Genomic DNA, 57,671 nt, shown 5'->3' with positions numbered 1-57,671 from the left:
GGGATGACCACATCAAGATCTATTTGCTTACCTATTTTAGAAAATGATGATTCCGAAGAAAAGGTTGAATCTACTATGAACAAATTATTTTCCTTTGCAATGGCAGAAAGCTTTTTTACTATTCTTTCATTTTTGCAGACAAGTGTACCCAGATGAATGCTCAGACCTTTGCTATTTACTACATTTGCCAGAGCATCTTTTAAAATTTTTTCAATTTCGTCATCTGGTGTTGAATTCATTATACTTCGCGGACAGAGCCAAGTATTACCTTCATCTTCAGGTTCCATCGATAGATGAAGAATAACTTCTTTTCCTTTTTCATAAGAGGCAAGTGATATCTTGTTTGAAAAAGGTAAAAAAGGAATAATGGCAATATCAAACGGTACGTTTATACTCAAAAGCTTTTGTACTTCTTCCTCATCCATTCCAGCATCTTCAAAAATTATAGCAACATATGACTGGGTTTGGTTGGCAACTTCTTTTATTTTTGGTTTCGGATTGTAAAAGAGATAAACCAAAAGCAAAGCGGCAGAACACAAAAGAGCAAGAAAGGGTATAAAGAATTTGCTTAGCTTTGTTTTTTCTATTATCACTAAAATATATCTTCTAAATTTCATCTTTTTCTCAAAATTGAAGCTTTTACTTCTCAATAAATAACTTATTCGTGTATTGCTTTTTATATGCAAATTTTAAAATGAAATTCATTTGAGGTTTTTCAAAAAACGTTCAAAATTTTCAGTAGATGCTACCCTGTATTTCCTGTTATATCTAACCTTATTATATTCTTCAACCAGCTTGTTCACCACATTAGCATTCGAAAGTTCGCCTTTTGAGATAGTCTTTCCCATCTCAAGCGGGGTATAAGAGCTTTTGAGCACATAATTTTTTCTGTGATAAAAGTATTCCATTGTAAGTTTAAATATGATTCGAAGTCGCAAATTTAAGTCGTTAATTTTTTCAAAATGTATTTTTTTAGGTTTAACATTTTTGAGTTTTTGATTATTTAACTTTTTTGCAAAGATAAATGTCTTTACATCTGTATAGTTTTGCGTTTGTTCTTCAATCTGAACCTTACCAGCAATGCTATTCAAAAATAATAAAAAGTTTGCTATCATTTGCTTCAATATATTAACAAAAATCCCAAACATCTTGTATATCAAAAATCCCAATATTGACAATGCAAGAATATAACCGATAAAGTCAAGAATCTGAGAAATGAGGGTCTTTTTTGCTGGTTTCATATTTTTGAAGAATTCTTCTAAACCGTTTTTTGAATCTGTCTGTAGTTTTGTTGTGGCAAACAAGGAGTTCAAAAAGTCAAGGATTTTCTTTATTATCTTCATCAAAAACTTTATTGTTTCCACAATAAATGAAACTATATATGGTGCAAGCCATTTAAATTTGAAAAGAAGAAGAAGTGTTGCGATAAATCCAACACTCAAAAAAAGGTTAATATAACTTATACTGCTTGATATACTATTTTTCCTTCTATACCTTCTACTCAGCAGATTTTCCAAGTTAACCCTATTTATAAGATAGACACTTGTCACCAAAAAGATTATTGAATAGGTTGTATATTGGTTTGTAATATTTTTTGGAATATTCATAAAACTTGATACTGCTCCCACTATTATTATAGCCCAAAGACCTGCTAAGACTGCTCCAAGCGAAAGAGAAACCTGTTCTTTTTCGAACATAAAATATGAGTAAATATAAAGTCCCATACAAAAAACTTGACCAAGGAACATTTCAAAAAAACCATATGGCTTTAATACAATTAATGCAAAACCTTGTGGAACTACTATTATAAACAAAATATTCAAAATCCTTTCCCATATTCCTTGGCTTTTTGCACGAATAAGATATGGTATTAGTAAAAATAAAACGTCCATAACAACAAATGCCAAGAATACATTTGACAAGTCTATTTGGACTACCATAGAAGAAAACATAATAAATATCGGAAAGACGAGGCTTGTTATTGCAAAAAGATATATATACTTTGTGATAAACTGATTAATTTTTTCCATACTTTTCACTCCAAAAGAAGTTTAGCTATAAATATATTAACAGAAAATGATAAAGGGTTTCAAAAAAATTTTTATTTAAAAAGTCAGAGCAATTTTAAACTATCTTTTATGCATCTAAAAATTTTAAAATTTTTCAAAAATAAAGAAGGATTTTAGTAATTAATGTCGAAATATATTATTTAATTACAAACTGAGTAGAATATTAAAAAAGGTGGGATATTGCACGTGAGAGCAAAATTCATTTTTGAAGTGCTTGGAAAACAAAGTGAGGTTCATAGTCTTCCTGTTTACTACAGAACTATTTTTATGAGTTTTTTAAAAAGAGCCCTTTCTCTATATGATAAAAACTATTTTAATAGAATTTACTGGTGGGGTGAAAAAAAGAATAAATGGCAGAAACCCTTTGTTTTTTCTGTTAATCTTCCCAATATGAACTTTCAAGATGATACAGTTTCTTTCAGAGGGGATATTATGCTAAATATTTCCACATCTGACTATGAGTTTTTTGTAAACATGTATAATAGCCTACTTAACAATCGTCTCTATCCATACCCTTTAACAGACAGCTGCAAGATTGCGCTTAAGCAAACGTATTTGGTAAGGGAACCAGAAAAGTTTGACTCAAAAATGACCTTCAAAACATTTGCCCCAATTTTAATTGAGAAAAAAGAAGGCAACAAAAAGGTGCCAGTTTTGCCTTATGATGAAGGATTTGAAGAGATTTTCAACAATGTTGTTGATTTTGAGATAAGAAATATTCGTCTTTTGAGAGGACAAAACAAAGGACTGCAAAAACGGTTAACTTTTAAACCAATAAGTATTCAAAAGGCAGTTGTAAAACACAGAGTTTCTGAGTTTGTTGAGAAAACTAACAAAGATATAATGTTTTTGACAGGATTTTCTGGTTTGTTTGAACTATCAGGAGACCCGGAAGATTTAAAAGAACTGTATCAAAACGGAATAGGATTTCGCAGAGGTCAAGGGTTTGGGTTTGTTGAGGTGGTGAGGTGAGAAAAATGGATAAGCTCACATTGTATCCAGGAAATTGGCTTTATAATGCTTCTGTGATTGGATTTTTGAATGTTATTTCATGGAAATTAGGTGAGGATGTAATTGAAAATTGGTTAAATGAAGATGGTAGCATAAGTATAGATAAAACAATTTTTGAACCAGTCAAAGTAGGTAAAGAAAATATACCTAAATCTTTGGTTTGCTATGTAGAGTATTTAACTGAAAATGAAGATATTGAAGAGTGGTTAGAAAACAAAGATAAAAAAGGGAATAGCAATAGAGAGAAGTTAGAAGAATATTACAATGAGATGGGTGAATTTGGATATAAACTTGTGAGAGCTTTTAATAAATTATTTTCGAAAAACATGCCCTACCAGAACTTAGTGCAACAAGGAGATAGAAAAGAATTTATAATTTTTTTACTAAATTTATTTTCTATGGCTAATAATAAAGTTACTTATAGATGTGATTTATGCGGAAATGAAAGAGCCATAGAACCAGATGAAACCAGCAAATTAGAAAAAAGGCTTTTTAAATTTGACTTGATGCATTCTTCTTTATTAGGTCCGTCAGCAGGAGAATTTCCAAACTCATTCTGGAATAATAATGCATCGTTAAGAATCTGTCCGATATGTTCATATTTTATTATTCATCATCATTTAGCGGTTACTCAACTTGAAGACGGTTCAGAAATTTTTATAAATGCTCCATCATTTCTAATTATGTGGTATTTGAATAAGTATGTCAAAGCTATTAACGAAAAAGTAAAAACATCCGAGGCAAGAAAGTTATTGGGAATGTCTGTAATGGAGATGGCATTAAAAGTAAATATTCAGCTTGGAAAATGGACAATGATGAATATTGAAGTGGTCAGTAAATTAAAGGTTAGGCATAAAAAGAAAGTAGATTATAACTTAGAGTTTTATAGCTTACCTCATGAGGTAATTTCATTACTTTTAAATCGCAAAATTTCAAGCATACTAACTGAAATCGGGGAAACAAGTATTTTAAATTTAGTATTAAGTCAAAATTATGAAAGAATTATGGAAATTGGAGAAAAGGTTTTTAAAATAGCCTTGCAAAAACTGTCAGAAGAAAGTAACAAAACAAAAAAAGACAAATCAGATGAAGATGATGAGTTTATTGCTCATTATTTTCAATTGGTCAAAGAAAAGAGTGATTTAATAAAAATATCTCAAAAACTTTTTGAACTTTATTTATTGATAATGGAAAAACAAAAAGGGAGGCTCTGATATGAATGAGAAATTTAATTTTGATGAAATTAAGAAAACTTTAGAAGAGGCAATACTGCAAAATCAAATTGAATTTAAGGCTTTTTCGCAAGCAGTTAGCTCATATAAGAAACTTGGATTTGAGCTGGAAAAAATATTGGAATGGGCTGCTAATAATGCAAAAGGGGAAGATAAAATTAAGCTTTGGAGTTTGTATAAGGAATTTTCTTTACAGAATATTAGTGAGCTTTGTGAATGGCTAAGATGGTATGGAGAAAGTTTAAGAAAAAGCAAAGTTTATGAGAGGTTTTTTGATAAAGACAAGAAAGTTCCCAAAGCAGTAACTTTTAGAATTCTTGAATTAACAAGGTTAGGGAAGAGAGAAGAAGTTTTTCATATTATTCTGAGAGAATTTGTAAATGCACAAGAAGAAGTTGGTAAAAATTTTGTTAAAGCTTTTAATCCAAAGTATTCTGTCGAAAGCTTTAAAGTAATGGTATATTCATTTTTAAGCGGTTTGTTAGGTGAAGGAATAGAAAAAAATAAGGAGGGTTAAAAGATGTGTTTTAATGAAAGAAATCATATAAGACATATAACTGTAACAGCTATTATTGAAGCTTGGGCTTTAAATAGAGATGAAAAAATTGGTGGTAATATATTATCTATTAAGAAATTAAAGAGAGATTTAGAAACAGTAAGTTATATAGGCAAGCCTGGTATAAGACATTATCTCTTTGAGACATTAAAGAAAGGATTTGGATGGAAAGAGGCTTTGGTAACTGTAACTAAGCAGGATGAAGCAAAGGTTGTCCAATTTGATATAACAAAAGATGATATTTTGTCAAGTCCAGAGCTTGACGCATTTGGATATATGTATACTATAAAAGGACAAGCCTCAATTACACGAAAAGCCCCATTGGGGATAACAAAAGCTATAGGATTAAACTTATATGATGGAGATATGTCTTTTTACGCAAACCATGATCTTGTTAATAGAGGAATTAAACAAGGTATTGATGATATGTCACCTAATCCATATAGCAAAGAAGAACATATATCTTTTTATAAATTAAGTTTTACTATAGATACGGATGTATTGGGTAAGGATGAATGGATTGTTGAAAATGAGCCAAAAGTTGAAGATGGAATTATAAAGATTATACTTTCTGAAGATAAGATAAAGCAAGTACCATATATAGAACAACTTGATGAAAAAGTATATAAGGTTGAAAAAGGTATTATTAGATATGACAAAATAGAATCAGATAGCAACAAGGCAAAATATAAAATAGTCTTTGAAATTAATAAAGAAGAAAAACTAAATCGTATCAAACAAATCCTTGAAGCTATTAAAGATGGGCTTTATGCTCAGTCAAGCGGAGAAGCAAATACTTTAGTCCCACTTTTTTTGATTGCAGGTTATGTAAAAGTACCTTCACCAGTATTTCACCCATATATTGAGATAGAACCAGTTTCAGGTGTAAAAAAGTGCAGAGTTATAGGTGTTAATGATTGTTTAAAAAATAGCTGGATAGTAGACAAAGTATTTTTGCTGGATTGTGAAAGAATGCTGGTAGAAAGAAAGGAAGAATTGATTTTCAATACAAACAAGTTGGGTAAGTTTGAGGTAACCGAAAATTGGGATGAGTTTTTAAAAGTTTTGGATAATGAATATACCACAAGCAGTCCATCCATAGACGAATAATCAGGAAGGGAAGAGAAATGAAAGAAATTAAAAATTCTATTTATGCTTTGAAAATAAAAATATATCAGCCGCAAGCGCATTTTAGGGTACCATTTAGTTATCGAAGAAGACATACATACCCTATTCCACCTTATTCAACAGTGTTAGGTTTGATATCAAATGTTCTTGGGATTAAAAATATCCCAGGGCAAGAGGAACCTTGTGTAAGTAACAACTGCAGATGTTTGTATCACAAATTGAAACAAATTAAAATAGGAGTTTGTGGAAACTTTGAAACCAAAGTTGAAGAATACTTTTGGTTGAGAAACCTGAAGGCAGAAAGTCATATAGGAAGGTTTGGTTCAGTAACAAATCGAAATGTTGGTGGACACATTGAACACATAGGTGGACAAATGCCTTGTGTGACTGATGTTTTAAATAATGTGAGAATTTTTATTTACTTATATCATTATGACAAGGATTTTTTGGAAATTGTAAAAAGTAGTTTTGAAAATCCCATCAATAAAACTTCTGTTATGCATTTAGGCAGAGCAGAGGATTGGATATTGATTGAAGAGATAAGGTATATTGATTTAATAATTCATAAAATCAATGGCAACTATAAAAATTTTTTTTGGGTACCTGAAAAAGTTTTTATAATTAATGGCAATTTTGATTTTAAAAAAGTTAATGGTTTAGCTTACAATGTGACCTCTTTTTATAAAATTCAGAACGGTGTTAGAAACTTTAGGTATGTAAAAGCAAAACTAAATAATGGAGATTTTGGTGATGTTGTCGCTTATTTTGATACAGAAGACAATATCCCTGTATTTTTTACCGACCTTGAGGAGGATAAAGATGAGTGAAATTTGGGCAAAGTCAGTGGATGAGAAAAATAATAACAAAATAGTTACTTTAGCACATCATGTCTCTGATGTGCTGAAGGTTTTTGAGTTTTTTAAAAAGAAATTTTCAGATAATCAATTTATATTGAATGCGGTTGAAATTGCAATATTTTTTCATGATTTAGGGAAAGTGTTACCATCTTTTCAAATAAAAACTTTAGGTAATATTGGATATTATCCAAGGGATGTAGTTTATGAAATTCCACATTCTTTATTTTCTGTTTTTTGGATTAATATAGACAAACTAAAGGAAAAGCTAAATAGTGAAAAATATTTAAATTATATAATATCAGCAATTGCATATCATCATTGGAGAGATAATTTTGATGAAATAATCTCTTTAGAAAATAAGCAGTTAAAACAAGTTTGTGAAAAAGTAATCTACGAATGGAAAGAAAAATTAAAAGAAAATCTTGTTAAAGAGTTTGAGAAACTTTCTGGTTTTGATGAATATAAGGAATTAATCGATATCAATATGACGTGGCTGAAAGCTATTTTAAACCACAGACTTTTTGTAAATTTGGCAGTGCCTCCATACAAATTTGACTACCATCCACTCAGGGGTGAAGTCAAAAAAGAATGGATTTTTATATCGGGGGTTTTGCAACGCTGTGACCATTTTGCTTCGTGGTGCGAAGAAGAGGGAGCGGAAGAAGAGTTAGAAAATGTTGAAATTAATGCACCAGAAAGAGAATATATAATTAAAGCTATTTCAAGTAGAATTGGAGATAATGCTTGGCAATTTAAAGAATTAGAGAAGTGTTCAGCAAAAAACACTATATTAATAGCACCAACAGGTTATGGCAAAACAGAGTTTGCTTTTTTATGGTCATCAGGAGAAAAGCTTTTTTATACTTTACCACTAAGAGCCTCAGTGAATAACACTTTTGAAAGAGCTAAAAATGCATTTGGGTGTAACAAGACAGGTCTTTTACATTCAGACGCTGAGGTATATTTGTTAGACAAAAATTTAGATGAAACTGGCTCAATAAAGTTGTATGAACTTTCAAAACAACTGTCGTATCCTGTAATAGTCTCAACTGGAGACCAGTTTTTCCCATATGCATTGAGACCACCTGGATTTGAAAGGGTATTTGTTTCTCTTTCTTATTCACGAATTGCAATTGATGAGATACAGGCATATTCACCAAAAGCATGTGCTATAATTGTAAAATTTTTAGAATGGATACACAAAATGGGTGGGAAATTTCTTTTAATGACTGCTACTATGCCAAAGTTTGTAATAGATTATTTTAAAGATGTAATTCCTGACTTTTATGAGAATGTGAATTCTATAAATATTTATGAGAAAGAAAAAGATGCATTCAGTAAACTCTACAAACATAAGATAAAATTAAATTTAATTAAAACCAAGAATGAGCAATTTGAGATTCCTGATGAAATGGTTAGAGAAATTTTACAAAAAGCAAAAAATAACAAAAGAATACTTGTAATATTGAATACTGTGGGTTTTGCACAGAGTGTGTATGATAAATTGAAAAATAATGCAAATGAACAGTTGAAAAAAAGAATTTTTCTTATTCATTCCAGATATACGTTAAAAGATAGAGAAAATAAAGAATTTGATTATATAAACAGCGAGTTTAAGAATCCTAAAACCGAGAATGTTGGCAAAATACTTGTTGCAACCCAAGTAGTTGAGGCTTCTCTTGACATTGATGCTGATGTTTTGTATACAGAGATATGTCCTCTTGACTGCTTAGTTCAAAGAATGGGGAGAATTTTGAGAAGATATATTTATCAAAATAATGAAGTTGTCAATAAAAGCAACAATGAGAAATTCAATTTAGATAAACCTTTTAGAGCTTTTGAAAAAGAATTCCAAAATGAGCCGAATATAAACGTACTTGTATTTAATAACGAGAATTTACAATCAGGTGGGCAGAGAGTTTATACAAAGGAACTTATTAACCTTTCACTTGCTTGGTTGTGGAAAGTAAGGGATAATCAATCTAATTTGGGAGGATTGTTAGATAAAACTTTTCAACAAGAATTTGCCGATAATGGTGTTGAAGAGTTTTTCAGAATGGAGTTTGCAGACTTAATTCTTGTTCAACAAAATAATAAAAAGAAAGGTAAAAAGGGTAAAGGTGAGAATAAAGAAAGTGTCTATAATTCTCTTCTTTTCAGTCATGATTGGTTAGCAAAATTAGACCAGGTAGAAATTGAACTGTCAGAATATGATAAGTACATTTTGGTAACTTTATTTTACTCTACAATGAAAAAGGATGGCAGATATTTAAAGGATTTTTACAATACTCTTATTGTATTAAATAGTGGATTGATGTCGGATAAAAAATCTGAAGCAGAAGAGATTTTTAGAGAAATTTGTAGTGTACAAATTATTCCCAAGAATAAGTTTGAAGAATTTAAAAAGGATATTCAAGAATTTATAAAAACAATAGAACAGAGCGGAGAAAATAAAAAAATGCTTTTTACGCAATTTAAGAAGGATGTTTTGTCAAAACATATTGTTATGCATTTTTATTTAAAAGATTTGGAACCTGTTTATAATAAACTTACAACCGAAATTGAAATAGATAATAAGTGGAAAAGAAGACTCAAACATTGGCTTTCGGGTGTATATTTGAGCTATAATTTTGTTTACGATAATGAAAAAGGTTTAATAAGGGCTGAAAAAAAGGAGAGTAAAAAAGATAGTTTTATTATTTAAAAAAGAGAGTGAAATTTGACATGGGAAATTCTCAAGAGTTTCAAGACCTAAAGTTCCAGGCTATAAAAATTAACTATTTTTATGTCTGTAAAAGAAAACTATGGCTTTTTAGTAAAAATATTACATTTGAAAACAAATCTGAAAAAGTTTTATTAGGACGGCTTTTACATGAATACTCATATCCAAAAGAAAATAGTAAGGAAATTTTGATTGATAATCTAATAACAATTGACATAATGTCAGACGGCAGTATCAGAGAAGTAAAATATAGCAGTAAAATGAAAGAAGCTGATACAATGCAGGTTATGTACTACCTTTACTATCTCAAACAAAAGGGAATTCAAAAACAAGGAATAATCAATTATCCGAAAGAGAAAAGAAAAGAGGTGCTGAAACTTACCCCAGAGTATGAAGAAAAAGTAAAGCAAGCATTAAAAGAGATAGAAGAGATTACAACAAAGTCTATTCCGCCACCTGCGCAAAAACAAAAAATTTGCAGGTTGTGCGCATACTTTGAGTTTTGCTGGGGGTAAAATTGCTATGCAAAAGAGTTTATATATTACTTCAAATGGGAGACTAAGAAGGCATGAGAACACACTTTATTTTGAAATGGGTGATGAAAAGAAAGCAATTGATATAGAAAATGTTGAGCAGATTCACATCTTTGGGGAGGTAGACTTAAACACTAAAGCTCTAAATTATATCTCTCAATATGGTATTGTTCTTCATTTTTATAACTACTATGGTTTTTATACTGGGAGTTTCTTGCCCCGTAAGAAAAATGTATCTGGAGATGTTGTTGTTCGGCAAGCGCTTCATTATCTTGATAGAGAAAAGAGAATCTTCTTGGCATACTGTTTTGTCGAATCAGCGGTTTATCACATGATGAGAAATTTAAGAGAAAGAAAAGAAGCTGAAGACTTTTTAGTTGCAATTGAAAATGAATGGGAAAGAGGCAGATTTAACATATCAAACATTACAGAGTTAATGGGGCTTGAGGGTAGAATTCGCAATATATATTATCAATCATTTAATCAGTTTCTTCCAGAAGATTTTTCAATGGAAAAAAGAGAAAAAAGACCACCTACAAATCCTATCAATGCTCTTATTTCGTTTGGAAATAGCTTGATTTACAGTCACACTTTGTCTCAAATTTATCAAACTCAACTTGACCCTAGTATAAGTTTTTTACATGAACCAAGTGAAAAGAGATTTTCCCTCAGCCTTGATATTTCTGAGATTTTTAAACCACTGATTGTTGATACTGTGATATTCAAGCTTCTTAATAACCATCAGTTAAAGCTTGAGCATTTTGATGAAGATTTAAATTATTGTTATTTAAATCAAGAAGGAAAGAAAATATTTTTAAAAGAATTTCAAAACAAACTTGAAACTACAGTTCGGCACAGACAATTAAACAGAAATGTTTCCTACAAGGGATTTATAAGACTTGAATGCTACAAGCTGATAAAACATTTTATAGGTGATCAGGTTTATTCACCGCTCAAAGCATGGTGGTAAGTTGATTTGCATGTACATTGAGACATTTAAATTTTTAAAATTCAGCAATTTCTATCTGGCTACAAATTTTCTGTTTGAAGGAGTGATAGAACATCTTTGTTATAGTAACATACGATATCAACGAAAAGAGAGTCAACAAGGTAAGAAAGATTTTAAAAAAATACTTTACATGGGTTCAAAATTCAGTTTTTGAGGGCGAAATTACACTTGGGAAGCTCGAAAAGTGCAAACGAGAACTTTTATCTGTTATAGAAAAAGATGAAGATTCAGTGTATTTTTATGAGATGGAGTACAAACTTGTATGTAACAAAAAGATTTTAGGACAGGAAAAGAACTATGACTCTGTAATAATTTAAAAGTTTTAAAATTTAATTAAGAGCAAATGCCTCTAATTGATGCAGATATAACCATTTTGCAGCGTTTCAAACATTAGTTCGAATAAGTTCTATTGTTTTTGCTGCAAAGTCCAAAAAACTTTTTAACAACTTCTTACAAATCCCAACCACCCCTTCGCTGCATTTTATGTTTGCTGAATGCTTATTAGATTTGTTATAATTATAAACACATACCCATGAGAGAGCATTTACTGTTAGTGGGTTTTATCTGAACTATTAGGGATGTAAACTAAAGTTAAAGGTTGTACTGCCGTCATTGTTGACTGGTTTTATCTGAACTATTAGGGATGTAAACGCAGTTGTGCAGCTTCTTTTATTTTCTCTGTAGTTTTGTTTTATCTGAACTATTAGGGATGTAAACGGAGTAATAAGCTGCACTTGAACAATTTCATTGTTCAGTTTTATCTGAACTATTAGGGATGTAAACTCAAAAGTTAGTAAAAACGGTGTAACAAACTGATTTAGTTTTATCTGAACTATTAGGGATGTAAACACTGGTGCTTCAATGCCTTACGTAACACTTGGTGAAGAGTTTTATCTGAACTATTAGGGATGTAAACCAAAAGGGCAATTGGCAGGTTTTGACAAGTTATATACGTTTTATCTGAACTATTAGGGATGTAAACTATCGAGAAGTAATACACTTAAGGAAGTTTTACTACAAGTTTTATCTGAACTATTAGGGATGTAAACACCTTTACAAATCATGATATTGCGAGATGCAAAAACTGTTTTATCTGAACTATTAGGGATGTAAACGTGTTTGAATTATATAATGGTATGCAGAGAGTAAGTGGTTTTATCTGAACTATTAGGGATGTAAACTGATACAACTAAGTTTATAAGCTATTGATGGTTTGTTAGTTTTATCTGAACTATTAGGGATGTAAACTCGTATGATGCAGAAGACTCAATTGAATTATCACTTACGTTTTATCTGAACTATTAGGGATGTAAACTTATTTGGTACGATACACAAATTGATTTTGATTACTGTTTTATCTGAACTATTAGGGATGTAAACCATTTTTAGCTAAATAAAACTATATTTATCCCTTTCGGGTTTTATCTGAACTATTAGGGATGTAAACGTAAATTATACTTGATATTATTGGTGTCCCCAAAACCGTTTTATCTGAACTATTAGGGATGTAAACCACAGGGGAGCGCTGGATGAAGTAGAAAAGGCTACCGCGTTTTATCTGAACTATTAGGGATGTAAACCCTGAACCACCATTTGTTTTGACAATTGCTGTATCGGGTTTTATCTGAACTATTAGGGATGTAAACAAATGGCACGGAAATAATACTAATATAAATAATACTAAGTTTTATCTGAACTATTAGGGATGTAAACATCATTCAGCAGATAGAACAAATGTTGCTTGATATTTGTTTTATCTGAACTATTAGGGATGTAAACTCTTCTGGCACTGACCAGTCACCGGACCAGAAAGTGGTTTTATCTGAACTATTAGGGATGTAAACTCGTTTGATTGTCTTGAGTTGGTATCTCGAACTGCCGTTTTATCTGAACTATTAGGGATGTAAACTAATCTTAGCAAGATAGCCATACAGGAATTTGCTGTTGTTTTATCTGAACTATTAGGGATGTAAACATTAAAGTTGAGAGTGTGAATAATATCAATATAGATGGTTTTATCTGAACTATTAGGGATGTAAACGTTTTTATATGTGCTGTATCAATTGACGTATTTGCTAGTTTTATCTGAACTATTAGGGATGTAAACTTGTCGAATCGACAAGATCTTTCAAATAAACCTCAAAGTTTTATCTGAACTATTAGGGATGTAAACGTGTTCATGATTGCCTCCAGTAATTGCCAAGATTTTGGTTTTATCTGAACTATTAGGGATGTAAACCTTTTATTAATAAATTTATAGCTTTTTCAAGTAAAGGTTTTATCTGAACTATTAGGGATGTAAACGTAAAGCTTTATATACTGCAGCATCGTATCTGTTACGGTTTTATCTGAACTATTAGGGATGTAAACTTTGAAATTCTGATTGATTTAGGAAATTACAACCTTAGTTTTATCTGAACTATTAGGGATGTAAACGAAATCCTTTTATTCCTACTGCTGCTAAAAATCCTAAAGTTTTATCTGAACTATTAGGGATGTAAACTTTCAAGCCAATAACTCATCGTATCACTCCTTTATCAGTTTTATCTGAACTATTAGGGATGTAAACGTTAATGTAAATCAACCGCAAAATGTTCAAATAATAAGTTTTATCTGAACTATTAGGGATGTAAACTGTAAAAGACTTCAAAGCACGCTACCCCAACATCGACGTTTTATCTGAACTATTAGGGATGTAAACATCGAAGAATCAAAACAATCAACTACAGAAGTACAACGTTTTATCTGAACTATTAGGGATGTAAACCTTTACATGCTGTTTGACACAATCAAATACATCAAGGTTTTATCTGAACTATTAGGGATGTAAACTTTAATTTGTGCTGATACAATCAAAAACCGGTTTACTGTTTTATCTGAACTATTAGGGATGTAAACGCTGGTAGTTTTCTATGGTACTGACAGGTTCAGTTGTTTTATCTGAACTATTAGGGATGTAAACCCTTTATTGAATAAAACCTAACTCTTTAGCTTTCCTCATGTTTTATCTGAACTATTAGGGATGTAAACAAGACCAAGGAATATTCCTTTACCGATTTTGACGGAAGTTTTATCTGAACTATTAGGGATGTAAACTTCATATTTTGAACATAAAATGTAGGATTATCACCAGGTTTTATCTGAACTATTAGGGATGTAAACACTTACAATTTTTGGGCTTTGCCAATGCCAAATGATGGTTTTATCTGAACTATTAGGGATGTAAACTTTTTTCCATTATAAATTGTGTTTGAAACTGTATTTATGTTTTATCTGAACTATTAGGGATGTAAACGGAAAATCGAAGTGCTTATAGGAAATTTGAGAAGAAAGGTTTTATCTGAACTATTAGGGATGTAAACAATAACTACTATCTTATAAGCTTGTTATTTACAATGAGGTTTTATCTGAACTATTAGGGATGTAAACACAATTTTAGGAACAACATCAAAAAGTCCTCTTTATATGTTTTATCTGAACTATTAGGGATGTAAACTTTACTTGTGGATTTGTTGCACTATTACAATGCAATGGTTTTATCTGAACTATTAGGGATGTAAACTTTTGAATTGTTACATTTCTAATATCTACTTGACCAGTGTTTTATCTGAACTATTAGGGATGTAAACATGTGCGTAATATTTCAGAGCTGCAAAGAATCTGTCAAGGTTTTATCTGAACTATTAGGGATGTAAACGAATATGGAAAACACATTGTTTTTGTAGGGTCAACAGGGTTTTATCTGAACTATTAGGGATGTAAACTGGTTGGTAGGAATTATCATTGGAGCTATTGGTGTTTGTTTTATCTGAACTATTAGGGATGTAAACAATCTTGTACCGCAATTTCAACACTTACTTCACCTAAGTTTTATCTGAACTATTAGGGATGTAAACGCCAATAACGCTACTGGAGTAGCAGTAACAACCACAAGTTTTATCTGAACTATTAGGGATGTAAACCTTGCAAGCGAAAGCAACAGCCTGGACGGATTGAATTGTTTTATCTGAACTATTAGGGATGTAAACTTCAGAAAAGTTCTTAGAAAATTAGTTGAACAAGGAGGTTTTATCTGAACTATTAGGGATGTAAACTTGCAGACAGCAATATCAAGGCAAATTACAAGTTAGCGTTTTATCTGAACTATTAGGGATGTAAACGAGTTATAAATATTCGTATGTATATGGCAGTAGTAGAGTTTTATCTGAACTATTAGGGATGTAAACACGGCAACTGAAGCAAAAGCAAGGTATGACGAATATTGTTTTATCTGAACTATTAGGGATGTAAACAAGAATTTCTTGAACAGAGGAGTGATGTTTTTGAAACAGTTTTATCTGAACTATTAGGGATGTAAACGCTGATATAGCCTGATACTCTGCTTCAGTTAATTCAGTTTTATCTGAACTATTAGGGATGTAAACATGAAAGAGCTGAAAGCAGATTTAATGAGCAAGAAAGGTTTTATCTGAACTATTAGGGATGTAAACATAGAATTTATAGAAAAGTTTTGCAAGCATTCAAAAGGTTTTATCTGAACTATTAGGGATGTAAACTTGTCTGTTGATGAAGCGAAAGAGTTGGGGAAAAAAGTTTTATCTGAACTATTAGGGATGTAAACCAGATTGTGAATGCTGACCAATTAAAAGTTTTAAAGGGTTTTATCTGAACTATTAGGGATGTAAACAGGAAAGTTATAGTATATGTGCTTCCTGACACAGCAAGTTTTATCTGAACTATTAGGGATGTAAACTAAGGCAAATCAGCAAGTATCATATCTATAGATTTGTGTTTTATCTGAACTATTAGGGATGTAAACTTTTGATTTATTTTTAGGGCGAGGGGTATATTTATATGTTTTATCTGAACTATTAGGGATGTAAACATGTGGTTGATAAAGCACTAAAACAATTACAAACACGTTTTATCTGAACTATTAGGGATGTAAACTATATTCAAATGGAAAAGTTTGAATTTGTAGATTTTTGTTTTATCTGAACTATTAGGGATGTAAACTCCATTTGTTGGTGTTGCACAGCTTATCTTTATCGTAGTTTTATCTGAACTATTAGGGATGTAAACTAAGCATAGGTTCTGGTGGTACAACATTAAATTGCAAGTTTTATCTGAACTATTAGGGATGTAAACTTTATTGAAGACGAACAGGACTTTATGATTTTGCTTGAGTTTTATCTGAACTATTAGGGATGTAAACCCAAGTGTGGACACGACGTGCACAGCAACCCCAGCGTTTTATCTGAACTATTAGGGATGTAAACAATTTTGTGATTTGATAGTTAAGCGTTATTATGATGGTTTTATCTGAACTATTAGGGATGTAAACGTATATGAGGAAGGAGAGGGAGCATGAAAAACATTAAGTTTTATCTGAACTATTAGGGATGTAAACTAAGAAATTGAATTGCTAACTACTGTATTGTTAATTTGTTTTATCTGAACTATTAGGGATGTAAACTACTTCAACGCCCTGTCCTCCGCCTGCGTTGATATGAAGTTTTATCTGAACTATTAGGGATGTAAACTGATACAACTAAGTTTATAAGCTATTGATGGTTTGTTGGTTTTATCTGAACTATTAGGGATGTAAACCCATTAGTTAGAGATGATGATGAGTTAGCAATTAATAGTTTTATCTGAACTATTAGGGATGTAAACCTTAACTCCTTAAAAGCTGTAGATACAAACTTAAAAGGTTTTATCTGAACTATTAGGGATGTAAACAATGCTATATTTGGCGAAAGATATTTGTTTGTGCCTTGTTTTATCTGAACTATTAGGGATGTAAACCTTTCAGTAAATAAAACAAAAAAAGAATATTCTATTGGGTTTTATCTGAACTATTAGGGATGTAAACAAGTAGGGCTGGTCTTTTTTTTATTTGCGTTTAGAATGTTTTATCTGAACTATTAGGGATGTAAACTGTTGAAAAACTGGGCGGTGAGGTCAAGATAGAATGGTTTTATCTGAACTATTAGGGATGTAAACTCTTCTGTTATAGCTTGTCCGTCTTTTATTTCTTTTGGTTTTATCTGAACTATTAGGGATGTAAACCATTTACACGTAAAATTTAAGCATAAATTACTGTTAGTTTTATCTGAACTATTAGGGATGTAAACGCAAGCGCTTTTTGCATATTTGAAAAAGCGTTACCTAGTTTTATCTGAACTATTAGGGATGTAAACCGGGCTATATATGCCGCTGCGGCTGCTATACAAGGGGGTTTTATCTGAACTATTAGGGATGTAAACTTACAGAGAAGCATATTATGAAGCCTCAGCAAATGAGTTTTATCTGAACTATTAGGGATGTAAACAACTCTTTATTGGGTTTATTGATAATAAGCCCGTCTGTTTTATCTGAACTATTAGGGATGTAAACAGATTTGGAAGATGATATTGAAGGCACACCTGTTGAGTTTTATCTGAACTATTAGGGATGTAAACATAACCGTGTAAAAACAATCTTTAAAATTCCAATCTGTTTTATCTGAACTATTAGGGATGTAAACTGTATCTGTTTCATAATTTCCTGAAAGCTTTTCCCGTGTTTTATCTGAACTATTAGGGATGTAAACCGATTTGGAGCATTTGTATAACTAATAAGATATTTTTGTTTTATCTGAACTATTAGGGATGTAAACTCATATATTGCTACTTCCTTTACTTCTACCAGTAAATGTTTTATCTGAACTATTAGGGATGTAAACAGAACATTTTCAGTGAACCTTAATATTTTGTGCACTTGTTTTATCTGAACTATTAGGGATGTAAACCTTATTAAAATAGACGCTGACGGGAAAAAGCTTATTAGTTTTATCTGAACTATTAGGGATGTAAACAGGGCTTATTTGGCTGGTATCTTAAGTAAGTCTTCAAGTTTTATCTGAACTATTAGGGATGTAAACCCCGCAAACTAATTTATTTGGCAAACTGCCAAACACGTTTTATCTGAACTATTAGGGATGTAAACGAAAGAGAACTTGACAATCTCATAAGTGAAATAGAAAGTTTTATCTGAACTATTAGGGATGTAAACTGTTTTTGAGTAAGTAATTAGCAATTGCTGCCGCCAGTTTTATCTGAACTATTAGGGATGTAAACACAGTCAATGCAGTCTCAGATGATAAAATCACTGTTAGTTTTATCTGAACTATTAGGGATGTAAACATGCTAATATTGAAAGTACAAATAGGGTAGTTAAAAAGTTTTATCTGAACTATTAGGGATGTAAACTTGCAAGAGGATGATAAAGGATGTTAAGAGGTATTTAAGTTTTATCTGAACTATTAGGGATGTAAACTGGAGAGGAACTGGAGAAAGAAGATTTAGAGGTTATAGGTTTTATCTGAACTATTAGGGATGTAAACAGGGATGGCACTGTTGAATTGAAGAAAGTAAAAGATAGTTTTATCTGAACTATTAGGGATGTAAACTTGGTATCAAAAAGTTGTTTCAATGGTATTGTATTAGGTTTTATCTGAACTATTAGGGATGTAAACCTTTGAATTAACGGGTTATAACAAATTTGTCCCTTTGTTTTATCTGAACTATTAGGGATGTAAACAGGCGGGATGTTGAAGTGGAGTGGAGAGGCAATCCTGGTTTTATCTGAACTATTAGGGATGTAAACGAAACAAAATCAGCTTACAAATTCCCACATCATGAGGTTTTATCTGAACTATTAGGGATGTAAACTGTTCTTATTTCGACACAATTTGATTGACAAGATTTTAGTTTTATCTGAACTATTAGGGATGTAAACAAGTATAAAAACCTAAAAATATCACAAAGTCATGTACAGTTTTATCTGAACTATTAGGGATGTAAACTGTTGCTCAGCCAAGCGTATAGCTGAAGTGCGTTTCGTTTTATCTGAACTATTAGGGATGTAAACACTTTTACAGAAGTGTCTGGATTAGTTGATAGAGTTAAGTTTTATCTGAACTATTAGGGATGTAAACAATAACAAAGTTGGGGAAAAATTTTTAGACCTTATTTGTTTTATCTGAACTATTAGGGATGTAAACATGTATCATACCCAGCCCAAACAGCTGACGCAGTAGCCGTTTTATCTGAACTATTAGGGATGTAAACCATTTTCATTTGATTGAGCGAGGACATTTTCAGAAAAGTTTTATCTGAACTATTAGGGATGTAAACTCAGGGGATTGTGATGAATGGCTGTCTTTTTCTTTTCGTTTTATCTGAACTATTAGGGATGTAAACATTTTTGATTCAATTTCAGAACAAATTTTTTCATAGGTTTTATCTGAACTATTAGGGATGTAAACTTTTATTTCCCTTTCAGTTTCTTTTATGTCTTCCCTGGTTTTATCTGAACTATTAGGGATGTAAACACAAGCTGTTCAACAGCATTTACAATGTCTTGTATTGTTTTATCTGAACTATTAGGGATGTAAACGAAAAAACAAGTATATCACTCGAGTATGCAGTAAGGGTTTTATCTGAACTATTAGGGATGTAAACTTTTCAGTGGGTTGAAATAGAAAACAATGTCGGTTATGTTTTATCTGAACTATTAGGGATGTAAACTATGCCGTTTTTCTCTGCTGCTGTTCCTGTTGTTCCTGTTTTATCTGAACTATTAGGGATGTAAACTGGTAAAAACAGTAAAAACATTTATGCCTTTAAATTTGTTTTATCTGAACTATTAGGGATGTAAACAAAACAGGCATGGCAGAACGGGAACGGTTAATTTATTGTTTTATCTGAACTATTAGGGATGTAAACGGTATGAAGCTGGTGATATAGATGTTGCAAGTTTTTGGTTTTATCTGAACTATTAGGGATGTAAACCAGACCAATTTTATCTGACTTGCGTGAATGTGGCGAAGTTTTATCTGAACTATTAGGGATGTAAACCATTTAAAACTTGCAATACTTCGGCATGAAAACCAGGTTTTATCTGAACTATTAGGGATGTAAACTTGACGACAAGGTAATTATCGTTATCAGGTTGGACTAGTTTTATCTGAACTATTAGGGATGTAAACGAGTGTGCGTAAGTAGTTGCCAAGAGCGTCCCAAAAGTTTTATCTGAACTATTAGGGATGTAAACAAAAACTCTATCTCGTCTCTGGTGATTGTATAGGTAGTTTTATCTGAACTATTAGGGATGTAAACTCATGAAGATGTATCAAACAAGCTCTATGCCACTGCGTTTTATCTGAACTATTAGGGATGTAAACGTCAGCAAGTGTTAGGGGTAATCCTAACTCACTCAAGGTTTTATCTGAACTATTAGGGATGTAAACGATTCGGATAATGTGCTAAAAGCTGTGCTTGATGCTTGTTTTATCTGAACTATTAGGGATGTAAACATATACATATTCAATGTAAGCTCTTCTTGCAACTTTCGTTTTATCTGAACTATTAGGGATGTAAACCTTATGTAGGGGCAACTTTTGATTTAACAACGCTTAGTTTTATCTGAACTATTAGGGATGTAAACATACGTTTGAGGTTGTGTATGAGGATGGACGGATAAAAGTTTTATCTGAACTATTAGGGATGTAAACACGCAGAAATTCTAAACGCAAATAGAAAAAAAATAAAGGTTTTATCTGAACTATTAGGGATGTAAACACATGGTTTATCAAACTCTTCACAAAAGAAGGCGATGGTTTTATCTGAACTATTAGGGATGTAAACGTGGTAGGATTAACCCAAAAACAAGATTAGAAGACAAGTTTTATCTGAACTATTAGGGATGTAAACATAGAAATTACAGACAAAGAAGGATTTTTAGAAACGTGTTTTATCTGAACTATTAGGGATGTAAACCTTTTGGCTGCTTGCAGAGGCGATTCTGCCTCCACAGGTTTTATCTGAACTATTAGGGATGTAAACATTGTTGGTGGATTGGTTGCTGCAACAAAATGGAGTGTTTTATCTGAACTATTAGGGATGTAAACTTCTTCCCTGCTAAAGGAACATCATTGCAGGAATATAGTTTTATCTGAACTATTAGGGATGTAAACGAAAATGAAAAAAGGTTGAGAATAGGTGAAAGCGAGGTTTTATCTGAACTATTAGGGATGTAAACATTCGTACCAATAACGATTTTTGTATAAATCGTAGAAGTTTTATCTGAACTATTAGGGATGTAAACTAGGAGAATACATTGCAAGTTTTAATTCCAAGAAGGGTTTTATCTGAACTATTAGGGATGTAAACTATTTAAACGATGTAGTTAGAGCAGCAGTTGATACAAGTTTTATCTGAACTATTAGGGATGTAAACGACTGAATTCACTTCATCTTTCTTGTTTCGTAACAAGTTTTATCTGAACTATTAGGGATGTAAACTAGGAGAATACATTGCAAGTTTTAATTCCAAGAAGGGTTTTATCTGAACTATTAGGGATGTAAACTATTTAAACGATGTAGTTAGAACAGCAGTTGATACAAGTTTTATCTGAACTATTAGGGATGTAAACGACTGAATTCACTTCATCTTTCTTGTTTCGTAACAAGTTTTATCTGAACTATTAGGGATGTAAACTTGAAGTTCCTGAGCTCAAGGGCCAAGAGCTTCATTAGTTTTATCTGAACTATTAGGGATGTAAACTATTCTTTAATTTCTCAAATTCAGTTGGCTCAAATTTGTTTTATCTGAACTATTAGGGATGTAAACCCAAGCGCAGTCCCCAAATTTTTAATACCATTTAAAGGTTTTATCTGAACTATTAGGGATGTAAACGAAATCAATTGGTATGTGCGCGGTGATAAAAAGGAAAGTTTTATCTGAACTATTAGGGATGTAAACAGAAACTTGCTCAAGAACTTGGTATCCAGTTTGACGGTTTTATCTGAACTATTAGGGATGTAAACAAGATGATGTAGCACCATATGTCGCACTTGGCTTTAGAGTTTTATCTGAACTATTAGGGATGTAAACTTGATAAGAAAACTATTAATGAACTTTATACTTTTCTGTTTTATCTGAACTATTAGGGATGTAAACTGATTTTAGGATTTGGTGGTGGGGCTTTTGATTTTAAAGTTTTATCTGAACTATTAGGGATGTAAACTGGTATATTGCCTTTGGTACAGTTTTTCTTGCACCAAGTTTTATCTGAACTATTAGGGATGTAAACGTATAGTAAGGTTCTGGTTGATAAAAATTTCCATAGGTTTTATCTGAACTATTAGGGATGTAAACACAATCTGCTTGAGTTAACTCTTCGTCTATTTCTGGTTTTATCTGAACTATTAGGGATGTAAACTCGAACCCTGTCGCTGGGCAGATTTGGTTCGACTCCGTTTTATCTGAACTATTAGGGATGTAAACACTTGATCGCGCATACGTTTTGTAAATTGTACAAACGTTTTATCTGAACTATTAGGGATGTAAACATGTAGAGTTTTATAAGGCCAACCCTGACTAATTTGTGTTTTATCTGAACTATTAGGGATGTAAACCTAAAGCTTAAATCTTTAAAAGTGTCAAAGTTTCCTGGTTTTATCTGAACTATTAGGGATGTAAACCAACATTTAATTAAGATTTCTTTATAATATATTTGAGTTTTATCTGAACTATTAGGGATGTAAACTGTATGTAAGTTGTATCAAATATTTAGACGGTTTAAAGTTTTATCTGAACTATTAGGGATGTAAACAAAGATATAAAAAAATTTAAAGACAAAGCATACTTCAGTTTTATCTGAACTATTAGGGATGTAAACTCTTCTTGCTTACTTCAATTTCTTTAACTTTTGGGCTAGGTTTTATCTGAACTATTAGGGATGTAAACAATACAGCAGTCTATAATACAAACTTGATTAATAATAGTTTTATCTGAACTATTAGGGATGTAAACTGTAAAGATTTTTATTAGTAGAGGATAAGCCAGAACGGTTTTATCTGAACTATTAGGGATGTAAACTCTATCAATTCTTCATTTCCTGTTTCTAATAATTTCTGTTTTATCTGAACTATTAGGGATGTAAACAAAAAAAGCTTGCAACGTTAATAGAAAGTTTAGAAGGTTTTATCTGAACTATTAGGGATGTAAACACTGGAATAACACAGAATGTTGAAGAAATCTTGAGAAGTTTTATCTGAACTATTAGGGATGTAAACTTTTCTTTGCGACACTTTGCGGAGGTTTCACAGACGTTTTATCTGAACTATTAGGGATGTAAACAAAATAATCCGCTTGATCCTAATTCTGTTACAGCTCTTGTTTTATCTGAACTATTAGGGATGTAAACGTGCTCGCATTTGGTTTTTTTGAGTATAACGACATGAGTTTTATCTGAACTATTAGGGATGTAAACACTTTCTTTTGTGAGTATATCTCTATTTTATCAAAAAGTTTTATCTGAACTATTAGGGATGTAAACGTCAAATTCGGCTTAAGAATTGAGCGCTGGTATGGGTTTTATCTGAACTATTAGGGATGTAAACGCTTTAACTTCGATATACTTACCGCCGAGCGTATTGAGTTTTATCTGAACTATTAGGGATGTAAACCCATTTATTGTGTTTCGCTGCACAACTGTAAAAGCGGTTTTATCTGAACTATTAGGGATGTAAACAAAGCGTTAGGGAAAAAATGAGAGCTTTAGCAGCGTTTGTTTTATCTGAACTATTAGGGATGTAAACTCTTTTAACCAATACTTTAAATCTTCAAATTCGACTGTTTTATCTGAACTATTAGGGATGTAAACTATGATGAGGTTATACACTTGAGACGCTTTTTTTATAAGTTTTATCTGAACTATTAGGGATGTAAACAAGCCGATAACGTATATCTATCTGCTAACAAAATTTGTTTTATCTGAACTATTAGGGATGTAAACTTCTTATTGTCGTTTCGTCGTATCCCGTCAGCTCTGGTTTTATCTGAACTATTAGAGATGTAAACTTGAGAACTGGCTTGTTAATATGCTTGCAGAAGACTTGTTTTATCTGAACTATTAGGGATGTAAACTTGACAATATCGGCTACATTTGCACCGTTACCCGAAGTTGTTTTATCTGAACTATTAGGGATGTAAACGTTGAATGGTTTGTGCAAGGGAAACAGCGATTGTTAAGTTTTATCTGAACTATTAGGGATGTAAACGTACTGGGTTAAAGAAATGCAGGAATTTGGCTTTGAGGTTTTATCTGAACTATTAGGGATGTAAACGCGAACAATGGCTCTATCTGGGTTGAACAGTTCTTCGGTTTTATCTGAACTATTAGGGATGTAAACTTATTACTTTGTTGATGAGCATAATTGCTACGTTTATGTTTTATCTGAACTATTAGGGATGTAAACTCAAAGATATTTTTTGTCATATCGTCGTTGAGTTTTATCTGAACTATTAGGGATGTAAACTTGAATGTAACTTATACTTTCGCTTCTCCCTCCTCCGTTTTATCTGAACTATTAGGGATGTAAACATGCATACTTTGAGCCACAATCGCACAGAGAGGCACTGTTTTATCTGAACTATTAGGGATGTAAACTTGAGAATTGATAGTGTGAAAGAAGAAGATATCAAAAGTTTTATCTGAACTATTAGGGATGTAAACAAAATAGTTAGCCCTGACTTGAGCATGTGAGCTCAGTGTTTTATCTGAACTATTAGGGATGTAAACGTACGGATAGTAGATGACCTTTTCCTCATCAGCAAGGGTTTTATCTGAACTATTAGGGATGTAAACAATATTTAAAGTCGAAGAAGCTATCAAAAGCGGGGCACGTTTTATCTGAACTATTAGGGATGTAAACCGCATAACTGTTTTTTCAATAATTGATACATCTTCTGTTTTATCTGAACTATTAGGGATGTAAACAATCCATGGGGGTTTATACCGATTGTGCATTTCAAAAGTTTTATCTGAACTATTAGGGATGTAAACTTTTGATAGAGGGCAGGTATATAAAATCAGTCAACGTTTTATCTGAACTATTAGGGATGTAAACGAAAGCACATCTTTGGGGAGTACAGGGTATAATGGAGTTTTATCTGAACTATTAGGGATGTAAACACTCAAATCCTCTAATGTTTTGAAGCAGCCCATATGGGTTTTATCTGAACTATTAGGGATGTAAACGAAGTTTTGCATTAAAAACCTCACAGCTTCGCTTTTCGTTTTATCTGAACTATTAGGGATGTAAACGTTTAATGTGTAACCATAGATTTATAAAAAATGCCTTGTTTTATCTGAACTATTAGGGATGTAAACGAATTCAACAAAAACTTGACCCTCAAAAATATCCCAGTTTTATATGAACTATTAGGGATGTAAACTGTATTTCAGCCACTGGATGTTTCAAAAGTGTTAAAGTTTTATCTGAACTATTAGGGATGTAAACTGTAGAATTTAATTTCTGCCCCTGCTGGCAATGTTGTAGGTTTTATCTGAACTATTAGGGATGTAAACTCCTTGCAAACATGGATTTAATCGTGTTCATAACAAGGTTTTATCTGAACTATTAGGGATGTAAACTCGGTAGTATGTAGCAGTTTCAATTTCAAGCTCTTCAAGTTTTATCTGAACTATTAGGGATGTAAACGTTAGCACATCACCATAGCCGATAGGCAGCTTCCCAGGTTTTATCTGAACTATTAGGGATGTAAACTTTACAAGTTTAAAACTGTTAGTCGAAAAATCCCAAGTTTTATCTGAACTATTAGGGATGTAAACACTTATAATTATTCTTTTTGGGTTGACGGGATACAAAGTTTTATCTGAACTATTAGGGATGTAAACAAACAAAAGAGCGAGTAGGCACTCGTTTTGAGTTCTGTTTTATCTGAACTATTAGGGATGTAAACCATGGAATAATCTGAAGAACACAGCAAATACAGTTTGTTTTATCTGAACTATTAGGGATGTAAACTATGTGAGAGAATTTGACCCTAACGCTGAAGAAACAGAGTTTTATCTGAACTATTAGGGATGTAAACATAATAGCAATTGCAATGGCTACATTTTTGGTTATCAAGTTTTATCTGAACTATTAGGGATGTAAACCAATAAAAGCCTGTATAAGCTCTTCAAGTTCGCTCATGTTTTATCTGAACTATTAGGGATGTAAACTCAGGGTCGCTTGGGTATCTTAAATATTCACCACCAAGTTTTATCTGAACTATTAGGGATGTAAACTATGATAAATGGGCTGAGCGAGGGTTAATAACGCTGGTTTTATCTGAACTATTAGGGATGTAAACGCGACAAAAGTGTATTCAACGCTGATAAATCGCTATGGTTTTATCTGAACTATTAGGGATGTAAACACTGCACCCCACAATGGGTTTAAAAGCACAGTTCCAAGTTTTATCTGAACTATTAGGGATGTAAACCATGATACTGATGCCTCAAATGATGAGAAGATTGAAAGGTTTTATCTGAACTATTAGGGATGTAAACTAAAAACCCCTATCTACGCTAATCTGCACCAACTTAGTTTTATCTGAACTATTAGGGATGTAAACGTTTCTCGTAAATCAGCTAAGACAGGTCTTTTGTCTTGTTTTATCTGAACTATTAGGGATGTAAACGTGTTTGTATGGTCGTTTCTTGTTTTTCTCCATCTTTGTTTTATCTGAACTATTAGGGATGTAAACTTGATACCTGCATGGATTAATGTGGTTAAAAGCGACGTTTTATCTGAACTATTAGGGATGTAAACATTGGGTAAGCAAAAAGCATCATCTTTGTCCTGCACGTTTTATCTGAACTATTAGGGATGTAAACTTTGCTTGATAAGGCTTGTCTTAAGCTCTGCCAATTGTTTTATCTGAACTATTAGGGATGTAAACACAATTTTTACGTTCGGGTATATTCGTTTCAAATATGGTTTTATCTGAACTATTAGGGATGTAAACGAGATACTGCCCATTGCTATCCTTCAAAAGTCTCAATGTTTTATCTGAACTATTAGGGATGTAAACGCTACAACTAGCCCTGCTATTACCGCTACAATTATTTTGTTTTATCTGAACTATTAGGGATGTAAACGAGTTTCTAAAGAAAATAAAATCTGAGCTGGTGGAAAGTTTTATCTGAACTATTAGGGATGTAAACGCGCTTGCGAATGTGGCCTCGCATTATATCAGCACCTGTTTTATCTGAACTATTAGGGATGTAAACAAAGATTTCTAATATCACTTCCAAGTTTTTTGAATTGGTTTTATCTGAACTATTAGGGATGTAAACGATTAAAATCTTTACTTATTTTTCTTATGATTGCTGGTTTTATCTGAACTATTAGGGATGTAAACATCTATAAGCAACGACTCTTGAACAACCGCCTTTGAAAGGTTTTATCTGAACTATTAGGGATGTAAACTTTTAATGAGCAAATCATAGCTAACCTTATGATTTAGTTTTATCTGAACTATTAGGGATGTAAACTCTTTTAAAAGGTTTACAAAGTATCTCCAATTCTTGTGTTTTATCTGAACTATTAGGGATGTAAACCATAGTCTTTGTACTTCTCTCTTTCACGCTTTAAGGTTTTATCTGAACTATTAGGGATGTAAACGTTAAAAAATCAGAATATGAAGAAAAAATAAAGTCTTGTTTTATCTGAACTATTAGGGATGTAAACGTTAATATGCCAGTATCTTTATCAACTTCATAAATTGTTTTATCTGAACTACTAGGGATGTAAACTTGCAAGCGACAGATGTTGTTACTGTTTCGGGTAAGTTTTATCTGAACTATTAGGGATGTAAACTCAATTGTGGGGTAAAGAAAAACAATCGCTCCGGAATGTTTTATCTGAACTATTAGGGATGTAAACACTCATATAATCATGACTTCTGTAATGCGCTCTAAGTTTTATCTGAACTATTAGGGATGTAAACATGTATTTAACAACTCGCCTTGTTCGCTCACTCATAGTTTTATCTGAACTATTAGGGATGTAAACTGTTAATGATAAAATAAAATCATCAAATGACACTAAAAATTCCCCACTTGCCACTTAAAAATAAGCCTTCTGTAGTGTAGAATAGAAAGTATGGAAAAACTCCAGAAGGAGAAGATAACAAGAAAATGTTGGGGGTTGAAATGCACACAACAATCTACACACTTTTCAAACGGGGATACAACAAAAGTCAAATAGCAAGATTGTTAGACATGGATAGAAATGTTAATGATAAAATAAAAATGTACTGAAAGTGGAATATAAGGATGTACAAAATTGTACATTGATATGATATCCTTTCTTAGCCGTTTGCAAAATGAATAGATGTACAAGCCATAAAATAGGAATACAGGAATAAAAGTCAAGAGGCTGCATAGGTAAATTGTGCTATTTACACACAATAACAACATTATCAGCAACATATGTGACTATAAATTTATTACCAAATAATTCAAAAGTCAAAAAAGGCAAAATTATATCAAACCCTTTAAAAAGGGTTTTTAGTGTGGGCAATTTGTTAGGGATTAAAAATGCATTTTTTAGAGTTAAGAGAAATCTCAGGCAATAAGTTTTTTAAGTTTTTGAAGTTTTTTGTAAGAGATATTTTGGTGATGTTTTAGTATGGCATAAGAGAGAATAAAGAGTAAAAGCATACAAATAGCAGAGAGTAAGAAGTCAGAAAAAAGTGAAATATGGTCATATGAGAAGATGGTATCATGACCGAGAAAAGACTTTAGATTAAAAATAGTTTGCTCGATAGTAACTCTGGATTTGTAAAGTTGATAAAACTGCTCAGAATTTCTATCGATACCTGGATAATACCGCAGGTTGGCATCCGGGTATGTATAGAACATCCTACCTGACTTAGAAGTAGTACAAGGATGTGGGCAAGTGCAAAAGCGTTTATTGTCTTTAATCTGAGAGCAAGGGCAGCGCCATTTAATTCTTGGGGAGCGATTTTTACCATTACAAAGACCTTCGTAGATAAAAGGTTTATTTAGTTTGTTACAGAAAGGTATACCGTTTTGTGAGATAGTGATGTTAGGGTCAGAGGTAGGAGTATATGAAGTTTGGTTAGAATTTCTGTGGTTAATAGGGATTATGACTTTAGAGAAATTGAAATCTTTGATGAGGGAAGAATAGACCATGTAAGAGTCAAGAGCACTGTCGGCGATGAAGGTTGAAAACTGATTGAATTGGAAATTATGGTTTAGGTTAATCAAAGCGGGAATAAGAGCTTTTGAATCAGAGAGACTTGTCAAGAATTTTGTGTTTCCAATTTATAACGCAAGTTGTAAAGTTGGGTTATGTTATTGATGCATTTTCTAATACTGGGAACTCCATTTTTCCATTTTGTACGGCGTAAGTTCTCTCGCTGTAAGTAAATATTAATTTCTAAGACTTCAACAGACTGAAAGTATCCACCTGAATTTACTCTAATCTTTTCAATCATGCTATTTACACTTTCAACGGCGTTTGTGGTGTAGATATGCTTCCTTAATTCCTCAGGGTATTTCATATGGGCAAGATAAAACTCTGCTTTTTCTGATATTGCTTTAATAAATCGAGGATATTTTGAAAGGTATCCATCGCAAAGTTCTTTAAATTTCAGTACAGCTTCGTCAAAATCGGAGGAAGAAATTCTAAGTCTGTCTAAACTCTTGTTAAAAGCTGAAGCATCCTCTTTTGTCATATGTTTTCTGACATTACGTTGGAGGTGGACAAAACACAGTTGATGGTCAGCAAGAGGATAAGCAAGTTTGACAGCATCTATAATACCAGGGAAGTCATCACTTATGACAATTAGAATCTCTTTTAGCCCTCTTGTAATTAAGTCTTCAAATACTTTCATCCAATCAGCCTTATTTTCTTTGCCGAAGAAAGTGTAGACACCGAAAATGTCTTTTTTACCTTCTAAGTCGATACCGAGGACAACATAACAAGTAGCTTGTTTAACCTTAGAATTATCCTTAACTTCACAATGATAACCATCGATGATGAGAGCAAAAGCACTTGTTGGTAGTTCTCTTTGTTTGAATAACTGAAGCTCATTTTTAAGGTCTTCTTTGATTTTTAGTATTTCATTTTCGGAATATGGAAGATTCAAAGCTTTCAAAGTCTGGACAAGGGAACTTTCGGAATAACCATTGACGACTAAAGACATAAGCAGGTCAGTGTATGAACTATCAACTCTTTTGTAGCGGTCAGGGAGGATAGAAGGTCGGAAATTACCAGTACGTGTGCGAGGGACAGAGATTTCAAGACTGCCAACAGGTGTTGCAAGTTTTCTATCGTAAAAACCATTGCCTTTGTCATTGTCATTTTTAGCAAGGTACACTGATCTTTCCGATAACATAAAGCAATCGAGCAAGTTTTCTAAGAGTTGCTTTAGAGCTGGGCGGTTAGGATCATCTTTGGAGCAATACATATTTAATACTTGCTCTACAGCCATGTTTTTAGCAGTCTCAATAATTTCGTTTTTATTCATTTTAAGTAGCCCCCTTGATAATTATTTCAATACTAATTATACAGTGGACACAATTTTATTTTAACTCCCGAATCAGAGATAGCTTTAGAAAAAGCAGGGTCTTGAGGGTCATCAGAAGAAGGACAGAAGGCAGGAGTGATTACAAGAGGTAAACCAAATCCATTAGTGATGATAGCGAATTTGTATCCATAGCAGAAATGACCATTAGCGAACATACGAGTAATATAAGGTGAAGCAGAAGCAGATTTGGGGAGGTTTGAGTATGTGAGATAATACACAGCAGAGGATGTAAGGTTAGGGTTTTGAGATTTAGTTTTTCTGAGCATAGATTGGATGAACTTAGGGTTATTTTCTTTGAGCATAGGGACTAAGGCAGTTGTGTCGAATATTACGCAAGAAGCAAGGTCAGGGTTTATTTCAAGTGCAATATTTTGAGCATATTTTGCGAGGTTATAAAAGACGTTTTCGATTTCGGAGCAAAAGATTTTTCTAAATCTTGAGAATGTAGAGATAGAGGGTATAGTATCGAAGTTGCAGAAAGATTTAAGCTGGTATGAGTTGAGCAAGACAGCACGGAGTTGAGTTAAGGTAGAGAATTTGAAGATTTTTTGGATGAAGAAAGCACATAACATAGATTGCAAAGAGAAGCATCTATGTTTACCGAAGTATTTATAGTAGGCTTTAAAGAAGGATTGAGGGATGAAGTTATTGATATTGATGTATTTGTTGAAGAAGCCAAGAAGGTTATGAGGGTTATTGAGAGCGAGGTTTTTAACGTGCTCATAAAGTTCTAAAAAAGAGAGTTGTTTATTATGATTTTTAAACATTTTATCCTCCTCCTCATAGAAAATATGTTTTATACAGTTATATTTTACACTATCTATGAGGAGGAAGGAATACTTTTTTGAAGATTGTATAAAGCTTGATAATGCTCATCTTGAGCGTTTCTGCAAAAGGCTATTATCTGAACTATTAGGGATGTAAACTCGACGATTTTATAGCCAAGCGGTGGGATTCCGCCATTGTTTTATCTGAACTATTAGGGATGTAAACGAGTCAATCATTTTAGAGTCGGTTCTGGAAGGTATGGGTTTTATCTGAACTATTAGGGATGTAAACTGCTTTTGCTTCAGTTGCCGTTGGACCTAACAGATAGTTTTATCTGAACTATTAGGGATGTAAACATCCGAGAAGGCAGATGACAATGAGCAGGTGGAAGAGTTTTATCTGAACTATTAGGGATGTAAACATGAAAGAGCTGAAAGCAGATTTAATGAGCAAGAAAGTTTTATCTGAACTATTAGGGATGTAAACCCAGCACAAAAGAAAGCATTGGAGGAACTTATAGCTTGTTTTATCTGAACTATTAGGGATGTAAACGCTAAGTCCACTTTCGCACATTGGAGAGAGTCACGGGTTTTATCTGAACTATTAGGGATGTAAACCAAATTCCTCTGGAGCTATATCAATTGTTTCTTTGTGTTTTATCTAAACTATTAGGGATGTAAACCGCTGAGAAGTAAATACCTTTCTTGTCCTATCTTTTGGTTTTATCTGAACTATTAGGGATGTAAACTGTTTTGTAATATCTTCACCATTAACGTTATCAGCGTGTTTTATCTGAACTATTAGGGATGTAAACTAAAGAAAGAGGGAAAGTAAATGGCTTTGATAGATTTTGTTTTATCTGAACTATTAGGGATGTAAACATCTGCTGCTGAATTTCTCTTGTTTTTGTCTTAATTTGTTTTATCTGAACTATTAGGGATGTAAACGCAGTTGTTCTAACTCATCTTCCCCAGTAGTATTTAGAGTTTTATCTGAACTATTAGGGATGTAAACATAGTGTTCTTTTCGGATAGTGCAGAAACCAATGAGGTTTTATCTGAACTATTAGGGATGTAAACTCGATAAAACCAAACCCTTGTCCTCTTCTAAATCTAGTTTTATCTGAACTATTAGGGATGTAAACAGAAGATAAAAAACATTTGTCTTGATAATTATCTTCGTTTTATCTGAACTATTAGGGATGTAAACCTTTGATAGTGGAATACCCTTCTTCTGCGACAAGGGTTTTATCTGAACTATTAGGGATGTAAACAGAGAAATTTTAAAAGAAACTATGCGGGAGATGATGAGTTTTATCTGAACTATTAGGGATGTAAACTTTGATGTTAACACCTTTCTCTCTTCATATGCTTGTGTTTTATCTGAACTATTAGGGATGTAAACTGGTAAAGCAGAATTTGATAATACATGGCTGAACACAGTTTTATCTGAACTATTAGGGATGTAAACGATGTGCTGTGTCGATGCGCTGTGTTGTTGTGAAAGTTTTATCTGAACTATTAGGGATGTAAACTGAAGGATAATATTGCCGCCTACATTAAATCACTGGGTTTTATCTGAACTATTAGGGATGTAAACTGGCTTACGCGCTCAACGTTAGCTCATGTACATTTTCCGTTTTATCTGAACTATTAGGGATGTAAACTTCGGACGACTTCATAGAAGAGGCGTATAAGACACTGTTTTATCTGAACTATTAGGGATGTAAACGGGAAATAGAAAGAGTGAAGAAACAAGTAATCCTAGTTTTATCTGAACTATTAGGGATGTAAACGTTTAAAGTTTCTAAACCCGGCATCTCTGAAGTAGTGTTTTATCTGAACTATTAGGGATGTAAACCAACCGCAAGGTCGTATAGCGTCTTGTTTTGCTGCGTTTTATCTGAACTATTAGGGATGTAAACTCTTCTTATGATAGTTTCTTAACTTTTTGTTCTATGTTTTATCTGAACTATTAGGGATGTAAACGTTAATATGCCAGTATCTTTATCAACTTCATAAATTGTTTTATCTGAACTATTAGGGATGTAAACCAAACTCGACAGGTTTGCAATGAATAGGTATGATTCGGTTTTATCTGAACTATTAGGGATGTAAACAAGCAACAAAAAAGCCCCGCTGAAGCGGAGCTTTGTGTTTTATCTGAACTATTAGGGATGTAAACTTATTAACGGCACCCGCTCAGCTGAGACCCTCACTAGGTTTTATCTGAACTATTAGGGATGTAAACAACAACTTGCCAATCTCACCATTGAAAATCTGTTCAGGTTTTATCTGAACTATTAGGGATGTAAACTTCAAGCATACATCAACAACTTCATCTTCTCCCTGAAGTTTTATCTGAACTATAAGGGATGTAAACTATAATCGAGTGGCATTTTTTTGTATTTTGAACAGCGTTTTATCTAAACTATTAGGGATGTAAACGAGGCTTTTAAGAGCCATCAGATAGCGCAGGATATAAGTTTTATATGAACTATTAGGGATGTAAAGAAATGTTCCATATCTGCCAGAGTAGAAGTATTCCTCTTGTTTTATCTGAACTATTAGGGATGTAAAGCAGGCATTGCATAAACAGCTATAATATCGAGATCACGTTTTATCTGAACTATTAGGGATGGAAAGATTAGAGATAAAATATTTTTTAGTATACCCATATCATGTTTTATCTGAACTGTTAGGGATGTAAAGTTTAAAGACACGGGTGTGTTGGGGTAAACAACTTCGGTTTTATCTGAACTATTAGGGATGTAAACTGTTAATGATAAAATAAAATCATCAAATGACACTAAAAATTCCCCACTTGCCACTTAAAAATAAGCCTTCTGTAGTGTAGAATAGAAAGTATGGAAAAACTCCAGAAGGAGAAGATAACAAGAAAATGTTGGGGGTTGAAATGCACACAACAATCTACACACTTTTCAAACGGGGATACAACAAAAGTCAAATAGCAAGATTGTTAGACATGGATAGAAATGTTAATGATAAAATAAAAATGTACTGAAAGTGGAATATAAGGATGTACAAAATTGTACATTGATATGATATCCTTTCTCATAGTGAGGAGGGATATCAAATGCAGAACTTAACAGCACATTTAAACATGATAAAGGCGATGAAAATGAAACCTAACTTTTCAGAACTTGCAAGAATATATGGGATGGATAGAAGAACAGTTAAAAAATATTATGAAGGTTATGAAGGAAAACCTAAGAATAGGAACAAACCAAGTAAATTGGACAAATACTATGATAATATAAAATCAAAGCTTGGTATCAAAGAAGTTGCAGTCAAAGCTGTTTATGAGTATTTAAAATCAAAAGATGAGACAATAGGAACATACTCTAACTTTAATAAGTATATAAAAAAGGGTTAAAACCCAAAAAAAGGAAATAAAAAATTACTAATGTGCTAAACAAAATCATAAAATTATGATACCTCAAAAAAATAAATAATATAGAGTGAGGAAAGTTGTAGTAGTAATTTCCTCACCCCTTTGCTTTAAATGGAATTGCCTTGTTCATTTAAGATTTCAAATAAACCATAACCTAATCGTGTTTTTGCGCCTATGCCATAAAAGCTTAAAGAGGTTTTTACGATGTTTCTAAGAATCCCAAAATTATCTTTTTCTAATAATTCGATTAGCTCAAAATATATGCTTTCTGTCTCAAAAGATTTTTTTAACTTCTCAGAACGATGTTGGTCATAAAATACAATAAATTTAAATTCAACTCCTGGTTTTACTACTAAGAAGTTAACAGGTTGTGGATTATACCAGTCCCCAGCTGGGTTTGTTTTGGGGTTACTATAATAGTCAGGGTAATGAGAATTTATTATGTCTAATTCAAATATATTGGTTAATTCCGATAAATTTTGAGGATATGCATCTAAAAATGTGAATAACCCTTCAAAATTCTTTGTCCCAAATATAAGTTTATATAGTAAAATTCTTTTATCAATATCGCTAAGATCTAGTAGTTTATAGTTTTCAAAATAAATGTCTTCATTATATAAGTTTTGGAAAACATATTTTGCTACTTCATCAATTTCGTCTTGACAAATTTCTTTTTGAGATTCTTTTTTATTAAGATTATCTAATATTAACAAAACTATTTCTCGAAATGCAGCAGCCCTACATCCGCCTTTGACAGCAGAAGATGGTATATAGGGAATTCCCCAAATATAATCAAGAGTTAAGGATGTTTCGAAAACATGCTCAGATCCCAAACCTACAACCAGTCTAGATATATTTTTAAAATTAATGTCAATAACCTTTAAAAAGTGATTAGCAAGCAAGTGCTCTTCAATACTTTTCAATTTGTAATTTATTTGGTTTTGAATAAGAGATAATTTTTCTTTTGCTTTGGAATTTAAAATTGATTGTAAGTACTCTTTTTTGTTTTTTTGATTTATAAGATCAAGATTTTTATTTTTGCATATCTCAAAAGAAATACCTTTTGAAAAAGCAAGTGAAAAATTATCATATTCTGCAATTGCTAAATTAGCCCGCAAATTTTTTTGTAGATTATTTTTCGGACTCTTATCCTTCAGTTGTTTTTTCATCTTTTATTTCCACCTCAACAATTCTTTTTAACCAATCAGCAAGTTTAAGAACTTCATACGTTTTAAAAAGAAGTTCTTCATAATCCATGTTAATTAAATATTTGATTAAATCACGATTTTGCAACTTATTTAAAAACCAGTTGTTTATTGTATTATAAACATCTTCGTTTGTCTTTTTGTAAAATGCCATGGTAGCCAAAAGACCATTATTAGTTATCATAGCTGGAAGCCTTCTTATATCAGATTTAAATTTTAGAAGTTCATCTTTATCTTTTAATTTTCTTTTATAACTTGAAATTTCATTGAAACAAAACTGAGCTATTTCTTGTTCTATGCTTTTTATACTCATTTTAGCTCTCTACCTCCTGCATATTTTCGAAGTTCGAAAACAATATTGAAGTAGCTTTTACCTTGACAAAACCTCTTCCAAGAGTTGAATCTGCACCAAGTTGAAGAAGTCCCGTATTCAGGAGTTTTTCAAGTTGTTTAATAACATCTTTAGAAGATAAATACCTGTCCTCTCTTTTATTAGCTTCATTTTCACTTTTTTCTCCAGCTGCTTCTTTTAATATATTTAACTTTTCGGTAGAAACTAAATCCCCCAATTTTTCCCAATCAACAGATGATGATTTCAATTTGTTGTATAAATCATTATCAATACCGAAAAACGGGTCAGTTGTAAAAACAAATCCGTAAAAAATACTCTCTGAAGGCAAAAGTTCTTCGGTAAACAGTGCTTTATCGTCAACAACACCTGTTGTTTGGTCTATTCTTATTCGAGTTCTAATTTCAACAGCATATTTAACAAAAACTGAAAAAATATCATCTGAAACTATTGCTAATCTCTTTTCAAGTTCTTCTGTAAGTATATTTGTTGGAAGGATATCTTTAAAAAAGTTAATAATTACAGTATCACTTTTAACTTCTGATGAGAATTCAAATTCTTCCAGTATTACTTTTTCTGAAGAATTCTTTATATAGGCACTACTGTCAAGCAACACCACTTTGTTTTGAGATATAGGAGTTTCTATATAATTAGTCCAGTTAATTATTGCATTTAACATATCATGATTATTACACAAAATACCTGCACCTTCTATTTCTTGGATAAATCTTTTTATGACAAATGGACAAGTTATCCAAGCAAAGATGCCCTTTGCTGAACGCACAGGGTAAAAAAGTATTTTTGCATCAGTAAAACTTATACAAGATGAAACTAAATTGTCAGGTGATTCATCTGCTTCAGAACCAAAAATATACAAAAGTTTTGTTCTACTCCATCCGCTTCTCAAAGCCCTATCTCTGGCAACACCTTTGATACTGCTTGACCAGATAACAGGGAAATCTGTGTGTTTTTCTCTTTGAATTGGCAGGTCAACGTATGATATACTCTGTCCAGAACCCATATGTAGAGGAGTCTCACAATAATATGTGGTCAAGATTACATCTTTAAACATTTTATCACTCCTTTTAATTTTATTCTCTATTTAGTCTAAATAATATCAATTATTCCACAACTCATTAACGTATTAATAAAAGTATCTATAGCACTCCAATTATTTGTTGAACATTTTATTTTGTTTTGTTGGATTTTCAAGTTTATTTCCATGTTATTTGGTAAAAAATCAGACTTCATTACTATAAACAAACATTCGACGCTGTTTAAAGAATTTAATAATATTTTGAACCACAAAGGTGATGCCCGTCTACTATTAGTATTTTTTTTATTGTCATACGCGTTTACAAAATAATTGCTTTCCCCAACTCTAAAAGGCAAAGGCAAACCAAACACAGCCCTTTCAATTATTATTCCATTATTTGCTGCAAACGAAGGATTCCTAATTGCAAAAATTAAATTTTCATAATCAGGCAGATAATAGCTTCTAAAGCCCATAAGTAAACAGCCCATAAATGACAATGCTTTTAAAGGGTTGTCCAACTGAAAATCTGATGTTTCTAAATTCGGTATATATTTATTGCATTTCTTGTTTTCGTATATTTTAGTAACCCATTTTTTATAGGAATTTTCTAAATTGTCTTTTTTCAGATAATATATTTCAACACTATTGTTAAACAAACAAGGAATGCACTCCCTTTCTTTTGAAAACAAAGTACTTTTTATCACATTAAGATTATTATTCAACCAATCTTTTAATGAAGGTTGAGGAGTAAACTTGAGAAAATCAAATACTGAATCAACACCCTCTATTTTAGTAATTTTTACAGATCCAAAGCCTCTTCTGGATCTTACACCAAAATTACCAAGGTTTACAGCAAGCCACACACTGCAAAAGAACTTTTTTATATCATCTTCTGTTGCTAAAGGTGAAAAACGAAAGATTAACTTAAACTGTTTACCAATTGGGAAAAAAGAATCTTTTCGACCTGTTCTTTCCAAAAAATTGCTCAGATAAATAAAACCCTTTTTCAACTCAGCTTGGGCTGTCTGTGTGTTCTGATAAAAATTTATGTTAGAAAATTTTTCAACCACTATTATCTGCACAAGTCCTTTTCTGGCATTATTTCCTCCAAAACCAAATATTCTTTTTTCATCTTCTAAATTTCCTCCTCCAATTCGAAACCAATACCTAAAAAGTCCGTTGAAAGACTGACTTCTTAACTCTAATTTATTTGGTTCACTCCCACCCATAAAAAGAGGAGTGACAACTTCACAGTGAAAGATGTATTCCCTCATTTTTTCATTTTCTCCTTTCTAATTAGCACAAGATTTGAACCAATAAAGCTATTTTTTGACAAAGATGAAGTATTTTCTGATGAAATTTCAATATCTTTTTCAGCAACTGCCCAGATTACTGTACCAGCTGGAATTGCTTTTGAGAAAAATCTTGTACTTTTTGATGAATATAGTGTTACATTGAGACAACTGTTCATTGTCATGCTTATAGTTCTAAAGCCACATCTATTGAGAAAATCTGGCAAAAAGTTATCAAATACCCCCTGCGTAAGAAATAAAATTTGAACTTTTTCGCCTTTTTCAATTTTTATAATTTTTTCAGGAAATATTGATAAACTATTATTTTCAAACTTTAAAAATCCAACAAAAGTATTTTCAATTTCAAGAAGCTCTTTTATTTCATCAAAAAACGAAACTTCTTCAATCTCATAAAATACTGTTTTTGACTCACCGCCAACTTTTAGCACACGTGGTTGTTTTTCAAAGATAGCTTTTATTTGGTCATGTCCTAAATTAGCTTTTTTGAGATTTTCATCTTCAAGATTAAATTCCACCCACACAACAAACGAGAACTCTTCTGCAGGCTCAATTTTGAGTTTTTTAAAAGATACTCTAAAAACACCATTTTCTTTTTCAACAGTTCCCTGTTTATAATTTATTTTTATACCAATTCTCTCATCGTTTTGACATATCTCATCAAGCTTGATAATGTTTCTTTTATTTTCAATGTCATTATGCGTATCTGAAAGTTTATTTTCTAACGAACCGTCTAACCAATGGTTTAAATATTTTATTGAAATAAATCCAGTAAAAGGTTCAATTTCAGTTTCATCTTTAGTGTAAACACAAAATGTAGAGATTGTATTTGGCTTATTAGTATTTTGAGGAGAAAATAATTTCAAAGCTTGATTTTCCAACGGATTTAATATGCAGAAAAAATTAGAGTTATCTTCTTTTCTTGCAGTGTATATATTCGAAGGTATAGAAAAAAATATGGTTTCCTCATTTGATGTTACTGTAAGCCTTTTTATAAAAGGACCATATATATATTTTATCGCTTTTGAAGAGTCTATCTTGAAAAAAGTTGTAATTTTTTTTGATATTGCTCCAGCAATGGTATGCGAAAGCGGGGGAAAGATTGAGCTTGAATCATCTCCCCTGTTAAAAGGTTTTCCACTTCCAAAAAACAAGACATCAAATGGTTTGAGTTCAAATTTTAACATCATTTTTTGAACCACCTCAAACACAGATATTAAGCCTTTATTGATTTTACAAATTGAGATCACCTTTGCCTGCTAAAAACTTTGCTAAAGAAAAAAGATAGCCAAACATTAAGATGTTTTGTGTTTTGAATATTTCACAATCTTCAAAAATTTTTCCTTTTTCAGTTATATATTCTCTAAAATAATAAATTATATCTTCTATCTTTAACACAGATTCTTTCTCTCCATATTTTTTCTTTCTTTTCCACAACCTTTTTATTTCCAGCTCTAAAATATCTACTATTTTTCGTGAAACATATTCTTGTTCTGTGTCTAATAAATGATTCATAACCTCAACAATTTGGTTACAAAATACTTTGGAAATTGAACCATTTTGTAGGTCATATACAATTTTATTTACAAATTCAACAAAATTCCATTTGCCACCACATTCCCTAATTTCGCCAGAGTGGGTTATAAGCTGAACATAAAAAGCGTTTCTGCCAAGTTTATTTTTTGCCTTTTTCTCTGCACTTCTTACTGCTTTTAAAGCAAGCGATAAAGGATATTTATGATGAGCTATAACAATTCCTGCACTCATTGTAGCCCGAGAATTTACTGTTTTTTTGTATTGTTCTTGAAGTTCGTATGCACAATTTAAAACAGTATTTACAGGAAGCAAGGCTAAAACGTCATCGCCACCTGCATATATCAATTTTCCAAAATATTTTTCTTCAACGATTTTTCTAACGTCATGCAGGGCAAAATCGCACAATCTGCTGCTTAATATTTGATGGTATGTAGGTGTAACAGGATGTGTTTTGCTAAAGAGATTTTTAAGTTTCTCTTTTTCTGTATCATTAGAATTTTTCAACAATTCATCATATACCTTAGGGTGAATAGTTTCGCCAATTGTGGGAAATTTAATTTCATCACTTTCACTTTTTCCAAATCCTCTAATCCATTTGCCCATATGGTCGCCATCCATTTGCAAAATTGCTAAGTATCTTGAAAAATTTAAGTTTGCACTTTTCAAAAAACTTCTCATATTCTCAAGATCGCTTTCATCAATATTTTCAATTCCAAATTCATTCTTAATATACTCTTTTGAGTAACTTTCTTCCATAAGCCACTGACCGTCGATAGAACAAAAATATTGGTGTTTATCACCAGAAATTCTTTTCAAAGCAGGTACTGTTTCAGATAAAGAAAGCTTTTTGCCACTTTCTTCAATTGACTTTTGGAATTCATTATATTTTTCTAAAAATTCTTCAATAAATTTTTGATTACTTTTTAAAAGCTCTACCTTGACTGGTATAGAAGCAATTTCTGAAGTAGATGGGAATGACAAAATTTGAAAGCCAAATTCTTTTCCTATCAGTTTTGGGAAAAGTCTTTTAAATAAACATACTCCACAGAGCCTTTCATTTTGTTTAAAAAGACCAGGTTTTTTTTCTCTTAGTTTGTGCCAATATAGTTTATCTTTTTCTTCATCCTTAGCTAAAAAAACTATTTCATTTTCGCCACACAAATGGCATTTTTCTCTATTATAATAGGGTATGAATTGAATGTCTCGAATACTTTTTCGAGCACCTAAAAGTTTTTCTAAAAGATCAAGTAATAATGGATAAGCCCTGCCTATGCCAGCATTAGATGGATTAATCTCTTCCTCATTTTTAAAACCTTGGTTTAATCTAATTATTTCCTCTATTAAATTCCGAATTTCACTTTCTTTAAATAAAATTTTATGATCATGAAATACGCCTTCACTTGTTAGTCCACCAGGAATCGTACCACTATTTTGTGAATTGCATTTATTAGTAGTCCAGGGCAATATTGCATAGTAAATTTGGAAATATGACGTCAATTGAGATTCAATTTCATTCTGAAGAAAAGGATTTGTTTCCCATTCTTCTAAATATTGTTCTTTAATAATATTTACAATTTCCTTAGCAAAATTTTTAAGTACATTTTCGATAGCTCTTTTGCATTCTTCAACAATTGTGTTTTTGCTATTAGGAATAATAGCTAAAAATCGATTCGGAATATTTGCAATTAACAGTTTCTCATTCTCTTCATTCTCTGGATTGCAGCACTTTTCTTTAATAGGCTTAATAAACTTTTCAACAAAGGCTTTTTCATCTATTGCATAGGAAGAAGTTTTATAAATCCATCTTTCAATTAAAGGTTGCCCTCTCAAATTAGGATAGATTACAACATCAGGTCCAAGCTTATCTATCAGAGGCTCTAAACACTTATATGTAAGATAAGAAAGGATATAACTTCCTGCCCATAAATCCTGAGTTTTACGTGCTGTTGCAATAAAGCCTTGAACAGGTCCAATAGTGAAAAGTAAAAATGCTGGAATGCTACCTTCTAAATTTCCTGATGAAACTTTGTCAACATCTGTAATGGCTGTTGTAATTGCACTTGTTTGAACTAAGTGATTGTAAATTGAATGTGAAGGTATTCTACTATCTGCTGGATGGATATTTACCCATTTGAATAAATCGGGAACATACTGCCAGAGAAGTAAAAAGGCTAATTTTGCTTTTTCCTCATCATTACAAGTTACTTCAGAGCAAACATTTCCCAATAATTTGAAAAATTCTTCAAGTTCTTGATGCTTATTTTCAAAATCTTTACAAATCACATTTTCTTCAAGTTTTTCTATATAAATATCTCGAAAACAAATATCTTTATGGTCTCTAATTTTTTCTGTTTTACTTTTAAGTTTTTCACTTAATACTTCATTCATCGGGTAAGAAATTCTGTCTGCAATTTTAATGATTGGTAATAATTCCTCTATGCATTCTCCAGGAAGAATGTAATTGAGAAATTTTTCTGCTACTATTTCGTGGACTGCTTTGTGATTTTTATTTTTCGGGCACACAAAGTTATCTACATTGAGCTGAGTTTTAGTGTTTGGTTGGTTATTGTCAAAGCTAAGTATCCATTGCTTATCGAGAGGATCATGCAAGAAGGCTTTCAGTTTTAATTTCCATATGCTCATTTTGATCACCTTTCAAGCTTTAAATAAATTTCAACATGTTTGGACAGACAAAGAAAGATTTTGTATAATTATATCATATATGTGAAATAAATCAACAGAAATTATTTTACATAAAAGGGAGGATTAAGAATGAAGTTAATATATCAGTTAGATCGTTTGGATACTAATAATGCTTGAGGCGCTCAGACATTTTGCTACATTTACAAATTTAAGACACTGGGTAGATAAAGAAAAAAGACTAAAATTTTTCATCACAATCTGTGACCCTGTTTTACCTGGAAGTGAAAATACCTATCAAGTGTATATTGAAGAGCAGAGGTTTAATGTTTTTTTTGAGTCTCCTATAAAAAGGTGGGAGTTTGAAAACATAAAAAGTGGGAAGTTTGAAGACATGAAAAAGATGTTATTTGATAAACAGACCAATGAACTTCTGGTAGCTGTTTTAGAAAGATTTCTACTGACATTTAGTGCTATAAAAAACAATATACCTCTTTATCTATATTGATATTTATATACTATTATTGATGAACCAGATGAAATTCAGAAGTTGCTGGATAAGATAATTGAATACTTGCATGTTGAAATAGCCAAAAACTACAAAAATTCGCCGAAATTAGACAAAAATAGATGGATTAAAATAATAAATACTCTTGGATTTTATTTGGGGATAATTGGTGTGATAAATTATGCAAACATTTTAAAATATGAAAAACAAAAAGGTGTTAAAAAGGATGATATAAAGAATATGATGAAGGATATGTATAGAAAATTTGGTCTTACTAATAACATTGATATTTTGTGTGTTGAATTAGATAAACTTAGTTCTCCAATCAAAAAAGTAGCCTTAGATATCTTGAAGAACAATGTTAGGAACTATCTTAAAAAAGAAAAAAAAGATCGAATGCAACGTAACTTTTTTGCATACTGTGGACTTGAAAAGAATTTTGTTATTGTAAATGTAGAAAATGAAGAAACTTATATAAGATACACCGATGATTTGCCCGAATTAAGAGAAATGGTGAAAGAGATGCTTCTTAAACGAATATAAAAAAGTGGCGCATATGTTAACTCTAAAGCTATGTTACATCCTGCTTTCCTGCCCTTGCAATGTCTAACTTTTTTGTGTTTTAATTTTCTTATCTAATTTTAGCAACATTTTAATAAACATTAGCGTTATTAAATATAAAAAACAGCATACCACTTTTAATAGCAATATTGCATAGGTAATGGCAATATGATATTATTATATGGTAATTGATGTAGCAAAAGTTGCAGATAGTACAGAAAGACGAATTTTGTCGAAAAATGAAAGAAAGTATCGAAAATAAAAAAGAGAGAGGTGTTACAATAGGGATGTTGGAACTTTTAATCATGATTGGTGTTTTGGTACTTGCAGTTTATCTTTTTTTAAAGCTCATAGGTCTTCGCGTCATTCCAAATGACAAAGTGGGTATTGTCGAAAAATGGTGGTCTTTCAAAGGTTCACTGGACGAGCAGATTATAGCGCTGCATGGGGAGGCAGGCTTTCAGCCAGAGGTTTTAAGAGGTGGTATACATTTTAGAACACCTCTTATGTACAAAGTCCATATCGTACCACTTGTTACAATTCCACAGGGTCAGATTGGCTATGTGTTTGCAAGAGATGGGAAACCGCTTGATCCAACCCAAACACTTGGCAAAGTTATTCCGGAGTGCAATAATTTTCAAGATGTACGTGCTTTTTTAGAAAATGGAGGGCAAAGAGGTCCTCAAAGGGCAATACTGAGAGAAGGAACATATGCATTTAACCTTGCTCAGTTTATAGTCATTACAGAGGACAAAATTTATTATCTCCCAATGGGCAACAAAGAGGAAAAAGAGATGATAGAGAAGATGGTCCAGACTCTAAAATCGCGAAACGCTTTCAGACCCATTGTAATAACAGAGGACAAGGTTGGGATTGTAACTGTACACGACGGACCATCACTTCCAAGTGGTGATATTGTTGCACCAACTGTTGGCGATGACCCATCTGACCCTGAGACTTATCACAACAACTTCCAAGACCCCGAAAAGTTTTTAAAAGCAGGTGGATTTCGTGGAAGACAGCTTCAGGTGCTTGTTGAAGGGACATACTTTATAAACCGTCTGTTTGCAACAGTTGAGCTGATTGACAAAACGGTCATTGAAGTTGGATATGTTGGAGTTGTTGTATCTTATGTTGGGCCAAAAGGGCAGGATACATCAGGTGAGGACTACAAACATGGTGAGCTTGTTGAAAAAGGATACAGAGGCGTTTGGAAAGATCCTCTAATGCCGGGCAAATACGCTTTTAACACATATGCTGGAAAAATTGTCAAAGTACCAACGACAAATATAATATTAAAATGGATAAGCAACCAGACAGGCACGCACCGCTATGACGAAAACCTCAAAGAAGTAAGTTTAATTACAAAAGATGCGTTTGAACCGTCGCTACCATTGGCAGTTGTTCTTCACATAGACTACAGGAAAGCTCCTTTGGTTGTCCAGAGATTTGGAGATTTGAAGATGCTTGTTGAGCAGACTCTTGACCCGATGGTATCTGCATACTTTAAAAATATTGGGCAGAAAAAGACTCTCATTGAGCTTATTCAGCAAAGGGATGAAATTCAAAAGATAGCATCAGCTGAAATGAAAGAGAGATTTGCTCATTACAACTTGGAACTTGAAGAGGTTTTAATTGGAACGCCAATGTCATCTCCAAACGACAACAAGATAGACGCAATTTTAGAGCAGCTTCGCGACAGGCAAATTGCCCTTGAGCAGATAGAAACATATTCGCGCCAGCAAAAAGCAGCAGAAAAAGAAAGAGAGCTCAGAGAGGCAGAAGCTCGGGCTGCCCAGCAAAAACTTTTGACAGAGTCTGAGATAAACATCCAGATTCAGACAAACCAAGGAAAGGCGGAATATCAGAGGTCACTTCAAGAAGCTCAGAAGATAAAAGCATTGGCTGAGGCAGAAGCAGAGAAAGAAGCGCGAATTGGTATTGGCCGGGCAATTGCCATAGAAGAGCAGGTAAAGGCATACGGCGGACCGCAATATCAAGTTCTGCAGGATGTCATGGGCAAGTTTACTCAGGCTTTGGAGAAAACTGGCATCGACATTGTTCCTGAAACAGTTGTTGCAATGGGTGAGAAGGCTTCTTCTGCATCTTTCAATGCGTTTGAAATGCTACTGACTTTGCTTTTGACAAAAGAACTTGGTATTGAATTCAAGGTAAAAGAGACAGAGGATGAGAATGTCAAAAAGATAAAGCAGGAGATACTAAATTCAATACTTCTTGCAAAGGAAAGTGATAAGAAGGAAGAAATCAAAGAGAATTCACAGAATTTACAACAGGAAAATAATGTATCTTAAGCTGTAAGATTTTAAATATTATATCCCTAAAAAGTGCGGCTCTGGGGAAGAAATGTTTCAAAATATGCCAGAGCCGCTTTGCTTTTCAGAAAAAGACACTACAAAATTTGAGTTTTGTATGCTAAAATAATTTCATAAAAATTGCAAACGTTTGCCCAAAATAAGCTATGGGTATAAATTAATTAGAACAAATTGAAAAAGGGGAGAAACAAGAAAGATGTCAGTTTTAGAAAAACTTGTTGAGATTCTGAATAATAAAGCAAAAGAGTGGGATGGAAAAAACGATTTCAGAGTACCAAAACTTTGGGATAGTTTCGGCTATGATGGGTTTGAGAAAAAAGAAAACAATGATGGCACAATCTCAGTAAACCCGTATAAGTTTGTTGCACAGGCGATAGAAAAAGCAATTTTGCCTTGTATGAAAAATAATACTGATTACCTTCAACCACTTTCAAAAATACTTTCTAAAGGCAATAGACCTTCAGAAAAAAGTTATAACAGCTGGATTGAAAAGAGCAGTGTATATGGTATGCAAATTCGTACATTTTCAGCCTGGGATCATGACTTATCAAAAGAACTTGAACTTGAAAATAGCTTCGGTCTAAAAGATACAGGTACATTTGTTAAAACAATTGCATTGCTGCCTCATATAAAGAGAATGGGTTTTGATGCCATTTACGCTCTTCCAATTAACAAAAACAGCACAAGGTATAAAAAAGGTGAGATGGGTTCGCCTTATGCAGTCAAGAACTTTTTTGAACTTGACCCAGTGCTTTTTGACCCTATGGCAGATAAGCTTTCAATAGATGAACAATTTAAAGCTTTGATTGAAGCGTGCCATATTCTTGACATAAGATTTATAATTGATATTATTCCACGCACATCTGCAAGGGACTCTGATTTTATACTGGAACATCCTGATTGGTTTTACTGGATTAAAATAGATGATTTAGAAGAATACGGTCCACCAAAGCTGACTTTGATAAAAGAGTTTACAAAGGCAAATGAAGAAAATATTGAGCTTATATACAAGGATCCGGCTGTGCAAAAGCACATTAAAAAGTTTGTACCATCACCTGACAGGTTCGCACCGCAAAAGTGGCAGAGTATAAAAGATAGGTGCGAAAAAGACAAAAACCTTGACTTTTTCGAGCTAATTGAAAAAGAGATTGGGATAACTACTGCACCAGCTTTTTCAGACTGTCTGAATGACCCGCAGCCGCCTTGGACAGATGTGACGTATTTGAGACTGTATCTTGACAATCCTATGCAGTCTGCAAAGTATGTAGATGAAAGCCAGCCACCGTATATTCTTTTTGATATTATAAGAGGAAATATCTTCAAAGGCAAAAAGCCAAACAAAGAGCTTTGGGAAAAAATTGCAAGCATCATTGTACATTACCAGAAGAACTTTGGCATAGATGGTGCGAGGATTGACATGGGTCACGCTCTTCCAAAAGAGCTGGAAGATATGATAATCTCAAATGCCAGAAAAGAAGACCCCGAATTTTGCTTTATTGCAGAAGAACTTTCAATGGATGCAGATAGGAAAGCGAAAGAGTCGGGGTATAACATGATAATTGGTGATCTTTGGGCAAGAGAACCACGATACTATCAAGGAACACTGAAAAAGGTTTTGGATATACTTTTGCAGCTTGAAGTTCCTGTTTTTGCGGCATGTGAAATCCCAGACAGTCCGCGTGCGGCTTCAAGGCTTGGAAAAAGAGAATTTTCACGGTTTGCAACAGTTTTAAATTTCTTTTTGCCAAACAGCGTGCCTTTTGTCACGTGCGGGCAGGAAGTTTATGAAGTTCAGCCAATGAACTTAGGTCTTGACCCACAACCAGATGGCAAGTTCATGCTTTCTAAATCAGATCCTCTTTATGGTAAGCTTGCGTTTTTTGATAAATACGCTCTTCACTGGACAAACGAAGATGCAGATGAAATGATAGATTTAATTGAAGAAGTAGCTAAGATAAGAAAAGAATATCTGGACTTTATGAGTAAAGAAAACTTTTTCAAGATTCCTCACAACAGCAAATTTGTTTTGCCATTTGGATACAAACTTTTTACTGAACATGAGAAGCAGTACCTGATTGTAGTTGCAAATGCTGATATTTTACGAAAAAGAAAAATAAGGTTGGATTTGATGAAAGCAGGTTTATTTGATGTGGGGAAAGGAAGACAAATTGAGTGTATCTACTCTCTGAAAGGAGATAAAAGTAATGCTTACGATTTTCCACATGTTACAGTTGATATGGAAACTCTTGATATAAAAATTTTGAAGGTAAAATAAAAAGTTGGCACTTTCCTTACACAGGCAAAGAGGTAAAATAAAAAATATAAATTTGATGTGCAAGGAGATGAATTTTCAAAAGATGAAAAAGATTTATTATTGTTTTCCTGGTGGCAGGTTCAAAGCACTGACAATGAGCTATGACGATGGCAAAAAGCAGGATATAAAACTTGTTGAAATTTTAAACAAGTATAGAATTAAAGGGACATTTAATTTAAACGCTGGACTTTTGGGCCAAAGTGATAGAATTTCAAAAGAAGATGTAAAAAAGCTTTATGAAGGTCATGAAATTGCATCGCATACTTACAATCATCCAACAATTGCAAGGTGTCCTCATGACCAAGTAGTTCAGCAGATAATTGAGGACAGAAAGATTTTAGAAGACATCGTTGGATATCCAGTAAGAGGGCTTGCCTATCCAAATGGATCTTATACACCTGAGATAAAAAAGCTTTTGCCATACTGTGGAATTGATTATGCAAGAATAGTTGGGGATAGTTTTGATTTTTCTCTTCCGTTTGATTTTTATGAATGGAAGGCAACCTGCCACCATAACCATAATCTTTTAAAACTTGCAGAGCAGTTTTTAAGCTTTTATAAGAGGCAATATCTGTATCTTTTTTATGTCTGGGGACACAGCTATGAGTTTGACAATGACAACAACTGGGATTTAATTGAAGAGTTTTGCAAAATGGTAGGTGACCAACCAGATATTTGGTATGCAACAAACATCGAGATTGTTGATTACATAAAGGCATTGCAAAATCTCAAGTTTTCAGCAAACGGCGACTTTGTATACAACCCATCTTCAATTGACGTCTGGATTTCTGTAGATGATAAGATTGTTAAGGTTGAAGGTGGGAAGATAACAAAGCTTTTATAAATAGATAAAAAGAACATTAGAGGGGCTTGGTAGAAAGTAATTTTTCCAAAACCCCTCTTTTTTTATTACCTTATAAAGTTAGTAAATACCTTTGCCTCTTTAGGAGGCTCCAAAATGCTGTCCTTTCCATTTTCAACAAGCTTCAAAAGCCAAGCCATGTTTTTGCCAAGCACTCTCATAATCTGAACACCTTCTTCATCCTGCAAAACTTCTTTTTCACTTTTCACAATATCATCTTATTATGTATGTGCAAATCAAACAAATTTAGACAAGAAGGCATATATTTTTTGTAAAAGGTGCTTGACAGGGTAGCTTTCATGTTCTATAATGAAATTAATCATAAATGAGCATAAATGATTAAATTCATTCATCAAAATGAGCATAAACGAAAGGTGAATAAAATGTTTGCTGAGGAAAGAAAAAGTAAAATTGCGCAGATGATAAAAAGTGGGCAAAGTGTTAAGGTTTCAGAGCTTGCAAAGCTGTTTGGTGTATCAGAGTCTACCATAAGAAGAGATTTGGCGGAGCTTGAGGCGCTGGGGATAATAAAAAGAACCCATGGTGGGGCGGTCAACAATTTCATTACCTCTTTCGAGCCTTCTTTTGCAGAAAAAGAGGACAAGTTTGCAAAAGAAAAAGAATATATAGGAAGACTTGCAGCAAACATGATTTGTGAAGGAGACACAGTTATTTTAGATTCAGGTACAACAACCCAGTATATTGCAAGAAATTTAACAGCAAGAAATGTTACTGTTATAACTAATTCAGTAAATATAGCTTATGAACTGTCAAACAATGACAATATTGAAGTTATTGTTACGGGTGGGGTTATAAGAACAAAGACAAAAGCTCTTGTTGGAGATATAACGCAAAGCATACTCAGGCAATTTAGGGTTGACAAAGCTTTTGTGGCAGCAAACGGAGTGTCGATAGAGTTTGGAGTGACAACGCCAAGCCATGTTGAGGCTGCTATAAAAAGAGCAATGATAGAAAATGCAAAAGAAGTTTTTTTGGTAGCTGATAGTTCAAAATTTGGCCAGGTTACTTTTTCACTCATATGTCCTGTAGAAAGACTTGATTATATTATAACTGATAAGATGGATGACAGACAGAGAGCTGAGTATGAAAAACTTGGTGTAAAGGTCATAACATAAAACTTTAAATTTCAAGGTGGGATCAAATTGATCTATACAGTCACACTAAATCCAGCAATAGATATGACAGTGTATATCGATGAGCTTCAAAAAGGGCAAGTAAACAGAAGTAGCCTTTGTATAATAGATGCAGGTGGAAAAGGCATAAATGTTTCAAAGGTTATAAAATCATTGGGCGGAAAATCAATTGCTCTTGGTTTTTTAGGAAATGACAATAAAGACTGGTTTTTGAAATACTTAAAAAACATGCAGATTGATTATGACTTTATTTTTGTAGATGGTCTTACACGAACAAATATCAAAATTGTTGAGACGGCACAAAAAGTTTATACTGACCTCAATCAAAATGGTTTTGAAGTGAAGAAGAAAGACATAAACCTTTTGTTTGATAAGATAGATAGAATTGCAAAAACTGATGACATCTTTGTGATCTCAGGAAGCCTTCCACCTGGTACAGATGAAGATGTGTATGTAGAGCTTATAAGAATGCTAAAACGAAAAGGTGCAAAGGTTATATATGATGCCGACGGAAAAGCGCTTGAGAGCGGTGTTTTAGAAAAGCCAGATGTTATAAAGCCTAATATCTACGAATTTAAGTGCCTTTTTGATGTCGAGGAAAATGATTTAGCTTCTATTGTAACTTCAGCAAAAAAACTTATAGAAAATGGGATAAAAAAGGTTTTGATTTCGATGGGGTCAAAGGGTGCAGTTTTTGTGACAGAAAACATGGAGTTGTTTGCAAATGCAGCTGAGGTTGAGGTAAAAAGCACAACAGGTGCTGGCGATTCAATGGTTGCAGCTATTTCTTATGGGCTTTCACAAAATATGGATGATGTATCTATTTTCAAACTTGCTTTAGCCTGTGCAGCGGCAAAAGTCTCAAAGGAAGGTGTAAAGGCGCCTGATAAAAAAGAGATTGAGAGGTTTTTCGAAAAAATTAAATTAGAAAAACTGGGGGAATTAAAATGGATATAAAAGCTTTGTTTTCACCTTTGGGGTACAGAGCTATCAGGCTCTGCTTAGGGAATAAAGATCTTTCCTTTGCACCTAGCTTTTTTGAAACTTATTAAAATGACAGTTGAAAATGCTCACAAAAAAGGAAAAGAAGTTGGTGTGTGAGGAGATAGTATCTGATGAAAATATTATGCCAATCTTGATTGGTCTTGGTGTTGATAAACTTAGCGTAAATTAAGCAAAGGTTTTAAATATTAAAAAGAAGGTAACAGAAACTGATTGCAATTATAGAAAAGAGTAGAGTAAAATGTGAATTTAAATTTAAAAATTAAGATAAAAAAGCAAGGCTGCTATAGACTTAATTTTTAAGCAGGTTTGCAACTGTCTGTAGCAGCCTTTTGATTTTTATAGAAAATTTTGCGATAATATTGAACATAACAAACACTATATTTTAAAATAACCACGTTTAGAATTAATTATTATGGTTGAAAATTTTATTTTGAAGTTTTAAAATTAAAGTTGATTTTTAAAAATTCCAAAGAAAATCAAAATCAATCTGACAAATTTTAACAACTCGCAAAATGGGTATTAATAAATTAGGAAAAGAAAATTAGTTATGAGGGATAAAATATGAGTTTAAAAAATTTTCCGAAAGACGAACTAATAAGTGTTATAATTCCCTGTTATAACGAAGCACAAAATATTGAACAAACCTTAAAAGAAATTTACAAATATTTTGACGAGTTTGTACCCAACTATGAAATAATTATTGTAGTTGAAAAAAGTACTGATAATACTCTGGAGGTAATAAACTCATCAAAGAACCAAAAAACAGTTGTATTAGAAAATGCAAAAAAGTTTGGAAAGGGATATAGTTTGAGAAAAGGTATATGTTTTTCAAAAGGGAAATACATACTTACTTGTGATGCTGACCTCCCTGTGGACATAAAAAAATATTTTTTTCCCATGTTAGAACTATTAAGGGAAGATGAAATGGTTGCTGCAGTTTTTGCTACTGCCTTGGCTATTAAAACATGCAGAAAAGAGAGAGGTTTTGTAAGAAGTTTTGTTTCGCTGATATTTTTTGTTTTGAGACAGTTGTTTTTACAGTTTCCTGTAAGTGATACACAATTAGGTTTTAAATTGTTTAGAGCAGATATAGCTAAAAAATGTTGTCAAAGAGTTAATGAGGATGGGTTTTTATTTGACTTAATATTAACGGATTTGATGTTAAATGCAGGATATCAAATTGAGGAAATAAATGTAAAAGTTGTAGAAAGAAAAATCAAATCTTCTGTTTCTATTAGTGAGATTATAAAAACTACTTGTAAGTTTTGCAAGTATATATTGTTTACACGTTCAAAATTGCTTAAAGAATGTACAAAAAAAGGTTATGATAAATGATAAAAATAAAAGCATAAAAGCATCAAGTATTTGAACTTTTTAGGTGGGGATAAAGTGAGTGAACGAAAAAAAGAAATTGTATATATTATTGTAGACTTGTTTATTGCTACTATACCATTTTTGTACATTATATACCTTTACAGGTTGGGAGTTACAGAATTAGAAAGTTTAAAAGAAGTTGTGTTTGCTAATTCACTTCTAAGTATGTTTTTTTATATTTCTAACATTGTTATGTTTTTCAAAATAGAATACAATATCAGCTTTTACGCAACTGTAAAAGTAATAAGTGTAATTTCATTAATTTTAGGAATTGTATTGTGTGTCTTATATCCATCCTATGGATGGGTAATATGTATGCTTTTATTAATGGACAGTTTTGTAGTTTTTCTCAGAGGAACTTTGCTGAGAGAGAGGAGTTACATAAAAGCGGCCTTGATTAACTTTCTATTGCACACAAGTAGATTTGGAATATTAGCATTATTTTCTTTAAATGGTCTTTTAACAAGATGGATTGTATCCAACATTGGTGGGTATTTGCTGGTATTGACAGTATATTTATCTCTGATAAAGCAGATTTTACAAAAAGAGAGCAAAAATAGAATTATATATATAAATATAGATGAAATCAAAAAAAGAGCCTATTATTTAGTTTTTGTAATGATAATTTTTGTAATTCAGAATATTGATCTTTTAGTATTAAGGGGAATGAACTTTTATAACTCGCTTGTTTTGACAAGGCCCTGGGGCTCAATTGCTTATGTTGTTACATTGTCGATTGGAAATCTTGTTTTAATTAATAAAAAAACATATCCCTATTGGATTTATTTGACTATAGCATGGGTTGGAATTTTTATTGGTTATATTTCTTTTGGGAGACAAATAAATTACTATCTTTTCAAAATTCCATATTCGATTGATTTAAATATATTACCACTTTTATTTTACCTTTTAATGGCTGTAATATTGTTTACAAATTATTTAAATTACATAAAAAGGAAGCATTTAATAGTTGAACCTTTGTTTTTATTCATATTAATTGGAATCTTAAAAAATAAAATCTTTCTAATGCATGAATTGAAATTTGAAATATTAATTTTAATTTTAACACTTTTGATAGTATTTCACGTATTTTCAGTTTTTTATACTCAACTTACAACTAATGAGAAAAATGTCAAATAAATAGTTAAATATTGTGAGGGAGAAAAATGAAGACTATTTTAGTATTAACGCAAAGAGATATATGCCACAAAAAAGCTGGCGGTGCAGAAAGATATTTGTTTAATGTGCTAAGAGTGTTGAGTGATCATTACAAAATTACTTGTCTGTGTCAAAATGATGGTACTCAAAAAAATTATGAGATTTATGATAATATAACGTTTATTCGATTTAAAACTAATTTAATTAGCCTAATTTTTAAAGCAATGTTCTATTACAAAAAGAATAAGGAAAACATTGATTTAGTAATTGACCATACAAACACGCATCAGTTTTTCACTTTTTTATATGTTGCAAAAAATAAGAGATTATTAATAGTTCACCAGCTTACACTTGAGATTTGGGAATATTATTTTCCAAAGTACATTGGTAAAGTGCTCAAATTACTTGAAAAACTTCTTTGGCGTTTATCATCTGGAATGGCAGTAACAGTTAGTCAGTCAACTAAGGAGGACCTAAAGAGGCTTGGTTTCAAAGAGGAATTTTTATGGGTTATAAAAAATTCAATAAGACACAAGTATACTTCACTTCCCCATACAGATAAAGAAGATTATCTTGTTAGTGTAGGAAGATTAGTGCCCTATAAAAGATTTGAGGATGCAATTTATTTAGCAAAGAGACTTAATAGAAAAATATTTATTATAGGAGAAGGACAAGAGAGATATAAAAGAAAATTAAAAAATTATGCAAAGAGAATTAAAGCAGATGTAATTTTCACTGGATATATTTCTGAAGAAAAAAAACAGGAAATAATAGAGAAAGCCCACATGCATATTTTCCCCTCTATTAGAGAAGGTTGGGGGCTTGTAATAAGCGAAGCAGCTAACTTAGGGACACCTTCCTTAGTATATCCTGTTCCTGGTTGTCTGGATGCAACAAATTATGGGAAGGCTGGTTTTGTAACAAAGGAAGTAGGAAGAGATTATTTATTGGAAAAGTTTTTGAGTATTGATAGGGAAGAATATGAAAAGATGAGAATTTGTGCATTTGAATTTGCTTTACATCTTAACTATAATAAACAATGTGAAGAATTTTTACAGGCAGTAGGAAGCATAATAGATAATACATAAAGGGCTGGAACAATTATGAAACTGGGAATTTTGATAACCACATATAATGATGAAGATATTATTGTAAGATGTTTAGATTCTATCTATAACCAACTTGATGAAATAGATTTTCCAATTTATGTTGTATGCGTTGATGATGGTTCAGATTCACCTCTTATATATCCTCATTTTGATATTCTTAGGACTGAGCACAGGGGAAGAAGCTATGCAAGGATTGAGGGAGTGAAAAAAATTTTAGCTGAAAGTTGCACCCATTTCTTATTTTTAGATAGCGATATGGTCCTTCCACCTGGCTTTCTCAAAAAGTTGAAGACAGTGATTGAAAGTTATGATAGTGATGGGTTCATTATCCCTGAAGTAGCTTTTAGTAGTTACAACAACTTTTGGACAAAAGTTAAGGTTTTTGAGAGAAACCTATATAGGGTAAATTATTGTAGAGAGAGTGGGAACATTGAGGCAGCCAGGTTATGGAAAGTGGCATCGTTTCCTGGTTTTATTGAAGGTTTGGAAGCTTTTGAAGAGATTCAGCCAACAATTATAGGTATTAAAAATGGTTTAAAGGTTATAAAAATCCAGGAGATTTTTATTTTTCATGATGAAAAGAAAGTAACCTTCAAAGACTTATTAAGAAAAAAGAGTACCTACTTTAGTTGTATGGTTGATTCAGAGAAATGTTCAAAATGGGATATAATAAAGAGGTATTATTTCTTTCGTCCCCATCTTTACCATAAAGAAAATTTGAAGAAATACGTAAGACATCCAATTTTAGCGATTGGAGTTGTGCTGATGTACCTTATATTGACAATGAATTTTTTGTGGATAAGCTTATCAAGAAATTTAAATAAAAAAAAGGATGATTAAAATATGAGAAAAAGAAGGAGAAATATTATATATAAAGTGAAGCGAAAAAAATTTTTTATAAAAACACTTTTAGTTTCTATAATAATTGGAAGCTTTATTTTATTAGGATGGCATACAGTTGTAAAGTCAAGCAGTTGGTTTAAATCTATCATTATCGAAAACATGGGCTATAACTATGGAAAAGATTCAAATAGTGTTCAACCTTATGCGCCTAAAAAAACACATCCTCGAGAAAGATAAGCTAAAATTTTTAGAAGCAAATGGACGAGGGATAAGATAAAATGAAACAAGAAGAGGTATTTCAAAAGCAAAGGAAATTAGCTAAAGCTATTTCATTGATTACTGTAGTAGCAATCATCCTAATAGATACAAAGAATATTTGGTTAAATAATGGCTTTATTATATTTAGCGATCTTGATTTTAGTGGAATTAACGATAAAAGATATATTGAGAGAATATGGGGGATTTTTAACCCACATTTTTCTTCAGCTAATTTCTTCAATCTATCTCGTTTATTTTTTATACTTCCTTTTTATATCCTAAATTTTTTGCTATCATCTTTTTATAACCAAGCGATGCTTAAATTGATAATTTTGTTTTGTTTATTAATATCTGGCATAGGTATGTTTTTATTATGTGAATACCTATTATTAAAAACTCTCAAAGGTTTTCCTGATTATGTGCATTATTTTGGCTTAATAATACCAGCTGTGTATTATGCTTTAAATCCATGGGTTATATTCCGAATTCAACATATTTTTCTATTGAGTGGGTATAGTATGTTCCCCCTTATAATAATGGAATTTCTGAAATTGTTTGAAATAAAAATTTTTAACTTTCAGAAGGAAGTTGAAGGATATCAACAAAAAAGAAGAATTCAGAAAAAATACATTCCTATAAGTGAGAAAATAGCTCTTGATGATTTTTTTAAAATAGTTTTGTACTCCATGATTGGTTCTGCAGCTATTCACTACTTTTTCTTTTACATCATCTTTCTTACCATATTGTTTATAGGTATTATACTAAGAATATGGAAATTAAATAAGTATTATAAAGCAGTGCTTTTGTTTTACATAAGAAAATACCTTATAATGATTATTTTAATGATAATTGGGAATATATATTGGTTTTTAACATATTCAATAGCAATATTATTTATCAATATTGAACCTCAAAATGTGAATGTGGTTGATACACTTCAATTATTTTCACGAAATAGTTCTGTACAGAATGTTCTTTATTTAATTTCCTACTGGCTTCCATTTTTTAACTTAGAAATGTTTTTAGACAAAATGTTTTGGATTGCTGGAGGAGTCTTCCTGCTTATAATTGCATACATAATATTTTATCGCTTTGGGTGGCATTTTTATGTAAGACTTTTTACCATAGTAACAAGTTTTATAATCTTACTTTCTTTAGGAACAAATGTTGACCCATTAGCTGATATATACGTTAAAGTAGTAATGAATGTTCCGATAATAGGTCATATCTTTAGAGATCCTAACAAACTAGTAGGTGTACTGGCTTGTTTTTTGGCTATAATTTTGGGTTTTGGCATAGACAGAATAGTATTTTTTTTGCTAAATGCAGGCTTTGGTAGAAAATTTGCAGTAGC

The 57,671-nt window shown here is 32.2% G+C and carries 33 protein-coding genes, 4 pseudogenes and 2 CRISPR repeat arrays (2 of these 39 running past the window's edge); of the genes and pseudogenes, 25 read left to right on the top strand and 12 right to left on the bottom strand.

Going from position 1 to position 57,671, the window contains the following annotated elements:
• Together CaldiYA01_RS11405 and CaldiYA01_RS11400 are read right to left on the bottom strand one after the other, a co-directional pair.
• Positions 1-617: the 5' portion of a divergent polysaccharide deacetylase family protein gene (locus tag CaldiYA01_RS11405; protein ID WP_207179856.1), read on the bottom strand. It extends 235 nt beyond the left edge of the window; only the first 617 of its 852 coding nucleotides appear in the window; the start codon lies at positions 615-617; its stop codon lies off the left edge, out of view.
• Between the two features lie 84 nt (positions 618-701).
• Entirely contained in the window at positions 702-2,030 is a 1,329-nt protein-coding gene (locus CaldiYA01_RS11400) for a hypothetical protein (protein WP_207179854.1), read from the bottom strand.
• A 225-nt stretch (positions 2,031-2,255) separates the two neighbouring features.
• Here CaldiYA01_RS11400 and cas6 point away from each other — a divergent pair, with 225 nt between their 5' ends.
• The 9 genes from cas6 (at position 2,256) to cas2 (ending at position 11,434) form a co-directional block, all read left to right on the top strand.
• The gene (cas6, locus tag CaldiYA01_RS11395; protein ID WP_207179852.1) at positions 2,256-3,041 is read left to right on the top strand and encodes a CRISPR-associated endoribonuclease Cas6; all 786 of its coding nucleotides are present in this window, start codon (positions 2,256-2,258) and stop codon (positions 3,039-3,041) included.
• A 5-nt stretch (positions 3,042-3,046) separates the two neighbouring features.
• A complete protein-coding gene (gene cas8a1 / locus CaldiYA01_RS11390; RefSeq protein ID WP_207179851.1) occupies positions 3,047-4,294 on the top strand; it encodes a type I-B CRISPR-associated protein Cas8b1/Cst1 in 1,248 nt (415 codons plus the stop codon).
• Between the two features lies 1 nt (position 4,295).
• Positions 4,296-4,829: a hypothetical protein gene (locus CaldiYA01_RS11385; RefSeq protein WP_207179849.1), complete on the top strand. Its 534-nt coding sequence runs from the start codon at positions 4,296-4,298 to the stop codon at positions 4,827-4,829.
• A gap of 3 nt (positions 4,830-4,832) precedes the next feature.
• The gene (gene cas7i / locus CaldiYA01_RS11380) at positions 4,833-5,978 is read left to right on the top strand and encodes a type I-B CRISPR-associated protein Cas7/Cst2/DevR (RefSeq protein WP_207179847.1); all 1,146 of its coding nucleotides are present in this window, start codon (positions 4,833-4,835) and stop codon (positions 5,976-5,978) included.
• A 17-nt stretch (positions 5,979-5,995) separates the two neighbouring features.
• Positions 5,996-6,823 (top strand): type I-B CRISPR-associated protein Cas5b, encoded by an 828-nt coding sequence (gene cas5b, locus CaldiYA01_RS11375; protein WP_207179845.1) that lies wholly within the window; start codon positions 5,996-5,998, stop codon positions 6,821-6,823.
• Positions 6,816-9,557 (top strand): CRISPR-associated helicase Cas3', encoded by a 2,742-nt coding sequence (gene cas3 / locus CaldiYA01_RS11370; protein ID WP_207179842.1) that lies wholly within the window; start codon positions 6,816-6,818, stop codon positions 9,555-9,557. Before cas5b ends, cas3 begins: the two co-directional genes overlap by 8 nt.
• Before the next feature lie 20 nt (positions 9,558-9,577).
• A complete protein-coding gene (gene cas4 / locus CaldiYA01_RS11365; protein ID WP_207179835.1) occupies positions 9,578-10,090 on the top strand; it encodes a CRISPR-associated protein Cas4 in 513 nt (170 codons plus the stop codon).
• Positions 10,091-10,097: 7 nt separating this feature from the next.
• Positions 10,098-11,078, top strand: a complete 981-nt coding sequence (gene cas1b, locus CaldiYA01_RS11360) for a type I-B CRISPR-associated endonuclease Cas1b (protein ID WP_207179833.1) — start codon at positions 10,098-10,100, stop codon at positions 11,076-11,078.
• Positions 11,079-11,170: 92 nt separating this feature from the next.
• Complete coding sequence (gene cas2, locus CaldiYA01_RS11355; protein ID WP_207182856.1) at positions 11,171-11,434, top strand: CRISPR-associated endonuclease Cas2; 264 nt, start codon at positions 11,171-11,173, stop codon at positions 11,432-11,434.
• 240 nt (positions 11,435-11,674) lie between these two features.
• A CRISPR array of direct repeats spans positions 11,675-28,035; the repeat unit is 29 nt; unit sequence GTTTTATCTGAACTATTAGGGATGTAAAC.
• Positions 28,036-28,589: 554 nt separating this feature from the next.
• Here cas2 and CaldiYA01_RS12360 read toward each other — a convergent pair.
• The 3 genes and pseudogenes from CaldiYA01_RS12360 to CaldiYA01_RS11340 all read right to left on the bottom strand — a co-directional run.
• Positions 28,590-29,288, bottom strand: a pseudogene (locus tag CaldiYA01_RS12360) (ISNCY family transposase); the annotation flags it as partial.
• A gap of 2 nt (positions 29,289-29,290) precedes the next feature.
• Complete coding sequence (locus tag CaldiYA01_RS11345; RefSeq protein ID WP_207178215.1) at positions 29,291-30,520, bottom strand: IS256 family transposase; 1,230 nt, start codon at positions 30,518-30,520, stop codon at positions 29,291-29,293.
• 32 nt (positions 30,521-30,552) lie between these two features.
• A complete protein-coding gene (locus tag CaldiYA01_RS11340; RefSeq protein ID WP_238480537.1) occupies positions 30,553-31,152 on the bottom strand; it encodes a transposase in 600 nt (199 codons plus the stop codon).
• Positions 31,153-31,173: 21 nt separating this feature from the next.
• Here CaldiYA01_RS11340 and CaldiYA01_RS12355 point away from each other — a divergent pair, with 21 nt between their 5' ends.
• Together CaldiYA01_RS12355 and CaldiYA01_RS11335 are read left to right on the top strand one after the other, a co-directional pair.
• Positions 31,174-31,314 carry a hypothetical protein gene (locus CaldiYA01_RS12355; protein WP_238480536.1) on the top strand — a complete coding sequence of 47 codons (141 nt, stop codon included), beginning with the start codon at positions 31,174-31,176 and terminating at the stop codon, positions 31,312-31,314.
• Between the two features lie 163 nt (positions 31,315-31,477).
• A CRISPR array of direct repeats spans positions 31,478-34,124; the repeat unit is 29 nt; unit sequence GTTTTATCTGAACTATTAGGGATGTAAAC.
• Between the two features lie 320 nt (positions 34,125-34,444).
• A pseudogene (locus tag CaldiYA01_RS11335) lies at positions 34,445-34,738 on the top strand (IS21 family transposase); the annotation flags it as partial.
• Between the two features lie 131 nt (positions 34,739-34,869).
• Here CaldiYA01_RS11335 and cmr6 read toward each other — a convergent pair.
• From cmr6 to cas10, 6 genes are read right to left on the bottom strand one after another with little or no spacing between them, the layout of a single operon-like run.
• The gene (gene cmr6, locus CaldiYA01_RS11330; RefSeq protein ID WP_207179830.1) at positions 34,870-35,931 is read right to left on the bottom strand and encodes a type III-B CRISPR module RAMP protein Cmr6; all 1,062 of its coding nucleotides are present in this window, start codon (positions 35,929-35,931) and stop codon (positions 34,870-34,872) included.
• Complete coding sequence (cmr5, locus tag CaldiYA01_RS11325; RefSeq protein ID WP_207179828.1) at positions 35,909-36,280, bottom strand: type III-B CRISPR module-associated protein Cmr5; 372 nt, start codon at positions 36,278-36,280, stop codon at positions 35,909-35,911. Before cmr5 ends, cmr6 begins: the two co-directional genes overlap by 23 nt.
• Before the next feature lies 1 nt (position 36,281).
• Positions 36,282-37,388 carry a type III-B CRISPR module RAMP protein Cmr4 gene (cmr4, locus tag CaldiYA01_RS11320; RefSeq protein WP_207179827.1) on the bottom strand — a complete coding sequence of 369 codons (1,107 nt, stop codon included), beginning with the start codon at positions 37,386-37,388 and terminating at the stop codon, positions 36,282-36,284.
• Positions 37,389-37,423: 35 nt separating this feature from the next.
• On the bottom strand, positions 37,424-38,626 hold the full coding sequence (cmr1, locus tag CaldiYA01_RS11315; protein WP_207179825.1) for a type III-B CRISPR module RAMP protein Cmr1: 1,203 nt from the start codon (positions 38,624-38,626) through the stop codon (positions 37,424-37,426).
• The gene (gene cmr3, locus CaldiYA01_RS11310; RefSeq protein WP_238480535.1) at positions 38,623-39,852 is read right to left on the bottom strand and encodes a type III-B CRISPR module-associated protein Cmr3; all 1,230 of its coding nucleotides are present in this window, start codon (positions 39,850-39,852) and stop codon (positions 38,623-38,625) included. The genes cmr1 and cmr3 overlap by 4 nt, the downstream gene beginning before the upstream one ends.
• Positions 39,853-39,895: 43 nt before the next feature.
• Positions 39,896-42,841, bottom strand: coding sequence for a type III-B CRISPR-associated protein Cas10/Cmr2 (gene cas10 / locus CaldiYA01_RS11305; protein ID WP_207179824.1), 2,946 nt, complete (start codon positions 42,839-42,841; stop codon positions 39,896-39,898).
• A 169-nt stretch (positions 42,842-43,010) separates the two neighbouring features.
• On the opposite strand from cas10, the gene CaldiYA01_RS11300 reads away from it, so the two are divergent.
• The 5 genes from CaldiYA01_RS11300 to CaldiYA01_RS11280 all read left to right on the top strand — a co-directional run bounded on the left by CaldiYA01_RS11300 (position 43,011) and on the right by CaldiYA01_RS11280 (position 49,398).
• Positions 43,011-43,346 (top strand): hypothetical protein, encoded by a 336-nt coding sequence (locus CaldiYA01_RS11300; RefSeq protein WP_207179816.1) that lies wholly within the window; start codon positions 43,011-43,013, stop codon positions 43,344-43,346.
• Positions 43,347-43,388: 42 nt separating this feature from the next.
• Positions 43,389-43,889 (top strand): TM1812 family CRISPR-associated protein, encoded by a 501-nt coding sequence (locus tag CaldiYA01_RS11295; RefSeq protein ID WP_207179815.1) that lies wholly within the window; start codon positions 43,389-43,391, stop codon positions 43,887-43,889.
• Positions 43,890-44,194: 305 nt separating this feature from the next.
• Positions 44,195-46,219, top strand: coding sequence for an SPFH domain-containing protein (locus CaldiYA01_RS11290; RefSeq protein ID WP_207182848.1), 2,025 nt, complete (start codon positions 44,195-44,197; stop codon positions 46,217-46,219).
• A 217-nt stretch (positions 46,220-46,436) separates the two neighbouring features.
• Positions 46,437-48,515 (top strand): alpha-amylase family glycosyl hydrolase, encoded by a 2,079-nt coding sequence (locus CaldiYA01_RS11285; protein ID WP_207179813.1) that lies wholly within the window; start codon positions 46,437-46,439, stop codon positions 48,513-48,515.
• Positions 48,516-48,597: 82 nt separating this feature from the next.
• On the top strand, positions 48,598-49,398 hold the full coding sequence (locus CaldiYA01_RS11280; RefSeq protein ID WP_207179811.1) for a polysaccharide deacetylase family protein: 801 nt from the start codon (positions 48,598-48,600) through the stop codon (positions 49,396-49,398).
• A gap of 65 nt (positions 49,399-49,463) precedes the next feature.
• Here the strand turns inward: CaldiYA01_RS11280 and CaldiYA01_RS11275 are convergent.
• Positions 49,464-49,610: pseudogene (locus tag CaldiYA01_RS11275) on the bottom strand (flavodoxin family protein); the annotation flags it as partial.
• A gap of 189 nt (positions 49,611-49,799) precedes the next feature.
• Here CaldiYA01_RS11275 and CaldiYA01_RS11270 point away from each other — a divergent pair.
• The 9 genes and pseudogenes from CaldiYA01_RS11270 to CaldiYA01_RS11235 all read left to right on the top strand — a co-directional run.
• On the top strand, positions 49,800-50,552 hold the full coding sequence (locus CaldiYA01_RS11270; RefSeq protein WP_207179809.1) for a DeoR/GlpR family DNA-binding transcription regulator: 753 nt from the start codon (positions 49,800-49,802) through the stop codon (positions 50,550-50,552).
• 27 nt (positions 50,553-50,579) lie between these two features.
• Positions 50,580-51,527, top strand: coding sequence for a 1-phosphofructokinase (gene pfkB, locus CaldiYA01_RS11265; protein WP_207179808.1), 948 nt, complete (start codon positions 50,580-50,582; stop codon positions 51,525-51,527).
• Between the two features lie 63 nt (positions 51,528-51,590).
• A pseudogene (locus CaldiYA01_RS12565) lies at positions 51,591-51,807 on the top strand (putative PEP-binding protein); the annotation flags it as partial.
• A gap of 329 nt (positions 51,808-52,136) precedes the next feature.
• Positions 52,137-52,910 carry a glycosyltransferase gene (locus tag CaldiYA01_RS11260; RefSeq protein WP_238480533.1) on the top strand — a complete coding sequence of 258 codons (774 nt, stop codon included), beginning with the start codon at positions 52,137-52,139 and terminating at the stop codon, positions 52,908-52,910.
• A 54-nt stretch (positions 52,911-52,964) separates the two neighbouring features.
• Positions 52,965-54,089, top strand: a complete 1,125-nt coding sequence (locus CaldiYA01_RS11255) for a hypothetical protein (protein WP_238480532.1) — start codon at positions 52,965-52,967, stop codon at positions 54,087-54,089.
• A gap of 26 nt (positions 54,090-54,115) precedes the next feature.
• Complete coding sequence (locus CaldiYA01_RS11250) at positions 54,116-55,195, top strand: glycosyltransferase family 4 protein (RefSeq protein WP_207179806.1); 1,080 nt, start codon at positions 54,116-54,118, stop codon at positions 55,193-55,195.
• 15 nt (positions 55,196-55,210) lie between these two features.
• Positions 55,211-56,056 carry a glycosyltransferase family 2 protein gene (locus CaldiYA01_RS11245; protein ID WP_207179804.1) on the top strand — a complete coding sequence of 282 codons (846 nt, stop codon included), beginning with the start codon at positions 55,211-55,213 and terminating at the stop codon, positions 56,054-56,056.
• Between the two features lie 36 nt (positions 56,057-56,092).
• Complete coding sequence (locus CaldiYA01_RS11240; protein WP_238480531.1) at positions 56,093-56,296, top strand: hypothetical protein; 204 nt, start codon at positions 56,093-56,095, stop codon at positions 56,294-56,296.
• A gap of 572 nt (positions 56,297-56,868) precedes the next feature.
• On the top strand, positions 56,869-57,671 hold the 5' portion of the coding sequence (locus CaldiYA01_RS11235) for a hypothetical protein (protein WP_238480530.1). 2,890 nt of this gene lie beyond the right edge of the window; the window shows 803 of its 3,693 coding nt (coding positions 1-803); the start codon lies at positions 56,869-56,871; its stop codon lies off the right edge, out of view.

This window comes from Caldicellulosiruptor diazotrophicus (assembly GCF_017347585.1).
GTDB classification, from domain to species: domain Bacteria; phylum Bacillota; class Thermoanaerobacteria; order Caldicellulosiruptorales; family Caldicellulosiruptoraceae; genus Caldicellulosiruptor; species Caldicellulosiruptor diazotrophicus.
This window is presented reverse-complemented; position numbering and strand designations above follow the sequence as displayed.

Bases quoted from the DNA above. Each gene is read 5' to 3' on its own strand.
- CaldiYA01_RS11280 (WP_207179811.1), top strand. From the start codon at position 48,598: ATGAAAAAGATTTATTATTGTTTTCCTGGTGGCAGGTTCAAAGCACTG.
- CaldiYA01_RS11400 (WP_207179854.1), bottom strand. From the start codon at position 2,030: ATGGAAAAAATTAATCAGTTTATCACAAAGTATATATATCTTTTTGCA.
- CaldiYA01_RS11290 (WP_207182848.1), top strand. From the start codon at position 44,195: ATGTTGGAACTTTTAATCATGATTGGTGTTTTGGTACTTGCAGTTTAT.
- CaldiYA01_RS11245 (WP_207179804.1), top strand. From the start codon at position 55,211: ATGAAACTGGGAATTTTGATAACCACATATAATGATGAAGATATTATT.
- CaldiYA01_RS11285 (WP_207179813.1), top strand. From the start codon at position 46,437: ATGTCAGTTTTAGAAAAACTTGTTGAGATTCTGAATAATAAAGCAAAA.
- cas8a1 (WP_207179851.1), top strand. From the start codon at position 3,047: ATGGATAAGCTCACATTGTATCCAGGAAATTGGCTTTATAATGCTTCT.
- cas7i (WP_207179847.1), top strand. From the start codon at position 4,833: ATGTGTTTTAATGAAAGAAATCATATAAGACATATAACTGTAACAGCT.
- cas4 (WP_207179835.1), top strand. From the start codon at position 9,578: ATGGGAAATTCTCAAGAGTTTCAAGACCTAAAGTTCCAGGCTATAAAA.
- cas10 (WP_207179824.1), bottom strand. From the start codon at position 42,841: ATGAGCATATGGAAATTAAAACTGAAAGCCTTCTTGCATGATCCTCTC.
- cmr5 (WP_207179828.1), bottom strand. From the start codon at position 36,280: ATGAGTATAAAAAGCATAGAACAAGAAATAGCTCAGTTTTGTTTCAAT.
- CaldiYA01_RS11300 (WP_207179816.1), top strand. From the start codon at position 43,011: ATGCTTGAGGCGCTCAGACATTTTGCTACATTTACAAATTTAAGACAC.
- cmr4 (WP_207179827.1), bottom strand. From the start codon at position 37,388: ATGTTTAAAGATGTAATCTTGACCACATATTATTGTGAGACTCCTCTA.
- cas1b (WP_207179833.1), top strand. From the start codon at position 10,098: ATGCAAAAGAGTTTATATATTACTTCAAATGGGAGACTAAGAAGGCAT.
- CaldiYA01_RS12355 (WP_238480536.1), top strand. From the start codon at position 31,174: ATGTTTACCGAAGTATTTATAGTAGGCTTTAAAGAAGGATTGAGGGAT.
- cmr1 (WP_207179825.1), bottom strand. From the start codon at position 38,626: ATGAGGGAATACATCTTTCACTGTGAAGTTGTCACTCCTCTTTTTATG.
- CaldiYA01_RS11250 (WP_207179806.1), top strand. From the start codon at position 54,116: ATGAAGACTATTTTAGTATTAACGCAAAGAGATATATGCCACAAAAAA.
- cmr3 (WP_238480535.1), bottom strand. From the start codon at position 39,852: ATGATGTTAAAATTTGAACTCAAACCATTTGATGTCTTGTTTTTTGGA.
- CaldiYA01_RS11340 (WP_238480537.1), bottom strand. From the start codon at position 31,152: ATGTTATGTGCTTTCTTCATCCAAAAAATCTTCAAATTCTCTACCTTA.
- CaldiYA01_RS11345 (WP_207178215.1), bottom strand. From the start codon at position 30,520: ATGAATAAAAACGAAATTATTGAGACTGCTAAAAACATGGCTGTAGAG.
- CaldiYA01_RS11385 (WP_207179849.1), top strand. From the start codon at position 4,296: ATGAATGAGAAATTTAATTTTGATGAAATTAAGAAAACTTTAGAAGAG.
- cas3 (WP_207179842.1), top strand. From the start codon at position 6,816: ATGAGTGAAATTTGGGCAAAGTCAGTGGATGAGAAAAATAATAACAAA.
- cas5b (WP_207179845.1), top strand. From the start codon at position 5,996: ATGAAAGAAATTAAAAATTCTATTTATGCTTTGAAAATAAAAATATAT.
- cmr6 (WP_207179830.1), bottom strand. From the start codon at position 35,931: ATGAAAAAACAACTGAAGGATAAGAGTCCGAAAAATAATCTACAAAAA.
- CaldiYA01_RS11270 (WP_207179809.1), top strand. From the start codon at position 49,800: ATGTTTGCTGAGGAAAGAAAAAGTAAAATTGCGCAGATGATAAAAAGT.
- CaldiYA01_RS11260 (WP_238480533.1), top strand. From the start codon at position 52,137: ATGAGTTTAAAAAATTTTCCGAAAGACGAACTAATAAGTGTTATAATT.